The sequence below is a fragment of the Cellulomonas hominis genome, assembly GCF_901521055.1.
GTDB classification, from domain to species: domain Bacteria; phylum Actinomycetota; class Actinomycetes; order Actinomycetales; family Cellulomonadaceae; genus Cellulomonas; species Cellulomonas endometrii.
In genome coordinates, this window is the sequence record NZ_CABEGA010000013.1 from 1 (window position 1) to 55,892 (window position 55,892).

Here is a 55,892-nt window from a genome sequence, read left to right on the forward strand (position 1 = left end):
CGGGGCCGCGAGCCGGGTGGCGCCCCGGACCCGCTGGCCTCCGCCGCGCCCGTGGCGACCGCCGCCGTGGGGGCGCTGGTCGTGGCGCGGCTGCTGCCCCTGGCGCTGCGGCGGCTCGCCCCGGCGGGGCGGCGGGGCCCCCCCCCCCCCCCCGGGGGCCGCGCCCCCCCCCCCCCCGCCCCCCCCCGCGCCCCGCCCCCCCCGCCCCCCGCCGCCGCCCCGCAGGGCAGGGCGGCGGCGGGGGCACCGCGTCAGAGGGTCGGGGCGGTCCAGGCGAGCTGGACGACCTGGCGGCCCTCGTCGCGCGTGACGAGCTGCGCGCGTCCGGGGACGGCCGGGATGGGCTTGGCCCCGCCGATCAGTGCGCCCTCGTCGGGGCTGCCGGACAGCACGATGCCGGGGGCCGCGAGGTCGCGGAGCGCCTGCAGCACGGGCTCGTACATCGCGCGGCCCGCACCACCGGACCGGCGGGCCAGCACCAGGTGCAGGCCCACGTCGCCGGCCTGGGCGAGCAACGGCACGAGCGGCTGCAGCGGGTTGCCCGTGGTCGTGGACACCAGGTCGTAGTCGTCCACCACCACGAACACCTCGGCGCCCGTCCACCAGGACCGGTTGCGGAGCTGCTCGGGCGTGACGTCCGGCCCGGGGAGCCGCGTCCGCAGGTAGTCCGCGAGGCCGGCGATCTCCCCGGCGGCCTGGTCCTGGGTGGTGAAGTAGCCGGCCAGGTACTCCTCGGGGATCTCGCCGAGCAGCGACCGCCGGAAGTCGACGGCGAAGATCTGCGCCTGCTGCGGGGTGTGCAGGCGGCGGATCTCGGAGGTGACCGCGCGCAGCAGCGCCGACTTGCCGGAGCCGCCGTCGCCGAACGCGTACAGGTGCGGCTCCTCGCGGACGTCGATGCCGACCGGTGCGAGCCCTGCCTCGTCGATGCCCAGCAGCAGCCGGCGGGCGTCGGCGCGCGGGTCGGCGTGCACCTGCGCGAGCGTGACCTCGTCGGGCAGCAGCCGCAGCTTCGGGCCGGCGGGGCCCTGCCAGGCGGCGTTCACGGCCTCGATGAGGTGCGTGACGCCGGCGCCGAGGGTGCCGGGGGCCGGGTCGCCGTCGACGCGGGGCAGCGCGGTCAGCACGTGGTGCTTGGACACGGCGAGCCCGCGGCCCGGCCGGTCCTTGGGCACGTTGACGGCGACCTTGCGGTCGATCTCGGAGTCCATCGGGTCGCCGAGCCGCAGCTCCAGGCGGGTGCCGAACAGGTCCTTGACCTGGGTGCGGAAGTCCATCCACCGGGCGGCGGACGCCACCAGGTGCACGCCGAACGTGAGGCCGCGGCCGGCCAGCGCCTGGATGCGGGGCTCGAGCTCGTCGAACTCCGTGCGGACGGTGGACCAGCCGTCCACCAGCAGGAACACGTCACCGAAGCCGTCGTCGGCCGTGCCCTGCGCGCGGCGGGTGCGGTAGGTCTCGATGGAGTCGATGCCGTGCTGGCGGAAGTACCGCTCGCGCTCGTCGACCATCGACTCGACCTCGGCGACCACGCGACGCACCACGTCCGGCTCGGCGCGCGAGGCGACGCCCGCCACGTGGGCCAGGCCGGCCAGCGGGGCGAACGTGCCGCCACCGAAGTCGAGCACGTAGAACTGCACCTCGAGCGGGGTGTGCGTGAGGGCCAGCGCGGTGACGACGGAGCGGAGCACCGTGCTCTTGCCGGTGCGCGGGGCGCCGACGACGGCCATGTGCCCGGCGGCGCCGCCGAGCGACACCGTGAGGTTCTCGCGGCGCTGCTCCAGGGGGCGGTCGACGGTGCCGAGGGGCACGGTCAGCGTCCCGGCGGCGCGCCAGCCGGGGGAGACCAGGCCGAGCCGCGGGTCGGCGACCAGGTCGGGCATGAGCTCGTCGAGCGTGCGGGGGACGACCAGCGGCGGCAGCCACACCTGGTGCGCGGGCGGGCCCTGGCCCTTCATCCGCTGCACGGCGATGTCGAACGTCGCGCGGGTCTCCTCCGGGTCGGCGGCGGCCGCGACCTCGGTGGAGGCGGGCTGCGCCTCGATGCCGCCGAGCACCGGCGCCGCGGTGAACGACTCCAGCCGGGTCAGCCCCGTGCCCGTCGTGCCGGCGCCCTGGGCCGTCCGGCGGCGGGCCTTCGGCGGGCCGGACACGTAGGAGGCCCGGAACTGGATCATCGTCGTCGTGTCGGGCTTGAGGTACCCCATGCCCGGGACGGGTGGCAGCGTGTACGCGTCCGGGACGCCCAGCACGGTGCGCGACTCGGCGGCGGAGAAGGTGCGCAGGCCGATCCGGTAGGACAGGTGCGACTCCAGGCCGCGCAGCCGGCCCTCCTCCAGGCGCTGCGAGGACAGCAGCAGGTGCATCTGCAGCGACCGGCCGAGGCGGCCGATGGTGACGAACAGGTCGACGAACTCGGGCTTCGCGGACAGCAGCTCGGAGAACTCGTCGCACACGATCAGCAGGGCCGGCAGCGGCTCGAGGTCGGTGCGGCCGCCCTTGCGGGCCTTCTCGTAGTCCGCGACGTTCGCGAAGTTGCCCGCGGCGCGCAGCAGCTCCTGGCGGCGGACCATCTCGCCCTGCAGGGCGTCCTGCATGCGGTCGACGAGGGTGAGCTCCTCGCCGAGGTTCGTGATGATCGCGGACACGTGCGGCATGTCCGCCATGCCGGCGAACGTCGCGCCGCCTTTGAAGTCGACGAGGACGAAGTTGAGGTCCTCCGACGAGTGCGTCAGCGCCAGCGCGAGCACCAGGGTGCGGAGCACCTCGGACTTCCCGGAGCCGGTGGCGCCGATGATGAGGCCGTGCGGGCCCATGCCCTGCTGCGCGGACTCCTTGATGTCCAGCGCGACGGGCTGGCCCTGCGGCGTGACGCCGATGGGCACCCGGAGGCGGTCGCGCGGCAGGCGGGGCCGCCACGCGACGGACAGGTCGAGGTCGCGGACGTCGCCGACGCCGAGCAGGTCGACCAACTCGGACGACACCTCCTCGTCGCTGCGCTCGGGGCCGGACTCGACGTGCAGGGGCAGCAGGCGGCGCGCGGTCGCCTCGGCGTCGGCCACCGACATCTGGTCGCCGTCGACGCGCACGGGCGCGTTCCCGAGGCGCAGCACGTCGACCGGCGCCCGGACGGCGTCCTCGCCGGCGACCGCGCCGCCGACGTTCAGGCGCAGGGTCGTGGGCTCGTCCAGCTCGTCCCAGCGCTCGGGGAGCTCGAGCACGGTCACGCCCAGCACGCCGTCGGTCGTGAGGATCGCGTTGCCGACGGGCACGTGGCCGCCGTCGACGACCACCAGCACGTGCGGGAGCGGTGCTTCCGCCGCGTAGCCGAACCGGGGCCGCTCCGTGAGGTCCTCGGGGAGCAGCGCCTCCACGTCGGCCAGCGCGGTGCCGATCATGCGGGCGGCGCCCACCGCGTCGCGGGACCGCGTGGAGTGGGCGTGCGGCAGCCACTTCACCCAGTCCCACTCCGGGAGCGCCGCGTCGCTCGCGATCACGGCGACCTGCAGGTCCTCCGGGGCGTGGAACGTGGCGAGCTGGCTGACGACGGCCCGGGCGAGCGCGCGGGACTCCGACGCCCCGCCGGTCACCTCGATGCGCGCGACGGACCGGACGTCGAACGCCAGCGGCACGCCGTGCTGCACCCGGTGCGTGACGAGGAACCGGTGCGCGGCCGACGCGGCGACCGGGTCGAGCTGCGCGAGGGGCGGGGTCTGCGGGGCCTCGAGGTCGAGGCACAGCGGCAGCGCGCCCACGCCGACGCGCGCGGTGAGGAAGTCGTCGTGCTGCGGGCGGCGCTCCCACACCCGGGTGCGCTCCTCCGCGACGGCCGGCAGCGCGCGCGGGTCGGGCGACGACCACTCGGCCGCCCGGCGCTGGGCACCGGCCGCCTGGCGGACGGAGGTGCGCAGGTCGGACAGGTAGGCCAGGTACTCGCGCCGCGCGCCGACCACCTGGGCCTGGTGCTGCGATCGCTGGCGCCAGCCGTTGACGCCGACGAACCCGAGCGACGCGAGCAGGAACATGCCGGCGGCGATGTACCCGCGGGGTCCCGGCTGGTTCATCGCGACGAACACGATCGAGCCGACCGACCCGAGCATCGGGATCGCGTTGGCGAGCATGCCGCTGACGCCGTCGGAGGGCTGGATCTCCGGGGGCGGCTGCAGGACGACCTGTCCGCTGGGGACGGCGGGCGGCTCCAGGCGCGTCCCCTGCTGCGTCGCGATCGACATCGTCGGCGCTCGGTCCCTCCTGCTGGGCGGGGAGCCGCGCGCCCCCCGGCGTTTCTCGTCGGTCAACCTACCTGTCGTGACGCCGACCCGGCGGCCGGTGTTCGGCCGTCCGGGCGATCCTCGCCCCCGGGGCGGTGCACGGGAGCGCCGGGGGACGCTCCGGGCCGGTCGGGAGGCGGGCGACCGCATAGCATGTCACCCGCCGCGCCCGGGGGCAGGCGGGTCCTCCGCCGACGCCCACCGGCCACGGGACCAGCGAGGAGGAGGTGCGCGTGACGGTGCCGGGCCCCGCCGTGCTGGCGCCCCTGACCCGCGTCGCCGTGCACCTGGGCGTCCGCCGCCTCGACGTCGCCCTCGACGCGTCCCGCACGCTTGGCGAGCTGCTCGCCGCCGCCGGGGTGCCGCTCGTGCCGGGACTGCTCGCGCTCGACTCCGCCGGCCGGGTGCTCGACCTCGCCGCGCCCGTCGCCGAGCAGGTGGCCGACGGCGCCGTCGTGCACGTCGTCGCGCCCGCGCCGCGCCCCCGTGGCCGCGCCGCCCGGGCCCGCGCCGCGTTCGTCGCCCGGCGCCCCGACCCCCAGCCCGCGCTGCTCGGTGCCGCCGCGTGCGTCACCGCCGTGCTCGCGGCGGTCGAGGTGCTCGACCCGGCGCGCCGCGGGTGGGTCGCGCTCGTCGCGGCGCTCGTGCTCGCCGCCGGGGCCGTGCTGCTGGCCGTCTCCCGGTCCGCCTCGACGTCCGCCGCCACGCTGGTCGCGCCGGTGCTCGCCCTCGCCGCGGGGGTGGCGGCCGTCGACCCCGCCGGCGGCGCGGACCGGCGCCTGGCCCTGGTCGCCGGGCTCGTCGCCGCCACCGGAGCCGCCGCCGTCCGGTACGTGACGACCCGCGCCCTGCGCCGGGGGCAGGACCTGGCGACCGTGCTGCTCGGAGCCGTCGGCACGTTCGCCGTCGTCGACCTGCTGGTGCTGGTCGCGGGACTGCCGGGCGTCGTCACCGCGGCGGTGCTGCTCGGGCTCGTGCCGGTGGGCCTGCGCGTGCTGCCGGTCATGGCGCTGTCGGTGCCCGACGAGCAGCTGGTGGACCTCGCCCACGTCGCCCGCACCGCGCCGAGCGTCCGGGGCCCGCGCCCGCGGGGACTGGGCCGCGTGAACGAGCGCCAGGTCGTCCGCACGGTCGGCTCCGCGGAGCGTCGCACCGACGCCGGGGTGCTGCTCGTGTGCGCGCTGCCGGCCGTGCTGGTGCCCGTCGTGCTCGCAGGGGCCCTGGGGGAGCCCGTCCGCGGCTGGGGGGCGATCGCCCTCGCCGCGGCGCTCGTCCTCGTGCTCAGCCTGCAGCCGCGGTCCGCCCGAGGGGCCGTCGCGCGGTGGGCGCCGCGCGCCGCGGCGGGCCTCGTGCTGCTGGAGCTGGCGGCGCTCGGCGGGCCGCTGCTCGGCGGCGACGCGGTCCTCGTGGCCGTGGCGTGCGTGGTGCTCGCGCTGGTGGCCGTCGCCGTCAGCCTCGCGCTGGGGCGGGGGTGGAGCTCCGTGGTCGCCTCCCGGTTCGGCGACGCGTTCGAGAGCCTCGGGGTCGTGCTGGCCCTGCCCGCGGCCCTGGTCGCCGCGGACATGATCGAGACGCTGCGGCGGGCGACCTCGTGAGGGCACCCGGCGGGGCGCTCCGGACGACGGCCGGACGGCGGCAGGACGATGGCAGGATGACGCGGATGACAGGGGGCCGGACGTGGAACCGACGATGAGCGCCGGCACCGTCGCCGTCCGTGAGTGCGCCGGCTGCCGGCGGCCCCTGAAGCCCGACGCCCGGTTCTGCACCGCCTGCGGCACGCCCGTCCAGGCGGACGTCACCGTGACCGTCGTCGAGGGCGCGCAGCCGCGGTCGCGCGCCGACGGGCGGCCGCGCGAGGTCCGGCCCGCCGTGCTGCACCCCGCGTTCGGCGAGGCCACGCCCGCCGGCCCGGGCCGTCGCGTCCTGGCGTACGCGATCGACGCCGCCGCGGTCGGGCTCGTCGGCGGCGCGCTGCTCGCCTGGACCGGTTCCGTGCTGCTCGTGGCGCTGGTGGTGGCGGAGCTGGCGCTGGGTCTGCTCGTCTGGGAGGCGCACACCGGCCGCACGCTCGGCAACACCCTGCTCGGCCTCCGCACCGCCCGCGAGGAGACGCCGTACTCGGTCGGCCCCGCCCGGGCGTTCCTGCGAGGGCTCGTGCTCGCCGCCGGGCACGCGGTCGCCGGCCTGGGGCAGTGGGTCGTCGTCGCGTCCGCCGCGTTCGACACCAGCGGGCGCGCGCAGGCGTGGCACGACCGCATCGGCCGGGCCGTGGTGGTCGACGTGCGCGCGCACGAGCGCGCCGTGGAGGCGCTGCACGAGGCGGAGGACGCCCAGGTGGCGCGCGTCGGTGCCGCACGGGCGGTCGGGGCGGCCGCTCCGACCGGTCAGCCGGGCGGCGCGCCCCGCGGGGTCGTGCCGTCGGCTGCTGGGCCGTCGAGCGCCGGGTCGTCGAGCGCAGGGCCGTCGACCGCGGCGCCGGCGGGCGTTGCGCCGGCAGGCGTCGTGCCGCAGCCCGTCGCCGCACATCCGCCGGTCGCGCCGGCCGCCGGGGGCTACGGTGCGGGCGCGCCGCAGGTCGGGGGCGCCACCGCGCCGGGGACGCCGGCGCACACCGCCGCCGACCCGGCCGCACCGACGGGGCGCCGCGCCGCCCGGGCCGCCGCCGAGCACGGCACCGCCGGTCCTGGCACCGCCGGTCCTGGCACCGCCGGTCAGCCGGTGGCGCCCGCGTCCGTCCCGCCTGCCGCTCCGGTCGGGGCGGAGGGCGGCTGGACCGGTGTCCGCCCGATCGTGCCGGCACGCGCCGAGCCGGAGCCCGCCCTCGCCCCCCGAGCACCGCACCAGGCGCAGCCGGCGCCGTTCCTCGTCACCCTCGACACCGGCCAGGTCATGAGCGTCACCGGGCCGGGCCTCATCGGGCGCTCGCCGCGCCCCGCACCGGGGGAGCGCTGCGACCACGTCATCGTCGTCGACGACCCGGAGCGCAGCGTCTCGCGCACCCATGCGCGGTTCGGCATCGACAACGGGACGTTCTGGGTGTCCGACGCGGGCTCGGGCAACGGCACGACGCTGCGCCTGCCGGGGGGCCGCGTGATCCCGGTGCCGGCGGACCAGCGGGTGCTGGTCCCGTCGGGCTCGACCATCCAGGTGGGGGACCGCGGCGTGCGCATCGACGCGCCGACCTCGCGGGGCTGAGCCGGGCGCCGCGGGTCGCGGGAGCGGCAGACGCCGACAGCGGAGCGTCGTCGGTGAGCCCTGTCGAGCGGCCGCACGCGGCGGGGGAACGACGACGGGCGCGGTCCGACGTCTCCGTCGGCCGCGCCCGTCCCGTCAGCGGCGGTGTCTCAGGTCACCACTCGTCGTCGGACGTCTCCGGGGCGCTCGCCTCGGCCGGGCGCAGGGAGTCGCGCCCACCGGCCCGTGCCGCAGCACCGAGCGCGGGGGCGTCGGCGCCGTCCTCGACGTCGATCTCCGGCGCCAGCAGCCCGCCGGAGGACCGGCGCCGCTTCGTGCCGTTGCTGCCGCCCGCACCGCCGCCGCCCATGGGCGCGCCGGCCATCCCGCCGGCGCGGCTGCCCGCGGCGGCGGTCCCGGTCGCCCCGGCCTGCGACCCCTGCACGAGGCCGGACGCCGAGCCGGACATCCCGGAGGCGGACGCGCCGCCGACCGTGCCGAGCGGAGCGCCGACACCACCGACGCCCGCCGCGCCACCGAAGCTGCCCGCACCGCCGAAGCTGCCAGCGCCGCCGGCGGACACGCCGCCACCGGCCGCGAGTCGGTTCAGGCCGGCGCCACCGAGCGCGGCGCCACCGACCGTCAGACCGCCGGCGAGGCCGCCCGCGCCCAGGCCCGAGAGGCCCGAGCCGGAGGAGCCGCTGCCGCCGGAGCCGCCCGCGCCACCGAGGTGCGCGCCGCCGCCGGAGCCCAGGCCGCCGGGGATCGTGCCACCGACGCTGCCGTCGGACGACGTCCCGTCGCCGTACCCGGGCACGTGGCCGCCACCGGCCCCGCCGGAGCCGCCCGTCCCGGGCGTCCAGCCGGGGCCGACGACGCCGCCGACCGAGCCGGGGCCCGAGCCGGGGTGCGTGCCGCCGCCGATCGTGCCGACGGAGCCGCCGCCCGGTGCCTCCCAGGTCGGTGAGACGAACGACCCGCCGCTGGTCGGCAGCGTCCCGACCCCGCCCGCGGGTCCGCCGCTGCCGCTGGGCGCGCCGCCGAGGCGCGGGGCGGAGCGGGTGCCGGGGCCGTTCGACTCGTCCGTGGTGTCGACGGGGGCGTGCCGGGAGTCGTCGGGGGTGTAGCCGGTGTTCTGGTCGGCGCGGTCCAGGACGATCTCGGTCATGGCGCTGTCCAGCGCGGCGAGCGCCTGCGCGGCCTTCGCCTCGCGGGCCTCCTCGCGGCGGTCCGACAGGATGTTCCCCGCCACGACGCCGGTGACGGTGCCGATGCCCGGGAGCGCGACGGTGGAGGCGGCGGTGATCGCGGCGCGCTCGGCGAACGACAGCTCGCCGTCGGGCAGCTCGTGGAACGCGTTCTGCGCCTCGGCGATCGCCGCGCGGGCCGACTCGGCGGCGCGCTGCAGCGTGTCGAGCTGGGCGGAGAGGTCGACGATCTGGCCGGACATCGACGTGAGGCTCGCGGCCGCGGCCTCGGCGCTCTCGCCCTGCATGATGTAGCTGAGCCCCGACGCCACCGTGCTCAGGTCCGACGCCGTGGTCTCGGTCTTCTGAGCGCCGCTCTCCAGCGCCGCGCGCTGGGACTCCACCGCCCCGAGGTCGGCGTCCAGCGCTCGCCGGAGCTGGTTGGCCTTGTCACCCATGATGTCCCCCTCGTGCCGGTGTCTCGGTGCCCGCGTGCTGGTGCGGCTGCTGCTGGTACGACGTGCTCGGCGGCGTCCTGCGGCCTCGGCGCCGGGCGACCAGGACGATCGCGACGACGGCCGCGACCACCAGGAGCGCACCGCCGGCGGCGGCGAGGACCGGGACCGCGGACGTCGCCGCGGCGTCGCTCTCGTCGTCTCCGGTGCCCCCCGCGGCGGTGTCCGGTGCGCTGCTCGCGGTCGGCCCGGGCTCGGCCGCCGCGGCCTCGATCTCCGCCACGCTCGGATGCGCGTCGGGGTCGTCGGACAGGAACGGGTTCTCGTCCGGGTAGGCGGTGGGGTCCACGGCGAGCATCTGCCGGACGTTGACGGCGCCGTAGCCCCAGGCGTCGTCGACGATCTGGGGCTCGTGCTCCTCGCCCCCGGCGTTGCGCACGAGCGACTGGAGGATCTGGTTCGCCGTGGCGTCCGGGTACGCCGACCAGACGAGCGCCAGGGCCCCGGACGTGAAGGCCGCCGCGTTGGACGAGCCCGTCGTCCGGCCGTAGTCGTCGTAGGTCGGGGAGATGACGCGGAAGTCTGCGCCCGGCGCCACGACGTCCACCCCGCCCAGCTTGGGGCTCGTCTCGTCCAGCTGGACGTCGGGGGTGAGCGTCCCCACGGAGACGACGCCGTTGAAGAAGGCCGGGGAGCCGTGCACGAACCCGCCGTCGTTGCCCCCGGAGGCGACGACGATGACGCCCTCGCGCAGCGCGTAGATCATCTCGTCCGCGGAGAACGGGTAGTCGCCGGACACGTTGACGATGTCCGCTCCGCTGGTGATCGCCTCGTGGAAGGCGGCGTTGTCGCCGCCGGGCCGCCCGGGCACCCCGTGGCAGGCGTCGACGTCCTGCGGTGCCAGGGCGAACACCTCGACGGTGGCGTCCGGCGCGATGCCGCGGACGCCGGGCTTGCCGGCGGTGCCGGCGCCCGTGCCGAGGATGATCGACGCCATCGTGGTGCCGTGGTGGGCGCCCTCGTCGTCGCGGGCCGACGGCGCCGGCGCCCCGGCGCTGGGCGCGCAGTACGCGGGCTCGTTCATGAGGAGGTTCGTGCCGACCAGGTCGGGGGAGTCCGGGTTCACCGGGGTGTCGACGAGCGCGACGGTGATCCCCTCGCCCGTCGCCTGCTGGTGGAGCTGGTCCATGCCGGTGGCGGTGTAGTACCAGAGCCCGCCGTCGGACGGGTCGGCGCTCGTCGCCGACGCGGCACCGGCGGGCGCGAGCAGCAGCAGGGCGCCCAGAGCAGTGGCGGCGGTCCGGCGGGTGGTGCGGCGGAGCGGTGCCGTCATGAGATGGACTGCATCTGCGGCCCGCGGTTGCTCGAGACGGGGACGCCCCGGTCGAGCCGCGCGGCGATCGCCTGCAGGCCCTCCTGCACGGTGGCGTCCTGCTCCTGCATCGTGCGGGCGCTCTCCGACAGCGCCGTGCGGCTGCTGTCGAGGGCCTCCTCGATCGCGGAGATCCAGGTCTCGGCCTTGACGAGCCTGTCGCGGTACGACGTCGCGAACTCCTGGACGCTGGGGATGTCCGGCCAGGTGCCGGGCGAGTCGTTCTCGGCCATCGCCGCGATGCGGGCGCGCAGCGCGCGGACCCCGGTGAGCAGCGTGAGCAGCTTGTCCGCGCTCAGCGCGAGCTCGCTGTAGTCGTACCCGACGTCGCCTGCCACGTCCGTCCTCCGCTGTCGTCCCGTGCGCCGCCCCCTGCGGCGCCAGTACCGCGCGGTCGCGCCCTGCCGTCGGTGACGGCGGTCGCGACCGCGCGGGTCGTGCTGGGTGGCGTCACGCGGTGGGCGCGACGCCGAGGTGGTTCACCAGCGGGCGGCGTTGGCCCGCTCGGTGGACTGGTACTCCTCGCCGGACGTCGAGACCGCACGGCCGACGTCGTTGAGCAGCGCCTTCATGTCGGTCAGCGCCGCCTCCCACTTGGCCTTGGCGGCCGTGTAGGCGGTGGAGGCCTCACCGGACCAGTTGGCCCGGAGCGGCTGCAGCGAGCGGTCGAGGTCCGCGAGGCGGGACTCGATGTTGCTGGCGCTGGACTGGATGTCGGCAGCGGCGGTCGACAGACCCCCGAAGTTGACCTTGAGGTCGCTCATCGTCTCGTCCTCTCCCGATCAGCCCAGCCGGCCCTGGAGGCGGCTGAAGGTGGACTGCTGGCTCTCGTCGGACGCGGTGTACGTCGACTGCGAGGTGAGCAGGTTGGACTCGAACTCGTTGAGCGCGGACACGATCTTGTTCGCGTCGTCGCGCCAGCGGGCCATCAGGGCGTTGAACGCCACGGCGCCCTGGCCCTGCCAGTGCGACCCGATGCCGGACAGCTTGCCCTCGAGAGCGCTCAGCTCGCGCTGCAGCTCCCCACGACTCTGGGCAACCGCGTCGGCGCCCTGCTTGAGCGCGCCGTCTGCTGCGGAGACCTCTGCTGCCATGTCACCTCCCCCTACACGGCCCCGTGGGCCTGCCTGACGTACGCCCCGTCGGCGCCGCCTGTGCCCGAGCTCACGTGACCCGGAACCGCTCGAAGGCTAACTCACAGGTTCCGAGCGCGACAGGCGAGGTCAGGGAGCCTGTGGACGACCACGCTGACCGGTGTCACGGTTCACCCGATCGGCCCACGTGCGCCTGGGTGATTCGTCAGGTATCGGACGGTTTGCGTTCACCGGGCGCGTCCCGGTCGGGGGACACGGCCGCGCGGGTGACGCCGGGCCTCGAGCCCGAGACGACCCCCGGACGACCCCCCGGACGGCCGCCCGCCGGCGGTGGCGGCGCGTGCGCGGGCTCGCCCCGTCGCTATGCTGACCGCCGACCTGCCCAGGGACTACCAGGGGACCCCATGACAGACGCACCCACCTCCACGACGTCCGTCGGGACGCTCGTGCGGGTGTCGGTGACCGCAGGGGAGCGCCGGATCGACCTCGGCATCCCGGGTGCCGTCCCGATGGCCGAGGTCGTCCCGGGTCTGGCCCGCGCGCTCGGGCTGCTGGACGCCACCACCGCGCACGGGGGCTACCGGCTCGTGCGCGCGGACGGCACCCCGCTCGACTCCGCCCGCAGCCTGCTCGCCGAGGGGGTCGAGGACGGCGCCGTCCTCACCCTGGAGTCGGGGGCCCGGCGCGAGGCCGAGCGGATCTACGACGACGTGGTCGAGGCCGTGGCGGACGCGGTCGAGGGCCAGTACGCCCCGTGGACGCCGCGCGACTCCGCGCTGAGCGCCGCGTGGGCCGCCGGGGCGCTGCTGCTCGCCGGCGCCGCGCTGCTGCTCGGGGCGGACCGGACGTCGCTGGTCCCGCCCGTGGTGGCGGCGCTGGCCTCGGTGCTGTCGCTGGTCGCCGGCGCGGTCGTCGGACGCGTGGGTACGGAGCCGGCCGCCGGTCGCGTCCTCGTGCTCGTCGCCCCGGTGCTCGCGGGCGTCGCGGGCCTCACCGCCACCGACGCCGCGCCGTCGTGGGGCTGGCCCGCCGCGCTGGCCGGGACGGGCGTCCTCGTGGCGGGGCTGCTGGGCATGCCGGCCCTGGTCGACCGGCGGGAGCTGAGCGCCGCGCCGCTCGCCGGCGGCCTGGCCGTCGCCGTGGCCGGCACCGCGATCGCCCTGACGGGCGCGCGCCCCGGCGAGGTTCTCGCGGTGGTCGTCGCCGCGGTCGCGACCGCCAGCATCGGCGTGCCCTGGCTCGCGCTGTCCAGCACGCCGCTGCGCGTGGTCTCGCCGCGCTCCGACGCCGAGATCCTGGCGGACCCGCCCGCGGTGCAGTCGGCACGGGTCCGTGCGCAGCTCGCGGCGGGCCACCGCGTCCAGGTGTCCCTCCGCGTCGCGATCGGTGCGCTGGCGCTGGCCGCGACGCCCGCCGTCGTGGCCACCGGCCTCGCCGGCACGGCGCTCCTGGTGCTCGCGTCCGTCGGGCTGCTGCTCGCGACCCGGCAGACGTACTCCCGGCTCGACGTGCTGCTGACGGTGAGCGTCTCGGTCGCGCTGCTGACGGTCGTCGCGGTCGTCGCCGCCGCGCAGCACCCGTCGTGGCGGCCGGTGCTCGTGGTGCTGGCCGGCGGGGCGGCCGCCGTGGTCGTGGGCCTCGGGCTCGTCGCGCCGCGCCGCCGGGTCGGGCTGGCGCGCGTCGGCGACTTCCTCGAGATCGCGTGCCTGGCGCTGCTGCTGCCGCTGGGTGTCACCGCGGCGGGCCTGGTCTGACCCGTGGCGTCCAAGCGCGACCTCGTCGAGGCGCAGTCCTACAGCCGGCGGCGCCTGCTCACCGCCTTCACCAGCGGCGCCCCGGGCGGCCGGGAGCTCGAGCCGACCAAGCCGCTGCGCGGGGTCGTCGCGGGGGTGTCGCTCTCGGTGCTCCTGGTGCTCGGCAGCCTCGGCTTCGGGCTGCTGAGCCCGACGCTCCCGGACGGCTGGGACGACCAGTCGCTCGTGATCGTCGAGGGCGACGGCAGCCGGTACGTCGGCATCCAGGGCACGCTGCACCCGGTGCTCAACGTGACGAGCGCCCGGCTGGTCCTGGACTCCGCGTCGTTCCACGTGGTCGACGTCAGCGAGGACGACATCACCGACGCCCCGCGCGGCGCGACCATCGGCATCCCCGGGGCCCCGGACGAGCTCCCGCTCGCGAGCCGGCTCACGGCGACCGGCTGGCGGGCGTGCGTCGCCGCGGGCGGCGGGACCGCTCTCGACCTCGACCCCGACGCGCCGGCACCGGCCGCGAGCGCGGAGGCCGGTGCCCTCGTCGAGGTCGCGGACACGCTCTACCTGGTCGCCGGCGGCACCCGGCACCGGATCCCGCCCGCCGACGAGGCCGCCGTCCTGCGCGCGCTCGGGCTGGACACCGCCGAACCGGTGGCCGCGGGCGCCGACTGGCTGAACCTCGTCCCGACCGGGTCCGACCTGGAGCCGCTGACGGTCGCCGACGCCGGGTCGTCGGCCCTGCCGGCCGGTGGCCTGCCGGTCGACACCCGCGTCGGCACGCTGGTCGAGGTGTCCGGCGTCGGCGACGGCGCCCGCCGCTACGTGGTCGACGCGGCCGGCGAGCTCGCGCCGCTGTCGGAGCTGGCGTACCCGCTCTACCTGCTCGGCGCCGGCGACCTCGCGGCCGAGCCGCTGCGGGTCACGTCCGCGGAGATCGCCGCGGTGCGCACCTCCGCCACGCCGGTCGCGCCCGCCGACCTGCCGGAGGCCGTGCCGACGCTCGCCGGCGCGGGCCAGACGGTCTGCCTGTCGCTGTCGACCGGGGACGCCGCGGGCGTTCAGCTGGTCGTGCGGGACGGCGCGGCCCCCGAGCCTGGCGTCCGCGTGGCCCCGGGCTCCGGCGCCCTCGTCCGCGCCCAGTCCGCCGAGGGCGCCGCGGCGAGCGTCCGGCTGGTCGACGGCTCCGGGCGGGCCTACCCGGTCCCGGACGCGAGCGACGAGGTGCTGGCACGTCTCGGCTACGCGGCGGGCGACGTCACGCGCGTCCCGCCCGCCTGGGCCGAGCTGCTGCCCACCGGCCCGGCGCTGACCGTCGAGGCGGCGGCCACCGAGGTCTCGGGCGGCACCGCGGCGGACAGCGCGACGGGCAGCGCGACGGGCAGCGCGGCGCGCCGCACGCCGGAGCCCACGGCCACCGGCGCGCCGTGACCGCGACGTCCGGGCCGCGCACCGCCTCCGTGCGCCGTCTCGCGCTCGCCGGCGTCGCCGCCGCGCTCCTCCTGCCGGGCGGGTCCACGGCCGCCGCGGCCGCCGCGGCGTCGCCGACCGCCGCGCGCCCCGCCGCGACCGCCGGCGAGCAGTGCACGCAGGAGAAGGTCCAGTACGTGCAGGAGGCACCGCCCGCGCTGACGCGGCTCGCCGCCGAGCGGGCCTGGACGACCGCGACCGGCGCCGGCGTGCTCGTCGCGGTCGTCGACTCCGGGGTGGACGCCCGCAACACGCACCTGACCGACGCGGTGCTGCCGGGCGTCGACCTGGTGGGCGTGGCGGGCGACCCCACCGGCCGCACCGACACCGCCGGGCACGGCACCGCCGTCGCCGGTCAGATCGCCGCCCGGCCGTACCCGGACTCCGGGGTGGTCGGGCTCGCGCCGGACGCCACGATCCTGCCCGTCCGCGTCTACTACTCCGACGACGACCAGGGCCGCGAGGCCGGCGTCGCCCCCGACGCCACGCGCATCGCCGCAGGCATCGACGCCGCGGTGGGTGCCGGGGCGCGCGTCGTGAACGTCTCGATGAGCACGCCGAACGACACGCCCGTCCTGCGGGAGGCGGTGCAGCGGGCGACGGCGGCCGGGGCGCTCGTCGTCGCCAGCGCCGGCAACCGGACGACCAGCAGCGACGAGACCGACGGCCCGCGGTACCCGGCCGCGTACGACGGCGTCCTCGCGGTGACGGCCGTCGACGTGGACGACAACCCGTCCGCGGACGCGATCCACGGCGCGCACGTCGACGTCGCCGCCCCCGGCACGAACGTCCTCACCACGTTCCACGCGGCCGGCGACTGCATGCTGTCCGGCGAGGGGGAGTCCACCAGCTTCGCGACCGCCTACGTCAGCGCCGCCGCGGCCTTGCTCGCGGAGCGGTTCAGCGAGGAGACGCCCGCGCAGTGGGCGTACCGGCTGCAGGTCACCGCCGCGCGCGACCAGCCCGCGCAGCGCGACGACCTGGTGGGCTGGGGCGTGGTCCGGCCCGACGAGGCGCTGGCGTTCGTCGACGACGGCACCGCGCCCGGCCCCCCGAGCCCCGTGCACGCCGCCGCGGCGGGCGAGGTCGCGGACGCCCGGACGCTGGACCTCACCCCGCGGCCCGACCCGCTCGCCGACGCCCGGGAGCGCGCGGTGTGGTGGGGGATCGGCGGCACGACGCTCGTGCTGCTGACGGCGCTCGGCGCGCGGCTCGCGGGACGGCGCCGGCGCGGCTGACGGCACCCCGGCGGGGTGGCCCTAGGCGGCCGCGGCCTCCCGCGCGGCGGCCCGCAGCCGCTGCGCCCGGTTGTTCCGGAGCCCGTCGACCGTCAGCAGCACCAGCGCGACCCACACGAGCCCGAAGCCCCACCAGCGCGCGGGCGGCATCGTCTCGTGCAGCACCAGCACCCCGATCGCGAACTGCAGCACCGGCGCCAGGTACTGCAGCATCCCGACGACGCTCAGCGGCAGGCGGCGCGCGGCCTCCCCGAACAGCAGGAGCGGCAGGGCGGTCGCGACGCCCGTGCCGGCCAGCGCCAGCGCGTGCCAGCCCCCGCCGCCGGTGAACGTGCCGTCGCCGGTGCCCTGCAGCCAGATCAGGTACACCGCGGAGACGGGGGCGAGCACCAGGGTCTCCGCGGCGAGCCCCGGCGCGGCGGCGACGCTGCGGCCGACGCGGTTCTTCAGCAGCCCGTACACGCCGAACGACCCCGCGAGGGTGAGCGCGACCCAGGGCAGAGTGCCGAGGCCGACGGTGATCACCACCACCGCCAGCACGCCGAAGCCGAGCGCGACCCACTGCAGCCGCCGCAGGCGCTCCCGCAGCACGACGACCGCGAGCGCGACCGTGACCAGCGGGTTGATGAAGTACCCGAGCGCGGCGTCGACCACGTGGCCGCCGAGCGCGGCGAACACGAACGTCAGCCAGTTCACGGCGAGCAGCACGGCGGCGGTCGCGATGAGGCCCATCGTCCGGCGGGTGCGCAGCACCGTGGCGAACGCGCGCCAGGTCCGGGTCACGCTGAGCACGACCGCGCAGAAGATCAGCGACCACAGCACCCGGTGCGCGACGACCTCGACCGCGCCGGAGGGCTTCAGCAGCTCGAAGTACAGCGGCAGGACGCCCCACAGCAGGTACGCGCCCAGGCCGGCGGCGAGGCCGCGGGGGTCGAGGGCGGGCGGGTCCACGGGCCCGGTGCCCGGGCTCCGGGGCGCGACGACGGGGCCGGTGCCCGTGCGCGGGCTCGTCGGGGACGGGGTGCTCACTCCCCGACGCTAGCCCGGTCGCGGCGGCCCTCCGGGCACCCGCCCGGGGCGCGGACGCCGAACGGCGGGACTTCGTCGCCCTTCGGCAGGACTTAGGTCGTCCTACACTGGGGCCCCACCCTGCGTGCTGCGCCGGGCGCCGGCCGTGACGTCCTCCCGGACGCCGCCGGAGCCGGGCCCCGCCGGGACCTCCACACGGAAGGCACCTGCGTGACCTCGAACCGCCCCGTCCGCGTCGCCGTCGTCGGCGCGGGACCCGCCGGGATCTACGCGTCGGACATCCTGTCCCGCTCCGGTCTGGACGTGTCCATCGACCTGATCGAGCGGCTCCCCGCGCCCTTCGGGCTGGTCCGGTACGGCGTCGCCCCCGACCACCCGCGGATCAAGCAGATCATCGTGGCGCTGCACAAGGTCCTGGAGCGCGGCGACATCCGGCTGCTCTGCAACGTCGACTACGGCGTCGACCTCAAGCTCGAGGACCTGCGGCGGCACTACGACGCGGTGGTCTTCGCGACGGGCGCCATCAAGGACGCCGAGCTGCCGATCCCGGGCATCGACCTGGACGGCTCCTACGGCGCCGCGGACTTCGTGTCCTGGTACGACGGCCACCCCGACGTCCCGCGCACCTGGCCGCTCACGGCCCGGCACGTCGCCGTGCTCGGCGCCGGGAACGTGGCGCTCGACGTCGCGCGCATCCTCGCGAAGCACGCCGACGACCTGCTGCCGACCGAGGTGCCGGCCAACGTCTACGAGGGGCTGAAGGCCAGCCCTGTCACGGACGTGCACGTGTTCGCGCGCCGCGGCCCCGCGCAGGCGAAGTTCTCCCCGCTGGAGCTGCGCGAGCTCGGCCACGTGCCGGACGTCGACGTGGTCGTCTACCCCGAGGACTTCGACTTCGACGAGGGCTCGATGGCGGCCATCCACTCGTCGAACCAGACCAAGCAGGTCGTCAAGACCCTGACCGACTGGACGCTGAAGGAGCCGGAGGAGCTCACGGCGAGCCGCCGGATCCACCTGCACTTCCTGCACAAGCCGGTCGAGGTGCTGGGGGAGGACGGCACGGTCGTCGGGCTCCGGACCGAGCGCACGGTGCTCACGGGCGACGGCACCGTCGCCGGCACGGGGCAGACGCACGACTGGCCGGTGCAGGCCGTGTACCGCGCGGTCGGCTACTTCGGGTCCCCGCTGGTGGACGTGCCGTTCGACGAGGCCGCGGGCGTCATCGCGAACCGCGAGGGCCGCGTCGTCGACGTCGACGGGGAGCCGGTGCCCGGCGTGTACACGACCGGCTGGATCAAGCGCGGGCCGGTCGGCCTGATCGGGCACACCAAGTCCGACGCGAGCGAGACGATCCGGCACCTGGTCGAGGACGCCGGCGACGTGACCGAGCCGGGCAACCCGTTCCTGTCCGCCACGGAGCCCGACCCCGAGGCGGTCCTCGAGTTCCTGGCCGCGCGCGGGGTCGAGGCCATCCAGTGGGCCGGCTGGGAGCTGCTCGACGCCTACGAGCGGTCCCTCGGCGAGCCGCACGGTCGCGAGCGGGTCAAGGTCGTCCCGCGCGAGGAGATGGTGCGCGTCGCGCTGGCCCGCGCCGCCGCCGAGGGCTGACCCCCGGCACCACCTGCCGGGATACCGGGTCAGCCGGTGAACCGGCGCAGGAAGTCCTGGGTGCGCTGCTCGCGCGGCGCACCCAGGACCTGCTCCGCGGGGCCGCGCTCCAGGATCCGGCCCTCGCGCAGGAAGCACACCTCGTCGGCGACGTGCCGGGCGAACGCCATCTCGTGCGTCGCGACGACCATCGTGGTGCCCTCGTCCTTCAGCTCCCCGAGCAGGTCGAGCACCTCCCCGACGAGCTCCGGGTCGAGCGCGCTGGTGACCTCGTCCAGCAGCATGAGCGCCGGCTGCGTCACGAGCGCCCGCGCGATGGCCACCCGCTGCTGCTGACCTCCCGACAGCTCGTCCGGGAACGCCCGGGCCTTGCCCGCGAGCCCCACGCGCTCCAGCATCGCGGCGGCCCGCTCGCGCGCCTCCGCCCTGCCGACCCGGTGCACGAGGCGCGGCGCGAGCGTCACGTTGTCCAGCACCCGCAGGTGCGGGAACAGGTTGTACGCCTGGAACACCATCCCGATCCGGGCGCGCACCGCGTTGGCGTCGACCCGCGGGTCCGTGACCTCCTGGCCGGCGACCTCGATGACGCCGTCGTCGACCTCCTCCAGCAGGTTGATGCAGCGCAGCAGCGTCGACTTCCCGGACCCGGACGCGCCGATCAGCACGACGACGCGGTGCTCGGCGACGTCCAGGGACAGGTCGTCGAGCACGACGTGGTCGCCGAAGGACTTGCGGACCCGGTCGACGCGCAGCAGCGGGGCGGTGCTCATCGCATGGCCCCCGCCCCGGCGAGCCCGCTCTGCGACCCGAGCCAGCCGCCGCGGCGCGCGAGGGCGTCCGTGAACCGGGTCAGCGGGATCGTCAGCAGGACGAACAGCACGCCCGCCACGACGTACGGCGTGAAGTTCGCGTAGGTGGCCGTCTGGATCTGCGCGGCCCGCACCGCGTCCACGGCGCCGAGGATCGAGATGAGCCCCGAGTCCTTCGACAGCGACACCAGGTCGTTGAGCAGCGGCGGGATCACGCGGCGGACCGCCTGGGGGAGCACGACGTGCCGCATGGTCTGCCCGCGGGTGAGGCCGAGGGACCGCGCGGACGCGACCTGCGAGGGGTGCACGGACTCGATGCCCGCGCGGAACACCTCCGCGACGTACGCCGAGTACGTCAGCACGAGCGCCAGGCCGCCGAGCACGACCGCCGACGTCGGGACGCCCTGCAGGCGCAGACCCGGCAGCCCGAAGCCGACCAGCAGCAGCACGAGGATCAGCGGCAGCCCGCGGAACACGTCGACGTATCCCGTGGCCAGGGCCCGCAGCGGGAAGAACGCCGGCCCCCGTAGCGTCCGGGCGAGCGCCAGCAGCAGGGCGACCACGACGATCAGCACCGCGGACACCGCCATGACGCGCACGTTCAGCCAGAGGCCCTCGAGGATCTTCGGCAGCGCGGCCCACGCGACGTCGGGGTCGAGGAACGACTGCCGCACCCGGGGCCACCCGGGCGAGCTGACCAGCCCGAGGACGGCGACGCCCGTGACCAGCACCGTGCTGACCAGCGCGACCAGGGTGGACCGGCGGGCGCGGGACCGCCGGTACGCGTCGCGGTCACGCTGACGCTCGGACGGCGCCCACGGGGTGCGGGCGCCGTCCGGGCGCATGTCGGCTGCGGGCACTACTGCAGGACCGGGGCACCGGCGGCGTCGGTCAGCCACTGCGCCTCGAGGTCGGCGAGCGTGCCGTCCTCGCGCAGGGCGTCGACCGCGTCGGTCACCGGCTGCGTCAGCGCGGAGCCCTTGTCCAGCACCAGCCCGAACTGGTCCGGGTCGTCGCCGGCGGGCAGCTGGCCGACGACCTTCCCGCCGTCGAGCTCGGCCGCCGTGATGTACAGCGCGGTGGGCAGGTCCACGACGATCGCGTCGACCAGCCCGGCGGTGAGCGCCTGCTTGACCTGGTCGTTGTCGTTGAACACCTGCACCGGCGTCGCCGGCGCGATCGACTCCTCCGCGACCTGGAGGCTGGTGGTGCCGACCATCGCGCCGATCCGCAGGCCCTGGAGGTCGGCGAGCGACGCCGCGTCCGCGGCCGCGCTGCTCTCGAGCGTGACCACCGCCTGCGCGGTGTCGTAGTACGAGGAGGAGAAGTCGAGGTTCTCGGCGCGCTCCGGGCTGATCGACACCTGGTTGATCGCGAAGTCGAAGTCCTTCGTGCCCGGGGCGATGATCTGGTCGAACGTCACCGGCACCCACTCGACCTGGTCGGCGTCGAACCCGAGCTGCTCGGCGACCGCGTACGCGACGGCGGACTCGAAGCCCTCGCCGTTGCTCGGGTCGTTGTCGACCACCCAGGGCTCGTAGCCGGGGTCGGACGTGCCGATCGTCAGGACGCCGTCGGTCAGGGTGTCGAGGGCGCCGTCGGACGCAGCGGCCGAGTCGGACGACCCGGGGTCGTTCTCCTCGTCGACGGGGGCGCACGCCGCGAGCGCCAGCGCGCTCGCAGCGGCCAGGGCGATGAAGCGGACGGTACGCACGTGGGTCTCCTCGGGTGAAAGGGGCGCAGGAGGGATCTGCGGAGGTCAGCGTAGGGGAACCCCTGAGGGCGTCGCCGCGTTGTCCTGGACGGCGGGACGAGTTGTCGTGACCGCGCTGAGAGGAAGGACGCACATGGGTCACCGGCACTACAACGGCCTGAAGACCGCGCTGCTGTTCGGCGTGCTGTGGGCCGTGCTGCTCGGCATCGGGACGATCATCGGCAACGGGCGCTACATCCTCCTGTTCGCCCTGTTCGGCGTCGTGATGACCGCGTACTCCTACTGGAACTCCGACAAGATCGCGATCCGCGCCATGCGCGCCCGCCCCGTGTCGGAGATCGAGCAGCCGGTGATGTACCGGATCGTCCGTGAGCTCTCCACCGCCGCCCGGCAGCCGATGCCCCGCCTGTACGTGTCGCCGACCGCCGCGCCGAACGCCTTCGCGACCGGCCGCAACCCCCGCAACGCCGCGGTCTGCTGCACCGACGGCATCCTGCAGATCCTCGACGAGCGTGAGCTCCGCGGCGTCCTCGGCCACGAGCTGATGCACGTCTACAACCGGGACATCCTCACCTCGTCGATCGCCGCGGCCGTCGCGGGCGTCATCACCTCGGTCGCGCAGTTCGCCCTGTTCTTCGGCGGCGGCAACGACCGCGACCGCGGCGGGAACCCCATCGCCGCCCTGCTCATGGTGTTCCTGGCACCCCTGGCCGCGACGATGATCCAGCTCGCGATCAGCCGCACCCGCGAGTACGACGCCGACGAGGACGGAGCCGCGCTCACCGGCGACCCCCTCGCGCTGGCCTCGGCGCTGCGCAAGCTCGAGCGCGGCACGCAGGCGCGGCCCCTCCCGCAGGACCGGCGGCTCGTGGACGTCTCCCACCTCATGATCGCGAACCCGTTCAAGGGCGCGGGCATCGGGAAGGTGTTCGCGACGCACCCGCCGATGGGGGAGCGGATCGCGCGGCTGGAGCGCATGGCCGGCACCGGCGGGCCGATCACGCGGTACTGACGAGGGGCGCAAGCAGTCCGGCCTCAGCGGGTCGAAGTCGAGCTGGAGACCTCGCCTTCGGGCGCCGTGCACGGCCGAATCGTGGCTTCCGCCTGCGGCTCGCTCGAGCGGGGGCCGTACCGCTCGAGCGCGGACCCGTCCCGGCCGACGAGCGACAGCAGACCGTAGGCGCGCTTCTCAGGCGTCCGGACCAGCACGCCGAGGTCGGCCCCCGCGCGCCCCTGGTAAAGCACCGACAACGCCTGGTCAAGGACGCACAACGGGTCGGCGCCCTCCTCGACCACGATGCTCCCGGCGTACGCAGGCGGGTATCCGAAGGGGTCCTGGAACCGGAGGTCCTCGACCGACGCGACGCCCGGCAGGGCCTGGACCTGCCGGAACAGCACCTCGTCCGGGACCGGTCCATCGGACGGGGGCGGCGGCTCCTCTTCGGGCACGCATCCCCCCAGCAGGAGCGCTGCGCACACGCCCAGGGCGAGCAGTCCCGTCAGCTTCACGGTGCTGTCACGTCCCACCGTGTGACCGTAGCGTCGCCGGTGAAGAACTGTGCCGCGCGGTCGAGCCACGCGCGCGTCGAGGGGTCGTTCGAGGCGTCGACGAGGGCACCGGTCTCGGCGTAGACGTCCGTCCCGTGCGCGGCGCCGACCGAACCGTCGGGCAGCGGTGCGTGCTGGCCGTTCCCGAGGTCCCGTCCCACAGTGACCCACGAGGGGCGGTCCGGGTTTTCCTTCCCCTCGAGCATGGGCACGGCGTCCTGGTCGTGCTCGAGCGCGAGGACGGCGACAGCGTCGGGGATGTCGAATCGGGCGATCGGCGAGCCGCCTGTCACGACGCTGTGCACGGAGAACTCCCGTCGGAACGCCGGGTCTGACGCGAGGGAGGCAGCGGTGATACCGCCCTGGCTGTGCCCGGTCAGCATCACCGGGTCGTCCGGGCGGATGCCGGACTGCCGCATCGCCGCAGCAACCTGCTGCTGCATCAATGTCGAGTCACCCGCCATCAGTCGCAGGTTCGTCGTCAGGTCGACGGGACTGTCGCCACGGCGCGGCCCCCACTCCTGCGTCCCCGGGATCTGGACGACGTACGTCGTCGTGCCGTCCGGGTGCTTCAGCTCGACGATCTGAACGGTTCCGGTGTCCTGGTGGATGCTTGCCTGCTGCCGGAAGATGTCGGATACCGACCGCGGCGCGAAGTCCCCGGTCAGCGTCTCCCGCAGACGCACCCCCACCTCCCCGGTGTCCCCGAACTTCCCGAACAGCCCGCCCGCGTTGATGAGCCCGGCGACGGCGTCCTCGTACGACGGCGTCGGCCACTGCCCGCCCGAGAGCACGTACGGCAGCGCGAGGCCCCCGTTCGGCCCGCCGAGCAGCGTCCCCAGGCTCCAGGTCGTGCCCTGGATGAGGCTGGGCGCCATCCGCGTCAGCCCCTCGAGCAGCCACGGGTTGTCGTAGAGCCCCTGCATCAGCTGCCCCTGCAGCGCCGCCGGGTCGAGGTCCCGGGCGGCCAGCAGGACGGCGGGCCATCGCCCGGGGTGCGCCACGAGGGCCAGCCCGCCCCCGAGCAGCGCCACCCCGCTCCCGACGGCGAGGAACGGCAGCGCCGCCCCGAGCGCGAACCCGGCCGCGTTGTGCAGCCGCTCGAGCACCGCCTGGGCCGTTGCGTCGACGAACGCGTAGGTGGTCGCCGACGCCCGCAGCACGACGGCCGTCGCCTCCAGGCCCGTGCTCACCACGAGCAGCCCGTGCCTGCCGACGGTCGCGTCCGTGACGGCCACGGCGACGCCGGCTACCTCGACCGGGCACAGCAGGGCCGCGACGGTGATGTCGGGGTCGAGCGCGATCTTCGCGACGTCGTCGGTCCAGCCGCGCACGTCGTCGCCGGCGGCGTCGAGCAGCCCCGCCTGGGAGCGCAGGTCCTGCAGCCGCGCGCCGACGCCTCCCGCGCCGCCGCTGATGGTCAGGCCGTCGCTCATGCCGGTGCCTCCGCGTCCGCGGCCGACGTGAAGCGGCCGGCCAGGTCGTGCAGCAGCGCCGTGCGGATGTCCGCACGGGACCGCGGGGTGTGCGCGACACGCTCGTCGAGCGTGCGGGTGAGCTCGACCCAGCCCGCGTCGCAGCGCAGGAGGCTCAGCATCGACACGTCGGTCCGGCCGAGGGAGCGGACCGTGACGAGGAGGCTGCCGTCGGCGCTCCGGACCGCGGAGTCGACGACGGCGGGCGGGCCCTCGGTGCCGAGCTCCGCGCACAGGGCGTCGACCGTGGCGCGGTCGCCGGTGCGCAGCGCGCGGGCGAGCGCGACGGTCAGCTCCTCGGGCACGGTCGCGGCAGCCGCCCGGGTGCGGACCGGCGCCGGGGGGACGTGCCGGAGGACCTCGTCGACGAGCCGCCCCACGGGGAACACGCTGACCTCGACCCCGGGGCGCGGCGTCGTGCCCGCGAGCCCCGCGGCGGGGACCACGTCGACGCCGCGTGCCAGCCCGGAGCCCGCCCGGGCGTCGGCCCGCAGCACGGCGAGCACGGCCCGTTCCGCGGCGACGGCGGCGACCTCGATGGCGACCAGGGCCGCCCCGCCGGCCTGGACGGCTCCGCGCAGCACGGGATCGACGTGGTCCGCCGCCCCGTCCTCTGGAGGTTCGACGACGGACCCGTCACGGTCGACCGGGAGCACGTCCGCCCAGCCCGGCAGCGCGTCGACGCCGGTGCTCACCAGCGCCCACTCGCGCTCGCCGAGCCGGGCGCGCAGTGCCCCGTCCACCGGGGCGAGGGCGGCGGTCACCAGAGCCTCCCGACGCGGTCGGCCAGGCCGGACCAGTCCGGCGCCCCGGGTGCGGGGAGCACGTCGCCGACGGCCCCCAGCACCGACCGTGCCGCATCCCGTGCGCCGCGCTCGGCCGCGGTGAGCACGTCGTCCGCGAGGTCGCCGAGCCGCCCCACCACGCGCCGCGCGTCGTCCACGCGGTCCTCGACGAGCTGCATCGCCCGCCGGATGGCCTGCTGCCGGTCCTCGAGCTCCTCGGCGAGCCTGTCGAGCGTCCGTGCCGCCTGGAGCATCTCCTCCTGCGCGGCCGTCACGTCCCGCCCGTGCTCGTGGAGGCGCGCCTGGTAGCGCTCGGCTGCCACCCCGGCCCACCGGATGCCGGCGCCCGCGCGGACGCGGTCACCGGTGCGCGCCACGCTCTCCGCCGACGTCCGGAGTCGACGTGCGTGGGCGCGGATCGCCTCGGGATCTCCCCCTGCTGCCATGCCTCGGCACCGTAGGGACGGATCCGCACCACTCAGTGCCCCCGGCACCACCTACTGGGGACGACGGAGGCCGAGCATCGCGTGTCGGGTGCCCGGCCTCCGTGCGGGGTCAGCGGTAGTTGATGAACTGCAGCGCCGCGTCGATGTCGTCCGCGCCCTTGAGCAGCGCGATGACGGCCTGCAGGTCGTCGCGGGCCTTCGCGGAGACGCGGACCTCGTCGCCCTGGATCTGCGTCTTGACGCCCTTGGGCCCCTCGTCGCGGATGAGCTTGGTGACCTTCTTGGCGATCTCGCTGGACAGGCCCTCCTTGACGGTGGCCTCCAGGCGGTACTCCTTGCCGGACGGCTTCGGGTCGCCGTCGCCGGTGTCCAGCGACTTCAGCGAGATGCCGCGCTTGATCAGCTTGGTCTGGAAGACGTCCAGGACGGCGCGCACGCGCTCCTCGGAGTTGGCGATCATGAGGATCTTCTCGCCGCTCCAGGCGATCGACGCGCCGACGCCCTTGAAGTCGTAGCGCTGCGCGATCTCCTTGACCGCCTGGTTCAGCGCGTTGTCGACCTCCTGCCGGTCGACCTTGCTGACGACGTCGAACGACGACTCGCTCGCCATGACTCCTCCTCCACGTGGTGCAGGGCGCGGGGGACGCGTTTCGGTCCCGGCCCGATCCCTTGCTATCCTTCCATCCGCACGTCGGCGACGCAGTCACCGCACGCGCATCCCCGGCGGGTTACCCGAGTGGCCAAAGGGGGCTGACTGTAAATCAGCTGGCATCGCCTACGGGGGTTCGAATCCCTCACCCGCCACGCGATGTACGACAGGGCGTCCTCCGCACGGAGGGCGCCCTGTCGCCGTCTGCGGACGTGCGACCGGCGGCGTCCGGGCCGACGCGCCCGGGCTGCTCGCGGCGGCGGATCCGCTCGGCGGGCGGGGTGGCGCCGCCGGGGCCACAGGCTCCGGACCGGGGTCTGACCTGCGCATTCGGGGGCGGAGAGGGGTCGATTTCGCAGCGGCCGGGGGCACCGTGTAACCTTGCACGCACTGCCCCGATAGCTCAGTCGGCAGAGCGTCTCCATGGTAAGGAGAAGGTCAAGGGTTCGATTCCCTTTCGGGGCTCTGTGGTGTGTCACGGATCAGGACGTCCGTCCTGATCCGTGGCCCATCCGAGGCGGGGTAGCTCAGTTGGCGAGAGCGCACGACTCATAATCGTGAGGTCGCGGGTTCGAGCCCCGCCCCCGCTACAAGGACTGAACCAGTCGCGCGTCCGCCGGCGCGCGTCGACGAAGATCGCAAGCGCTGTCTCGGCGCGAGAGGTGGCAAGACCATGGCCAGCAAGAGCTCGGACGTCCGTCCGAAGATCACGCTCGCGTGCACGGAGTGCAAGGAGCGGAACTACATCACCAAGAAGAACCGTCGGAACGACCCCGACCGGCTCGAGATGAAGAAGTTCTGCCCCCGCGACGGCCGTCACACGGTGCACCGCGAGACCCGCTGACCTCAGCGCACACCGTCGTGGCCGTCAACCCTGAGTACGCGGGACGCGAGTACCCGCCGAACGAGGCGTACGAGGTCGGCCGCGAGAAGCTCCGCGAGTTCGCGGAGGCGGTCGGGGCGACGCACCCGGCCCACACCGACGTCGACGCGGCGCGAGCACTCGGGTACCCCGACGTGATCGCGCCGCCGACGTTCGCCGTCGTCGTGGCGCAGCGCGCCGAGAGCCAGCTGATCGCCGACCCCGGGGCCGGCATCGACTTCAGCCGGGTCGTGCACGCCGACGAGCGGTTCATCCACCACCGCCCGATCCACGCCGGCGACCGTCTGGTCACCGTGCTGCACGTGGACGCGGTGACGGAGCGCGCAGGGCTGTCGATGGTGACGACCCGCGCCGTCATCTCCGCCGAGGGCGGTGGGCCCGTCGCGACGGTGACGTCGACGCTCGCGGTCCGCGGGGAGGACGCCTGATGACCCGGCCCGCGCTCGAGGACCTGGCGGTCGGCCAGGAGGTCGCCCGCCGCGAGATCACGGTCGACCGGGCCCGCCTGGTGCGGTACGCCGGGGCCAGCGGCGACTTCAACCCGATCCACTGGAACGACCGGTTCGCCACCGAGGTCGGCCTGCCCGGCGTGATCGCGCACGGCATGTGGACGATGGGCGCCGCGGTGGGGGTCGTCTCCGACTGGCTCGGGGACCCGGGTGCCGTCGTCGACTACCAGACCCGGTTCAGCCGCCCTGTGCCCGTGCCGGACCCCGGCGAGGCGGTCGTCGAGGTCGTCGCGACCGTCGGTGCCGTGGACGCCGAGTCCCGCACCGCGCGCATCGACCTCACCGTCACCGCCGGCGGGTCCCGCGTCCTGGTCAAGGCCCAGGCGCTCGTCCGCCTGACCTGACCGTCACGAGCCGCGGCACGGGCGCCCGTCCGGCATCGAGATGACAGAACGCGCCTGCACGGCGGCGTGAGCCGCAGGCGCGTCCTGTCATCTCGGTGGCAGGAGCGTCCCGGCGGATGTGGCGGGTGCGCCCCGGGAGGGTCAGGCCTGCGGTGCCGGGCCCGTCGTGGTGCCGACCCGCAGCTGCACCGGGAGCACGTCGTCCGCCGGGGTCTCCCCGGCGAGCAGGCCCTGGATGACACGGCCGACGGTCGCGCCCTTCTCGGCGATGGGCTGCGTGACGGTGGTCAGCAGGTCGGGCGCGAGCCACGGTAGGTCGAGCCCGTCGAACCCGGCGACCGACACGTCCTCGGGGACCCGCAGGCCCATCTCCCGCGCGCCGAGCACCACGCCGGACGCGAGCAGGTCCGACTGGGCGACGACGGCAGTCGGGCGGGTCGCGGGCGGGCCGGAGAGCAGCGCGCGTGCGGCGGTGGCGCCGTGCTCGACGAGCGACGCCGGGGTCTCGTAGACCGCGGTCGGGGTGACGCCCGCGTCGCGCAGGCCGTCGAGCCGCCGGCGCGCGATGGTCCAGGTGATCTCGCGGAGCCGCGCCTCGTCGGCGAGCCCGCTGCGGCGGTCGGGGCCGAACGGCAGGGTCACCGTCGCGATCCGCTCGTGCCCGAGCCCGAGCAGGTGCCGGGTGGCGTCGGCGACGCCCTCGCGGTCGGTGATGCCGATGGTGACGACGCCGGGGAGGTCCTGCCCCTCGACGACGACGGCGGGGATGCCACGCCGGCCCAGCGCCTGCAGGGTCGGGTCGTCCTCGTTCGCGCCCCAGAGCATCACGGCGACGTCCATGGCCGCGGACTCGACGAGCGGGTCGACGGCGGGCTCGTCGGGGCCGGTGGGTCCGGGGATGAGCAGGACGCCGAGGCCCAGGGGGCCGAGCGTGTCGACCAGCCCGTCGAGCATCTGGATCGACACGGGGTCGCGGAACGAGCGCTTGAGCGCGTCGCCGACGACGACGCCGACGATCCCGGACCGACCGCTGCGCAGCTGCCGGCCGAGCGGGTTGGGGCCGGAGTACCCGAGGCCGGCGGCGGCGTCGAGCACGCGGCGGCGCGTCGAGTCCGCGATGGGGCCGGCGCCGGAGAACGCGAGGGACGCGGTGGAGACGGACACGCCGGCGGCGGAGGCGACGTCGGCGAGCGTCGGTCGCTGGGACACCGGTCCGCCTCCCGCCTCGCTGGTCTGGGTGAGGGCGCTCACAGGTCGCTCGACCCGGTTGACGCCGCCGCCAGCGTACCCGCAGACTTGCGGCGTCCCTCAAATCGATTCGACCGCCACTGCCACGGCGAGTGATCGAATCGATTCGAGACGTCGATGACCTGCTCTTCGCCTCCGCTTGACCAGTCCTCCACCCCCTCTGGAGTCTCCGTGAGCCAGCCGCGGGCCCGTACCGGCCGCGCCCCCCTCCGTCCCGCCAACCGCCGGTCCCGGCCTGAAGGTCCCGTGACCGGGCCGCGCCGTCCGTCCGCGCGCACCGGGCGTGGCGCGGCGAGCCCGCACCTGCCGGTCGACCCCGCGGTCGCCCGGGCGCGGTGGCTGCTCATGGGGCTGTTCGCGCTGAGCGGGCTCATGCTGTCCGGCTGGCTCGCGCGGCTCCCCGCGGTGCGCGACGCGCTCGACCTCGGCACCGCCGAGCTCGGCGGCCTGCTGATCGCCGGGTCCATCGGGTCGCTCGCGACCGTGTCGGTCGCCGGGGCCCTGGTCAACCGGTACGGCGGCCGGTTCGTCCTCTACGTCTCGATGGTGGCGTTCGCCGCCGCCTACGTGCTGATCGGCATCGGCCCGACCACCGGCTCCGTGCCGGTGCTCACGGCGGGCATCTTCCTGTCCGGCGTCGGCTTCGCGATCGGGAACGTGCCGCTGAACGTGGAGACCGCCGCGGTGGAGCGCCGCATGGGCCGCACGGTCCTCCCGCAGTTCCACGCCGCGTTCTCGATCGGCTCGGTGCTGGGGTCCGGCATCGGGGCGCTGTGCGCGGTCGCGGGCGTCCCGCTGCTGGCGCAGTTCGTCGCGACCGCGGTGGTCGGCACCGTGTGGCGGCTGCTGTCCGTGCCGGGGGCCGTCATCGAGTCGCTGCCGCCCGAGCGTGCCGCCGTCCGTGCGACGCAGGAGGCCCGGGCCGAGGGCCGCAGCCCCCGCGAGGCCGGGCTGGCCGGCCGCCTCCGCGCGGCGCGGGTTCGCCGGGTCGCCCGTCCGGGTTCCGCGCTCGGTGCGTGGCGGGAGCCCCGCACCCTGCTGATCGGCGTCGTCATCATGTCCGCCGCGCTGTCCGAGGGCGCCGCGAACGACTGGCTGGCCCTCGCGGTGGTCGACGGGTTCGACCAGGTCGAGGCCGTCGGCGCGGCGATGTTCGGGGTGTTCGTCGGCGCGATGACCGCCGTGCGGCTGCTCGGGACGCGGCTGATCGACCGGTACGGCCGCGTCGTGGTGCTCCGCACGTCGGGCGTCGTGTCGTTCGCCGGCCTCGTGCTGTTCGGGTTCGCCCCGTCGCTGCCGCTCGCCGCCGTCGGCATCGTCGCCTGGGGCTTCGGCGCCGCGCTGACCGTGCCGCTCGGCATCGCCGCCGCCTCGGACGACCCGCTGCGCGCCGCGAGCCGGGTCGCTGTCGTGTCCGCCTTCTCGTCGACCGCGTCGCTGGCCGCCCCGCCGCTGCTCGGCCTGGCCGCCGAGCTGATGGGCACGCGGCACGCGCTGCTGCTCATCACGGTCGCGATGATCGCGTCGGTGCTGCTGGCGCGCTCCGTGCGCCGCCCGGACGTGGCGGACGTGGCGGCGGGGACCGGGCACGCGCCTGTGGACGACCCCGGTGCGCCGGTGGTCGCCACCGCCGAGCCGGCCGCCGTCCCGGTGCTCGACGTCCCGGTCGCGGACGAGGGCACGGGCTGCGTGCCGTCCGGTAGCGTCCGTCGGGAGCCGGCCGGCGACCCCGTGCCGGAACCGGTCCACCCCGCCTGACCCCGCCTGACCCCGGCAGGCGGCCCCGGACCGCACTGCCTCCCTGATCCGACGAGACCGATCTGACGAGACCGTGGAGCACGCGATGGCGCACCGCACACCGACCGAGCAGCAGGTCCGCACCGCCTCGGTGGCGGTGTTCACCGTGTTCGCGCTGGCCGGGTTCAACTTCTCGACCTGGGCGGCGCGGCTGCCGGCTGTCCGCGACGCGCTCGAGCTGTCCGAGGGCCAGATGGGGCTGCTCCTGCTGGTCGGGTCGTGCGGGTCGCTCGTCGCCCTGCCGCTGTCGGGGCTGGTGGTGACGCGGATCGGGGCGCCGCGCGCCGTGCTCGGGTTCGCGGTCGTGAACGCCTCCGGCCTCGCGATCGCCGCGACGGGGGCCGCCCTCGGCCAGGTCGTCGTCACCGCCGCGGGGCTCGTCGTGTTCGGCGTGGGCACCGGCGTGTGGGACGCCGCGATGAACCTCGAGGGCGCGATCGTCGAGCAGAAGCTCGGGCGCACGGTCATGCCCCGGTACCACGCCGGGTTCTCGCTCGGCACGGTGGTCGCGGCCGGTCTGGCCGCGGTGCTGGCCTTCGCCGACGTGCCGGTGCAGGTGCACATCCCCGTCGCCGTCGGGCTGTCGACGGTCGCGGTCGCGTTCGCCGTGCGCGCGTTCCTGCCGGCCGGGCAGCACGAGGCGCAGGCGGACGGCGGCGCGCCGCACGGCGGTCGCTCGGTCTTCGCCGCCTGGCTCGAGCCCCGCACGCTGCTGATCGGCCTCGTGGTGCTCGCCGCCGCGCTCACCGAGGGGGCGGGGAACGACTGGCTGAGCCTGGCGGTCGTCGACGGGTTCGACCAGCAGGACGCCGTGGGCGCGCTCGCGTTCGGCGTCTTCGTCTCCGCGATGACGCTCATGCGGTTCCTCGGCACCGGGCTGCTGGACCGGTACGGCCGGGTGGCCGTGCTCCGGCTGTGCGCGGGCCTCGCGCTGGTCGGGCTGCTCGTGTTCGGCCTGGTCCCGGGCGACATGCTCTGGCTCGCGCTGGTCGGCGCGGTGCTGTGGGGGATGGGGGCCGCGCTCGGGTTCCCCGTCGGGATGAGCGCCGCCAGCGACGACCCGCTGCGCGCGGCCGCCCGCGTCAGCGTGGTGTCCACCATCGGCTACACGGCGTTCCTGGCCGGCCCGCCGCTGCTCGGCCTGCTCGCCGGCGCGGTCGGCTACCGGCACGCGCTGCTGGCCATCGCGGTGCCGATCGTCGTCGGTCTGCTGGTCGTGAACGCCGCCGCACCGGCGCGGCAGGAGCCCGCGGAGCGGCCTACGCTCGTGCCGTGACCACCGCCGTGCAGCCCGCGACCTTCTCCCAGCTGACCACCCTCGGCGTGGGCGGCCCCGCGGGCCGGCTCGTGGAGACCACCACGGAGGCCGAGCTGATCGACGCCGTCCGCACCGCCGACGCGGAGGGGACGCCGCTGCTGGTGCTCGGCGGCGGGTCGAACCTGCTGGTGTCGGACGCGGGCTTCGACGGCGTGGTCGTGCGCGACGTGCGGCAGGACCTCACCACCCCGGACCACTCCGCCTGCGCCGGCGTGACCGTGACCGCGGTGGCGGGAACCGTCTGGGACGACGTGGTCGCCCACGCCGCGGCGCACCGCCTCAAGGGCATCGAGGCGCTGTCGGGCATCCCCGGGTCGACCGGCGCGACGCCCGTGCAGAACGTCGGGGCCTACGGCCAGGAGGTCGCCCAGACGATCGCGACGGTGCGGGTGTGGGACCGGCAGCGCAACCGGGTGCGGACGCTCCCGCTGTCCGACCTGCAGTTCGGCTACCGGACGTCGCTGCTCAAGCGGTCGATGCGCGCCGTGCCGGACGGCACCGACCCGGGGGCGCCGTGGTACCCGACGCCGCGGTACGTGGTGCTCGACGTGACGTTCCAGCTGCGGGTCGCCCAGCTGTCCGAGCCGATCACCTACCCCGAGCTCGCCCGCGAGCTGGGCATCGCCGTCGGGGAGCGGGCGCTGCTGCCCGACGTCCGCGCCGCGGTGCTCGCCCTGCGCGGCCGCAAGGGCATGGTCCTCGACGCGGGCGACCCGGACACCCGGTCCGCCGGGTCGTTCTTCACCAACCCCGTGCTCCCTGCGCAGGACGCCGACGCGCTGCCGGAGGGGGCCCCGCGCTACCCGGCCGGCGACGGGCTGGTGAAGACCAGCGCGGCGTGGCTGATCGAGCAGGCCGGCTTCGGCAAGGGGTTCGGTCTGCCCGGGCCCGCCGCGGTGTCGACGAAGCACAGCCTCGCCCTCACGAACCGTGGCGGGGCCAACGCCGGCGACGTGCTGACGCTCGCGCGCACGGTGCGCGACGGCGTGGCCCAGCGGTTCGGCATCACACTGGAGCCAGAGCCCGTCCTGGTCGGCACCGCGCTCTGAGCGTCCCCGCCGCGGCGTCCTGACCAGCGCACGCAACGGTCCTCTTGCGCAACTGCACCGTTGCGCAACCGCCGCGCGGTCAGCCTGCGAGCGCGTCCGCCGGGGCCGGGTCGGTCGCGAGCCACGCGTCCACTCCCGCCAGCAGCCGCGCCTTCGTGCCGTCCGACGCCCGGCTCGCGCGGATCGACGACCGGGCGAGGTCCGCGAGCTCCGCGTCCGTGAAGCCGTGCACCTCCCGCGCGGCGGTGTACTGGTCGACCAGCCGCGACCCGAACAGGAGCGGGTCGTCCGCGCCGAGCGCCACGACCGCCCCGGCGTCCACCAGCCGGCGCAGGGGGACGTCCTCGGGCTCCCGGTAGACGCCGAGCGACACGTTCGACGCGGGGCAGACCTCCAGGGCGATGCCGCGGTCGACGATCCGGCGCAGGAGCGCGCCGTCCTCGGCGGAGCGCACCCCGTGGCCCAGCCGGTCCGGGGTCAGCGTCTCCATGACCTCCTCGACGTGCGCCGGTCCGAGCAGCTCGCCGCCGTGCGGCACGGACGCCAGCCCGGCGCGGCGGGCGATCGCGAACGCCGGCGCGAACTCCGGGGTCTCGCCGCGCCGCTCGTCGTTGCTGAGGCCGAAGCCGACCACCTCGCCGGACCCGTCGCCCGCGTGCCGGGCCGCGAGGCGTGCGAGGATCCGGGCGTCGAGGGGGTGCCGCATCCGGGAGGCCGCGACGATCACGCCGACCTCGATGCCGAGGTCCGCGCCGGCGGACCGGGCCTCGTCCAGCACGATCTCCAGCGCCGGGGTGATGCCCCCGACCGGCGGGGCGTACGACGTGGGGTCGACCTGGATCTCCAGGCGGCCGGACCCCTCCGCGGCGTCGTCCGTGGCCGCCTCCCGCACGATCCGCCGCAGGTCGGCCTCCCCGCGGACGCACGCGCGGGCCGCGTCGTAGAGCCGCTGGAACCGGAACCACCCGCGCTCGTCCGCCGGGACGCGCAGGCCCTCGCCGTCCAGCAGGGTCGCGGGCAGCCGCACGCCGCGGTCGGTCGCGAGCTCCGCGAGGGTGGGCACGCGCATCGACCCGGTGAAGTGCAGGTGCAGGTGGGCCTTCGGGAGCAGGGCCAGGTCGCGCACCCGAGTGAGTCTGCCCGACGCCCCCGCCGTTCACGACCCGGCGCGCGCGCACGCCCTCACGGTGCCGGCAGGAGGCCCCGCTGCATCGCGACGGTGACGGCGCGGGTGCGGTCGTCGACACCGAGCTTGGCGAACGCCCGCAGCAGGTGCGTCTTCACGGTCGCCTCGGCGATGAACAGCTCCCGTCCGACGGCCGCGTTCGACAGCCCGCGGGCCACACCGGCCAGCACCTCGAGCTCGCGGGCCGTCAGCCGGTCCGCCTCGCCGCGCACCTGCTGCACGAGCCGCGACGCGACCGACGGCGACAGGGCCGACTCCCCGCGGGCCGCCGCGCGCACGCCGGCGACGAGCTGCTCGCGGGGCGTGTCCTTGAGCAGGTACCCGGTCGCCCCGGCCTCGACGGCACGCAGGATGTCCGTGTCGGTCTCGTAGGTCGTCAGCACCAGCACGCGCACCCCCGGCACCTCCGCGACGATGCGGGCGGTGGCCGCCGCGCCGTCCAGCACCGGCATCCGCAGGTCCATCAGCACCAGGTCGGGGGTGAGCGCGCGCGCCGCCTCGACCGCCGCAGCGCCGTCCGCGACCTCGCCGACCACCTCGATGTCCGGCTCGACGCTCAGCAGCCCCGCCAGGCCGGACCGCACCACCGGGTGGTCGTCGGCCACCAGCACCCGCACCGTCGTCCCCTGCACCCGCTCCGCCGTCACGCCGTCGCCGCCTCGTCGTCGTCCCGCGCGGCGAGCGGCATCGCCAGCCGCACCCGCGTCCCTCGTCCCGGTTCGCCGGCCACGTCGAGCGTCCCGCCGCCGGCGGCCACCCGCTCGCGCATGCCCCGGAGCCCGACCCCCTCGGCGGTGCCCGGCGCGAGCCCCTGCCCGTCGTCCAGCACCTCCAGGGCGACCTCGCCCCCGGAGCGCACCAGCCGCAGCAGCACCCGCCGCGCGCCGGCGTGCTTGCGGACGTTCGCGAGCGCCTCCTGCGCGGCGCGCAGCAGCACCACCTCGGTGTCCCGGCCTGCGTCGCCCACGTCGCTCAGGCTGACCTCGACGCGCACGCCGGTCTCGGCGCCGAACCGCTCCGCCAGCCGCTCGAGCGCCTCGGTGAGGGTCGAGTCGGCCAGCGCGGCCGGCCCGAACGCCGCGACCAGCGCCCGCGCCTCGGCCAGGTTCTCCCGCGCGACCCGCTCGATCTGCGCGAGCCGGTCCCGCGCCTGCGCGTCCTGCCCGAGGTCGATCTGAGCCTGCGCTGTCTGGGCGAGCATCACCACGCTGGTGAACCCCTGCGCGAGGGTGTCGTGGATCTCCTGCGCCACCCGCTCGCGCTCGGCCAGCACGCCCGCCGCGTGGTTGCTCGCGGCGAGCTGGGCCTGGGCGGTCTCCAGCTCCTCGATGAGCGCCGCACGCTCCTCCGAGCGCTCGGCGACCCGCGTGATCCAGAACCCCAGGGCCAGGGAGAAGATCAGGCCGATCGCCATCTGCCCGGCCAGCACGACGAGGTCCCGGCCCTGGGCCTGCTCGCCGACCGCCATCGACGTGGTGGTCGCCACCGCCATGACGACCGACGCCACCACGCCCTCGCGCAGGTCGGCCGCGAAGAACCACACCTGGGAGAAGCCGATGAACAGCAGGATCGACCCGAGCGAGTTGATGCCGCCCGCCAGGGCCACCACGACGATCAGGACGACGACGTACGAGCGGGTGAGCCGCAGGTCCCCGGTCAGCGCTCCGCGGCGGCCGAGCACGAGGTAGGCGACGAGCAGCAGCGCCAGCCCGCCGAGCGCCGCGAGCGCCGGCCCGCCCGGGGGGAACGTGCCCTCCACCGCCAGCATCGACACCGCGCAGATGGCGAGCAGCGCGTAGAACACCGCGTCCCACCCGGCCAGCGCCCGGCGCCAGAAGTCCTCGCGCTCGGACGGCTCCCGCGGCGCGACCGCGTCGTCCCCCGGCCGTTCGACGCTGCTGCTCACCGGCCCAGTGTGGCGCAGGTCAGCCGTCGTCACGCCGACGCCACCGGAAGGTCCGGACCCCGACCACGAGCCCGACGACCAGCCACGCGGCGAGCACCGCCGCGGTCGCCCCGTGCTGCCACGACCCGCCGACCTCGAGCGACGCGGCCTCCTGCGGCAGGAACACCGACCGCATGCCCTGCGCCATCCACTTCAGCGGGAACACCGAGGCGACCTGCTGCATCCAGGACGGCAGCTCGTAGAAGGTGAAAAACACCCCGGAGATGAACTGCAGCACGAGCACCACGGGCGTCACGACGGCGCTCGCGGATCGCCCGGAGCGCGGCAGGGACGAGAACCCGACCCCGCAGACGGCGCCCGCGGCCGTGCCGAGCACGAACACCCACGCGAACGTCCCCCAGCGGGCCGCGTCGGACGGCAGCTCGACGTCGAAGAGCAGCGACGCCACGGCCAGCAGCAGCGCCACCTGCAGCACCGACACGACCAGGACCTGGCCGACCTTGCCGAGGAAGTACGCCGCCGGGGGCAGCGGGGTCCCGCCGAGGCGCTTCAGCCCGCCCTCGTCCCGCTCGACCGGGATGGAGATCGCGAGCGACTGGAACGAGGACAGCAGCACGCCGGTGGCGATCATCCCGGGCAGGAAGTACTGGGCGAACGGGACGCCGTCGGCGACGGTCGCGCCGTCCTGCCCGAACACCGTCGCGAAGATCGCCAGCATGATGATCGGGTACGCGAAGATGAAGATCAGCGCGTCGCGCTCCCGGAAGAACCCGCGGATCTCGTAGCGGGCGCGCTCGACGCCGAGCGCCAGGGTGCTGGGCAGCCGCGGGGTCGCCGGGCGACGGCCGGCCTCCGACGGGGTGAGGGTGGTGCTCATCGCGCGACCTCCGTCGTGACGAGTGCGGGCTCCGTCGCGGCGGGTGCGGCGGCACGGGTGGCGGGGGCGGCGGGCGCGCCGGCCTCGTCGTCGGCGATCAGCGACAGGTAGACGTCCTCCAGGGTCGGGCGGACCACCTGCAGCCCGGGGACCTCGCCCGCCTCGCCGCCCAGCCGGGCCGCGAGCGCGGACACCAGGGCGGTGGGGGCGTCGGTCTGCTGCTGCCGGTGCGCGCCGCCCTCGGTCCACCGCACGACGGCCTGCCGGGCGGAGCGCCCGCCGAGGTCCGCCGGGGTGTCGACCGCGACGACGTGGCCGGAGCGCACGACGGCCACCCGGTCGGCCAGGTGCTCGGCCTCCTCCAGGTAGTGCGTGGTCAGCACGATCGTGGTGCCGCCGTCGCGCAGCCCGGCGATGAGGTCCCAGAACGCGTGCCGCGCCTCGGGGTCGAAGCCGGTGGTCGGCTCGTCCAGGAACAGCAGCTCGGGCCGGCCGACGATGCCGAGCGCGACGTCGAGCCGCCGCCGCTGGCCCCCGGAGAGCTGCCGGGTGCGGGTGCGGGCCTTCTCGCGCAGCCCGACGGCGTCGATGACCTCGTCCGGGTCGCGCGGCGCGGGGTAGTACCGGGCGAAGTGGTGGACCAGCTCGCTCACGGTGGCCTCGGCCAGGTCGTTGCTGCTCTGCAGCACGATGCCGATCCGGGACCGCCACTCGCGGCCCGCCGTCTGGGGGTCGACGCCGAGCACGCGGACGTCGCCGCCGTCCCGCCGCCGGTAGCCCTCGAGGATCTCGACGGTGGTCGTCTTGCCCGCGCCGTTGGGCCCGAGCACGGCGACGATCTCGCCGCGGGCGACCGTGAGGTCCAGCCCGTCGACGGCGCGCTTCTCGCCGTACCGCTTCTGCAGCCCGGTGACCCGGACCGCGAGGTCGTTGTCGTCCATGCGTCCAGCCTGGCCGGACGGGTGGGGCGGCCGCGACGACCGGGGGACGGGACCGCCCGTCCACCGATCGGTGGACGGGCGGGTCAGCCGGGGTGCCGCAGGGTCAGCCCTCGGCGAGCAGCGCCTGGATCCGGCCGACGCCCTCGGCCAGGTCGTCGTCGCCCAGCGCGTACGACAGCCGCAGGTACCCGCTCGGCCCGAACGCCTCGCCCGGCACGACCGCGACCTCGGCCTGGTCGAGCAGCAGCGCGGCGAGCTCGGCGGAGGTCGCCGGCGTCACGCCGCGGAACGTCCGGCCGAGCAGCCCGTCGACGGCGGGGTAGGCGTAGAACGCGCCCTCCGGCGCCGGGATCACCACCCCGTCGATCTCCGCGAGCATCCGCACCATCGTCCGGCGGCGGCGGTCGAAGGCCTCGCGCATCGCCGCGACGGCGGACAGGTCGCCGGTGAGCGCCGCCACGGCCGCGCGCTGCGACACGTTGGCGACGTTCGAGGTCAGGTGCGACTGGAGGTTCGTCGCGGCCTTCACCACGTCCGTCGGCCCGATCAGCCAGCCCACCCGCCAGCCGGTCATCGCGTACGTCTTGGCGACGCCGTTGAGCACGACGGTGGTGTCGGCGAGCTCGGGCACGGCGCGCAGCACCGGCGTCGAGACCACGCCGTCGTAGGTGAGGTGCTCGTAGATCTCGTCGGTGACGACCCAGATGCCGTGCTCGAGCGCCCAGCGGCCGATCTCGGCGGTCTGCTCCGGGGAGTAGACGGCGCCCGTCGGGTTCGACGGCGAGCAGAACAGCAGAACCTTGGTGCGGGGGGTGCGCGCCGCCTCGAGCTGCTCGACCGTGACCTTGTAGCCCTGGTCGACGCCGGCGATCACCTCGACGGGGACGCCGCCCGCGAGCCGGATCGCCTCCGGGTAGGTGGTCCAGTACGGGCCGGGCAGCAGCACCTCGTCGCCCGGGTCGAGCAGCGTCGCGAACGCCTGGTACACCGCCTGCTTGCCGCCGTTGGTGACGAGGACGTCGCCGGGCGAGATCTCGTACCCGGAGTCGCGCAGCGTCTTGGCGGCGATCGCCTCCTTGAGCACGGGGAGGCCGCCGGCGGGGGAGTACCGGTGGTTCGCGGCGTCGCGCGCGGCGGCCACCGCCGCCTCGACGATGTAGTCGGGCGTCGGGAAGTCGGGCTCCCCGGCGCCGAAGCCGATCACGGGGCGGCCGGCGGCCTTGAGGGCCTTCGCCTTCGCGTCCACGGCGAGCGTGGCGGACTCGGCGATGCCGCCCACGCGCGCGGACACGCGGCGGGGGCTCGGGGACGACGCGGGCTGCTGGGGGCTGGACGCGCTCACGGGGTCATCCTGGCAGACCGGGGGCGGTTCGACCCGGGGCCGACCGTCGCGTAGAGTAGGTCCCTGGTGGTTGACGTCCGCCATGATGAGCCGCGCCCGGGTGACCGGGAGCGCGCCCCTCACGAGGACGCCGCCGCCGTAGGGTAGTGGCGCAATTGGTAGCGCACCGGTCTCCAAAACCGGCGGTTGCGAGTTCGAGTCTCGCCTGCCCTGCGCGTGTGGTCACGTACCGCTCGTCCCTTTGAGGATCCCCTCGAGCGGGCGGCGGACGACATGAGGCGCCCGGCGACGGTCGGCGTCGCGAGACGTAGGGGAACATCTGGTGAGCGACTCGGCACCCGTGGCGGCGTCCGACGCGGGCGAGCCCGCAGAGCGGACCGGCAGCGGTCGTCCCGCGAGCCCGGAGAAGCGCCGTGGCCTGTTCGCCCGGATCGCCCTCTTCGTCCGCCAGGTCGTGGCCGAGCTCAAGAAGGTCGTCCGGCCCACCCGGAACGAGCTCGTGACCTACACGGGCGTCGTCCTGGTGTTCGTCGCGGTCGTGATGGCCTTCGTGACGCTCGTCGACCTGGGCGTCGGCAAGGCCACCTTCTGGATCTTCGGGGGCTGAGCCTCCGCGGCGCCCCGCCGGCGCACGACATCTCAGCACCACCTTCCGCAGCAGAAAGCAGGTTCGCCCGTGTCGCAGGAATCGCAGGAGCCCGGTCTGGGTGCCGCCGAGTCCGAGCTCGACGACGCCCTCGCGTCGGTCGAGGCGGTCGAGGCCCCCGCGGCGGGTTCCGACGAGCCCGACGTGACGGACGAGGTCGAGACCGCGGACGTCGCCGAGGTCGAGGGTGACGAGGACGCCGACGCGCCGGTCGCCGACGACGAGGCCGACGTGGACGAGGACCCGGTCGCGGCGTTCAAGGCCCAGCTGCGCACGCAGCCGGGCGACTGGTACGTCATCCACTCCTACGCGGGCTACGAGAACCGCGTGAAGACGAACCTCGAGAACCGCACGCAGAGCCTCAACATGGAGGACTTCATCTACCAGGTGGAGGTCCCCATGGAGGAGGTCGTGGAGATCAAGAACGCGCAGCGCAAGGTCGTGCGCCGCGTCCGGATCCCCGGCTACGTGCTGGTCCGCATGGACCTCACCGACGAGTCGTGGGGCGCCGTCCGGCACACCCCGGGCGTCACCGGCTTCGTGGGCCACACCCACCAGCCCGTCCCGCTGACCCAGGACGAGGTCTTCTCGATGCTGGCGCCGACGATCGAGGCCAAGCCCTCGACGCCCGCCGCCGCCGGCGCGCAGAAGTCCGCCACGCCGATCGAGGTCGACTTCACCGTCGGCGAGTCCGTGACCGTCACCGACGGCCCGTTCGACACGCTGCCGGCGACGATCTCCGAGATCACCCCCGAGAACCAGAAGCTCAAGGTCCTCGTCTCCATCTTCGGCCGGGAGACCCCGGTCGAGCTGTCGTTCAGCCAGGTCGCCAAGATCTGACCGAGCTGCCGCCCCCGGGCGGCGCCCCTGCAACCGGGTCATCGCCCACGGCGTCGGCCCACGAGAGAAGAAAGGGTGGCTCATGCCCCCGAAGAAGAAGGTCACCGGCCTCATCAAGCTCCAGATCAAGGCCGGCGCGGCGACCCCCGCGCCGCCGATCGGCCCCGCGCTCGGTCAGCACGGCGTCAACATCATGGAGTTCTGCAAGGCCTACAACGCGGCCACCGAGGCCCAGCGCGGCAACGTGATCCCGGTGGAGATCACGGTCTACGAGGACCGTTCCTTCACCTTCATCACGAAGACCCCGCCGGCCGCGGAGCTCATCAAGAAGGCCGCCGGTGTCGACAAGGGCTCGCCCACGCCGCACACCACCAAGGTGGCCAGCCTGACCGCCGAGCAGGTCCGCGAGATCGCGCAGACCAAGCTCGAGGACCTGAACGCCAACGACCTCGCCGCCGCCGAGAAGATCATCGCCGGCACCGCGCGCTCGATGGGCATCACCGTCCAGGCGTGACCCCCTCGTACGACCCCCGCCCGGGAACGTCCCGGGCGGGGCAGTGGCAGGGCCCTGTGCGGTCCGACGACCACGACTGCTGAAGAAGAGAGAGAGCAGATGGCGAAGCACAGCAAGGCGTACCGCGCCGCGGCCGAGAAGATCGAGCCGGGCGAGCTCTACGCCCCCCTCCAGGCGGTCCGCCTGGCGCAGCAGACCTCGACCACCAAGTACGACGCGACCGTCGAGGTCGCGATGCGTCTCGGTGTCGACCCCCGCAAGGCCGACCAGATGGTGCGCGGCACCGTCAACCTCCCACACGGCACCGGCAAGACCGCCCGCGTGATCGTGTTCGCGACGGGTGAGCGTGCCGAGCAGGCCCGCGCCGCCGGTGCGGACGAGGTCGGCGGCGACGAGCTGATCGAGAAGGTCGCGGCCGGTTACACCGACTTCGACTCCGCGGTCGCGACCCCGGACCTCATGGGCAAGGTCGGTCGTCTCGGCAAGGTGCTCGGTCCCCGTGGCCTGATGCCGAACCCGAAGACCGGCACCGTGACGATGGACGTGGCCAAGGCCGTCACCGACATCAAGGGCGGCAAGATCGAGTTCCGTGTCGACAAGCACGCGAACCTGCACTTCATCATCGGCAAGACGTCGTTCTCGGACACCCAGCTGGTCGAGAACTACGCCGCCGCGCTGGAGGAGATCCTGCGTCTCAAGCCGTCCGCGTCGAAGGGTCGCTACATCAGCAAGGCGACCGTCTCGACCACGAACGGCCCCGGCATCCTGGTCGACCAGAGCAAGACCCGGAACCTCACCTCGGAGGAGGACGCGGCCTGACGCCCCGTCCCACCCGTACCGCAGGCCCGGTCCCCCGTCGTGGGGGACCGGGCCTGCGGTCGTCCGGCGCCCCTCGGGGGCTAGTGCCCGGTGTGCCCCCGCTCGGCGGGCAGGCCGTGCGAGCCGTGCGGGACGGCGTGCGCCCCGGCCTCCGTCGCCGCGAGCCCGGGGACGGTGACGAGCGCGACCAGCAGGGCGCCGGTGGCCAGCACCCCGGCCTGACCGCGGGCGCCCAGGGCCCGGCGCGGGCCGGGTGCGGTGGCGGCCCGGCGGCCGAGCGCGAGGGCGATCGCCGTGCCCAGCCCGAGGGTGAGGGCGGCGGCCTCCGCGGCGGTCGGGCGGCTCTGCGTGAGCGGGGCGGCCAGCAGCGCGGCGGGCCCGACCAGCAGCAGGGCGCCGACCGCCGCGCCCGGGGCGCGCACCGGCGCGCGGAGCGCCGCGACGGCCCAGCCGAGCACGGCGAGCCCGACGACCGCCAGCGCGACGCCGGCCGCGGGGTCGCGGGCGAGGTGCCCCGCGGCGACGCCCGCCGTGACGAGGCCGAGCCCGAGGGCCCCGAGCCCCGCCCAGAGCCGCGCGGTGAGCTCCAGGGCGCCCTCGGCGGGAGCCGTGGCGCCCACCCCGGGCTCGCCCGCCGGCCGGGTCCGGCCGTCCTCGTGGCCGGTGCGCGGCACCCGGCCGGCGACCGCTACCCGGCCGGCGAGCGCGGCGGTCATGCCCGGCGTGCCGCGACGCGGGAGCCCGCGGCCTGCTTGTCGGCGGCGAGGCCGACGCCGAGCAGCAGCACGGCGCTGCCGAGGTGCAGCACGTTGTCCGCGCCGTTGAGCGCCAGGATGTTCGCGGACGAGCCGACCAGGAACAGCCCGAGCAGGCCGACGAGCAGGTACACGCCGCCGACCGTGGTGTTGGCGGCGCGGGCGGCGGGCACGGACGCGGTCGCGGCGCCCAGCAGCACCGCGCCGATCGCGAGGTGCACGATGTTGTGCAGCGGGTTGACCTCGAACACGATCAGCGTGCCGCCCTCGGTGCCGGCGAACGCGGCGCCGGAGCTGACCAGGAACCCGGCGATGCCGACGAGCAGGTAGACGGCGCCGAAGATGCCCCCGACGAGGCGGTTGGCGGACTGTCCCATGGTGATGTCTCCTCCCGGGGTGCGTCCCCGCAGACGGTGCGCGCGGTGCTGCACGCGTCGGGGGTTCGGAGCGGTCGCGCCCACGGATGGGTGGTGACGCGGCGCACCGGCGGGCAGTTCGGGCCGGGGCCTGGACGCCGGGCCCGCGCTGCACCAAGGTGGAGGGATGCTCGTGGCTTTCTCCGTGTCCCCGCTCGGTTCGGGCGAGTCCGTGACCGAGGCCGTGGCGGACGCCGTCCGCGTCGTCCGCGAGTCCGGGCTCCCGCACCGCACCGACGCCATGTTCACCACCGTCGAGGGCGAGTGGGACGAGTGCATGGACGTCGTGCGCCGTGCGGCCGAGGCGGTGGGCCGGCACGCCGGGCGGGTGAGCCTGGTGCTGAAGGCCGACATCCGGCCGGGGCACACCGGCGAGCTGACCGGCAAGGTCGAGCGGCTGGAGGCCCGGCTCTCGTCCTGAGCGCGGCCGCACGCGGTGGCGTGGACATCTGGTGCAGATGGGTGGGTCCGGGGCCCGGGCGGCCCGGGCGGGTGACAGACTGCCGTGCGGTGAGTGCGTTCCGACGCACTGGTGACAGGGCCTGCGCCGCGGCGCGGCAGCCGTCCGGCGGCGCGCGGGACGCAGGAAGGGAAACAGCGTACTGATGGCGATCTTCGAGCTCGACGGCGGCCGCGGCAGTCTCGTCCAGCCGATGCGGCCCCGGGCCGACTCCTTCGAGGTCGACTCCGCGACGCTGGTCACCGACCACGTGGCCGCGCTGCTCGGCGAGCAGGTGCTCCCCGTCCGGGAGGGCGGCTCCGGCGGCCCGCACCTGCTGGCGCTCGACGCCGCGACCCGGCCCGTCGTGGTCGAGGTCGTGCAGCAGCTGGACGAGGCCGGGCTGGTGCGCGCGCTGCGGCACGCCGGCGGGGCCGCCCGCCTGAGCCGCGCCGACCTGGCCCGCATGTACTCCGGCGGCGCGGACGCGTTCGAGCCCGACCTCGCGGTGTTCCGCGACCGGGCGCCGATCCTGCAGGCGCAGGCGCCCGCGGCGACGGGGGTGCGGCTCGTGATCGTGTGCGCGGACGTCGCCGAGGGCGTCCTCGACGCGGTCGACTTCGTCACCGCCGGCGCGCACGTCGAGGTCCTGCGGCTCGGCGTGACGCAGGGCCCCGGCGGGCGCCGGTACGTCGACGTGTCCCCGCTGCGGTCCAGCACCGCGGGCGAGCGCCGTGCGGTCGAGCCCGGGCCGCGCACCGGGTCGATCCAGGTCGCCCCCCGCGCCTCCGGGGCGGCCGTCACCGACCCGACCCCGGTCGTGCCCCGGCCGGCGTCCGACACGGCAGGGCCGCACCGGCACGCCGCTCCCGAGCCCGGCCCGGCCGAGCCCGCGCCCACCGCGCGGACCGAGCCCGCACGCGCGGACGAGACCACGCTGCTGCCCGCCGTCCCCCCGGAGACCGACCGCACCCCGGTGCCGTCGCTCGCCGCCATCGCCGCCGCCGAGGGCCGGCCGACCGAGCTGGTCTGGCTCCGCGTCCGGCGCGGCCAGCGGCTGGTCGCGACGCTGCGCGCCGACGGGCTCATCGAGCTGCCGGGCGGCAGCGTGCACGCCGACCCCGACGACGCGGCGACCGAGGCGGCGGACCTGGAGCGGCCGACCGACGGCTGGCGGGTGTGGCGGGTCGGCGGCGACGACGGCCCGACGCTCGGCGAGGCGGCCGGCGTCGTCTGACGCTCACGACCAGCCGTAGGCCGCCGTCCACCGGCTGATCTCGGCGTACAGCCGCGCCCGGACCGGGGCCGGCGACAGCGTGAGGTCGTGCACCCCGCCGGCGATCCGCACCACGGACACCAGCGGGCCGAGCTGCACGGACCGCCGCGCCAGCAGCTCCACGTCCAGCACGATGTCCGCGGCGCGCATGTCCTCGCTCCACCGCGGGCTGATGACGGTCCGGGTGGACGCCAGCATGAGGACCGGCGTGGTGATGTGCAGGCCTCGCGCGACCTCCGCGTGACCCGCCATCACCGCGGCCAGCCAGCCGGCGCGCACCGGGAACGACGGGGTCGGCCGCCAGGTCTCGTCGTAGGTCCACTCCCCGCCGTCGGACGTGCGCAGGGTGCGGGCGTAGAAGCCGGGGTCGATGTTCGGCAGCGGCGTCTTCGGCTGGATGCGGGCGAGCCGCGCGATCGCCGGGGCGCTGACGTGCCGGACCACCGCGGCGCCCTGCAGCTCCAGCCACGGGGAGTTCAGCACCAGCCCGTGCACCCGCCCCGGGTGCCGGTCGGCCCACAGGACCGTGATCAGCCCGCCCGTCGAGTGGCCCATGAGCATGACGCGGGCCCGGCGGCCGAGGTCGCGGTGCACCTGGTCGAGGGCCGCCTCGATCTCCTCGTCGTAGGTGCGCAGGTCGTCGACGTAGCCGGGGGTCTGGTGGGGGCGCAGGCTGCGGCCGTACTTGCGCAGGTCGAGCGCGTAGAAGGCGGCGCCCTGCGCGTGCCAGAACTCCGCGAGCCCGGTCTGGAAGAAGTAGTCCGACCAGCCGTGCACGTACAGGACCGCCCGCGAGGGCCGGATCGGCTCGGGGGTCGGCGGCGCGTACCGGACCAGGGAGGCGACGACCTCGCCCTCGTCGTCGGGAGCGAGCTCGATCGTCCGGACGCGGTAGTCCTCACCGAGGACGTCCGTGCGCCAGCGGCCCGCCATGCCCACCCCCTGCGTCGTGCGTCCGCGTCGTCGGCGGCTGCGTCAGACCTCGGCGACGACCTTGCCGAACTGCTCGCCGCGCGCCAAGCGTGCCAGGCCGTCGCCCACCCGGGCCAGCGGGACGGTGGAGTCGACGACCGGCCGCACGCCCGTGCGGGCCAGGAACGCCAGCAGCTGCTCGAGGTCCTGCCGGCTGCCCATGGTGGCGCCCAGCACCGCGATCTCCAGGAAGAACAGCCGCTGGATCTCCATCGCGGCGGGGTCGCCGGTGGTGGCGCCGGCGACGACGATCGTGCCGCCCGGGCGCACCGAGCGCACGGAGTGCGACCAGGTCGCGGCGCCCACCGTCTCGATCACCAGGTCGGCCCGGCCGGGCAGCCGCTCGCCGGGCGCGACCGCTCCGGCGGCACCCAGGTCCAGCGCCCGCGCCCGCCGGCCCTCGTCGCGGCTCGTGGCCCAGACCTCGAGCCCCGCTGCCGCGGCGAGCCGGATCGCCGCCGTGGCGACACCACCGCCCGCGCCCTGCACCAGCACGCGCTGGCCCGGCTGCGCGCGGCCCGTCGTGAACAGCATCCGGTACGCGGTCAGCCAGGCGGTCGGCACGCACGCGGCCTCGACGAACGACAGCCCGGCGGGCTTGTCCACGAGGTTCCACGTGGGGACGGCGACCTGCTCGGCCAGCGTGCCCGGGTACCGCTCGGACAGCAGCGACCGGGGCTCCGCGGGGCCGACGCCGTGGCCGCTCGCCCCGCCGACCACCGCGTGCAGCACGACCTCGCGGCCGTCCGCGGTGACGCCCGCGGCGTCGGTGCCGAGCACCATCGGCAGCTGCTCCGCCCGCAGGCCGACGCCGCGCAGGGACCACAGGTCGTGCTGGTTGAGCGCGGCGGCCCGGACGTCGACGGTCGTCCAGTGCTCGCGGGCCTCCGGTGCGGGGTGCTCCCCGACGGTCAGCCCGGCCAGCGGGTCGTCGGGCGCGAACCGGGTCACGAGGGCGGCGAGCACGGTCCCGACCCTAGCCCTCAGAGCAGCGGCAGCATGCGACCGAGGTCCGGGACGGCGTCGGAGGTGAACCGCGGGGCCAGCGCCGCCGCCAGCACGTCGACGTCGTAGGGCACGCGCCCGGCGGCGAGCCGCACCCAGGTCAGCGGCTGCACGATCTCCAGGTCCCAGCCGCCGCGTGCCTGCACGATCCGCAGCAGCTCGCGGGACACGAGGTCCAGCGCGTCGCCGTCGACGGGCCCGCCGCCGCCGGGCTCGTCCACCGCGCCGTCAGCCCCGACCACGCCGACGCCGACCCGGGGCAGCGGGCCGACGCCCGTGCCGAGCTCCGCGCGGGAGCCGGGGGCCGCCCCGCGGGCGCGGGCGAGGGAGCGCTGCAGGTCGTCGGCGTGCACGACCAGCTCGGTCACCCGGGAGGCGACCATCGTGGACAGCAGCACGGGGCCGCGGCGGGCCTGCACGACGCGGTCCTGCGGGCCGAGCTCGTCGAGGCGGGCGAACGCCCGCGCCACCAGGGCGTCGACGTGGCGCAGCGGGTCGTCGGCGATCTCGGCGGACAGCTCGCGGGTGACCCGGTCGATGTCGTCGGCGCGGCCGGCGTAGGTCCCGAGGTACTCCGCGAGGCTGAGCGGGACGGTGCCGTGCGGGACCGGCTCGCAGTCGGCCAGGGCGCTCATCGCCCGGCCCAGGTGGGCGACCACGTCGGCGACGGACCAGCCGTCCAGCACGCTGGGGGCGCCGGCGGTGTCCGCGTCGAGCACGTCACCCACCCACGCGCGCAGCGTCCGCCACTGCTGCCGGAGCACCACGGTGCGGGCGGCGACGTCCTCGGTCCCGGTGCGAGCCATGGGCTCAGCCTGGCACGCGCGCGGCGGGGCGCACCCCACCGCGCCCCGCGGCGCCCGCCGACGGGCCCACCGCGACCGGCCGGCTCACCGCTCCAGGTGCGCGCGGACCAGCGGGCCTAGCTGCTCGTGCTCGATCAGGAACCCGTCGTGGCCGTAGGGCGTGCGCAGCGTGCGGACGGGCCCGGCCCCGGGGACGCCGGCCGCGATCCGGGCGGACTGCTCGGGCAGGAACAGCCGGTCGGAGTCGACCGCCACCACCAGGGTGTCCGCGGTGACGCCGGCGAGCGCCGCCTCGACGCCGCCGCGGTCCCGGCCGAGGTCGTGCGTGATCATCGACCGGGTGAGCACCGCGTAGGTGTTGGCGTCGAACCGGCGGGCGAGCTTGTCGCCGTGGTGGTCGAGGTAGGACTGCACCGCGAACCGGCCGCCGTCCAGCGGCTCCTCGCCGCCCTGCGGGATGCGGCCGAACCGCTGGTCGAGCTCGGCGGCGCTGCGGTACGTCTGGTGGGCGATCTGGCGGGCCAGGCCGAGGCCGACGTGCGGCCCCTCGCCGTCCGGCGCGTCGTAGTAGTCGCCGCCGCGGAACCGCGGGTCCGCCGCGAGGGCGGACAGCTGGGTGTGGAACGACGCGATCTGGTCGCCGGAGGTCTGCGCGGTGGTCGCGATCGCGGCGAGCCGCCGCACCCGGCCCGGAGCCGTCGCGGCCCACTCGAGCGCGCGCTGCCCGCCCATCGACGCCCCCACGACGAGCGCCCACGAGGCGATGCCCAGCGCGTCGGCGAGCCGGAGCTCCGCGGCGACCTGGTCGCGGACGGTCAGCCAGGGGAACCGGCTGCCCCACGGACGGCCGTCGGGGGCGGTGCTCGCCGGGCCGGTGGTGCCCTGGCAGCCGCCCAGCACGTTCGGCGCGACGACGAACCAGCGGTCGGTGTCGATGGGCGCCCCGGGTCCGACGAGCGTCGACCACCAGCCCGGCGTCGGGTGCCCCGGGCCCGCGGCGCCGGTGACGTGCGAGTCCCCGGTCAGCGCGTGCAGCACCAGCACGGCGTTCGACCCGTCCGGCGCCGGCGTGCCCCAGGTCTCGTAGGCCATCCGCACCTCGGGCAGGTGCCCGCCGGCCTCCAGGTCGAGCGGGCCGAGGTCCCGGAACTGGCGACGGCCCACGGGGTCGCCGTCGCGCCAGGCGGACGACGCCCGGGGCGGGGCGTCGGGCTCCGCGCGACGACGGGGCTGGTGCGGGGTGGTCGTGCGGGGCTCGGGCACAGGACGTCCTGACGGGGGCGCGCCGACGGGCGCCGCGGTGGTCGCGGCGCCCGTCGGGGTGGTGGGGGAGGTCACGGGGGCGCTCAGGCCCCCTTGGCGGCGCGGAAGCCGGCGTCGAGGTCGGCGAGGATGTCCTCGACGCCCTCCAGGCCGACGGACAGGCGGACCAGGCCGGGGGTGACGCCGGACAGCGCCTGCTCCTCGGGCGTCAGCTGGCTGTGCGTCGTCGAGGCGGGGTGGATGACGAGCGAGCGGACGTCGCCGATGTTCGCCACGTTGGAGTGCAGCTCCAGGGCCGACACGAACGCCTGGCCCGCCTCCGCCCCGCCCGCGATCTCGAACGCGAGGACCGCCCCGGTCCCCCGGGGGCCGTACTTGCGGCCGAGCTCGTACTGCGGGTGCGACGGCAGGCCCGCGTAGGTGACGGACAGGACGTCGTCGCGCGCCTCGAGCCACTCGGCGACCGTCTGGGCGTTGGCCACGTGCCGCTCGATGCGCAGCGACAGCGTCTCCAGGCCCTGGGCGATGAGGAACGCGTTGAACGGGCTGATCGCCGCGCCCAGGTCGCGCAGCAGCTGGACCCGCGCGCGCAGGACGTAGGAGAGGTTGACGCCGAACGCGCCGTCCTTGCCGAGGTCACGCGCGAACACGAGGCCGTCGTAGGACGGGTCCGGCTGGTTGAACGACGGGAACCGCTCGGGGTCCGCGCCGAAGTCGAAGGTGCCGCCGTCGACGATCACGCCGCCGATCGCGGTGCCGTGCCCGCCCAGGTACTTGGTCGCGGAGTGCACCACGACGTCGGCGCCCCACTCGAGCGGGCGGATCAGGTACGGGGTCGGGACGGTGTTGTCGACGATCAGCGGGACGCCGGCCTCGTGCGCGACGCCGGCGACCGTCTCGATGTCGAGCACGTCCTGCTTCGGGTTCGGCACCGTCTCGGCGAAGAACGCCTTGGTGTTCGGGCGCACCGCGTCGCGCCACGCCTGCGGGTCGTGCGGGTCCGTGACGAACGTGGTCTCGATGCCGTAGCGCGGGAGGGTGTGGTGCAGCAGGTTGTACGTGCCGCCGTAGAGGCTCGGGCTCGCCACGACGTGGCTGCCGGCCTCGGCGACGTTGAGGATCGCGTACGTCTCGGCGGCCTGGCCGGACGCGACGAGCAGCGCGCCCACGCCGCCCTCCAGCGACGCCAGCCGGTCCTCGACGGCCTGGACGGTGGGGTTGCCGATGCGGGTGTAGATCGGGCCCAGGTCCTTCAGGGCGAACCGGTCAGCGGCGACCCCCGCGTCGGGGAACACGAACGACGTCGACTGGTAGATCGGCAGGGCGCGGGCCCCGGTGGCGGCGTCGGGGGTCTGGCCGGCGTGGATCTGGCGGGTCTCGAACGACCACTGCTGCTGGGTCATGGTGGCTCCTGGGTGAGGGGGTGCGGGCGGCGCGGGAGGGTGCTGCGGGGGTTCGCACGCGCGTCGTGCCAGGAGGGGTCCGGGCCGGGGCTGCCGGTGTGCGGCCGCCCCGCGCGACGGACGGTGTCGGTGGCGGGGGAGCCGGGTCCGCGGGGCCGGGGACGGCCTGCGGGCACAGCCGAGCGTGCGCTGGTCAGCGACACATTCGGCGGGACATGCGGCTCACAGTACGGAGCAGCCGGGCGTGCCCGGAACAGGCGTCTTGCCATCTGAGACACGCCGTCCACTGTGCGGGCGCGATCGCGCTGGTCATCGCGTCGGCATCGCCCAGCCGGGTGATTTGTCGTCGAACCTGTCCAGTTCGTCCCGAACCACGCCGATGTGACTCATGTGAACGGTGTGACTCCTGTTCACTTCTGTGACGTTCGCAGGTAGCGTTCCCGCGGGGCGAGCCGGTGGACCGGCAGCCGCGGCGGGCGCAGGACGCGCCGTCACGGAGCCCCGACGACGAAGGGTGGACCTGGTGCGGACGACCGGACGAGCGCGCGCGGTGCGCAGCGCTGCCGCGGTGATCACGGCGGCGGTGCTCCTCGTGCCCGCGAGCGGTGCGGCCCTGGCGGACCCCGACGTGACCGACCAGGACGTGCGGGACGCCCAGCGGGCGGTCACCAGCGCGTCCGGTGCGGTCGCCGGCATCGAGGTGCGGCTCGCACAGCTGAGCACGGAGGCCGAGGCCGCGGAGATCCAGGTCGCGCAGGCGGGCGAGACCTACGCCCAGGCGCAGGCCGACCTCGCCGCGGCCCAGCAGGCCTCCGAGGCGGCCGCCCAGCAGTACGACGAGGCGACCGAGCAGTTCGAGGACGCCCGCGCCACGCTCGTCGCCATCGCGCGGCAGGCCGCGCGGTCCGGCGGCTCCATGGACACCGTGCAGGCGCTCCTGTCGTCCGACGGGTTCCAGGACGTCGTCGAGCGCAGCGAGGCGCTGTCCAAGGTCAGCAGCCAGGCCGACGAGGCCGTGCAGTCCTACCTCGCCGCCGAGCAGGTCGCGACCACGCTGAAGAAGCAGGCCGACACCGCCGCGGCCGCGCAGGAGACCGCCGCCGCCGACGCGCAGACCGCGCTCGAGGCCGCGGAGCAGGCGCAGTCCGACGCCGACGCGGCCGTGGCGTCCGCCCAGACCGAGCGGCAGGGCCTCATCGTCCAGCTCGCCGCCGCCCGGAGCACCAGCGCCGAGGTCGAGCAGGCCCGCCAGGACCAGATCGACGCCGAGCGCCGCCAGCGCGCCGAGGCCGCCGCCCTCGCCCAGCGCACGCAGGTCGCGACCCCGGCGGCGACCGCGCCGGCCACCTCCACCCCGGCCAGCCCGTCGACGCCCTCGACCCCGAGCACGCCGTCGACGCCCAGCACCCCGCCGGCCACGACGACCCCGCCCGTGACGACGGCCCCGCCGGTCACGGCCCCGCCCGTCACGAAGCCCCCGGTCACGCCGCCGCCCGTCAGCCCCGGCTCGTCCTCGGGCTCCACGTCCAGCGCCGAGGCCGCGATCGCGTGGGCGCGGACCAAGCTCGGCCTGCCGTACGTGTGGGGCGGCACCGGCCCGAACGGCTACGACTGCTCCGGCCTGACCCAGGGCGCCTGGCGCTCCGCGGGCGTCAGCCTGAACCGCACGTCGCGGGACCAGTACCGGCAGGTCAAGAAGATCTCGTACAACGAGCTGCGCCCGGGCGACCTCGTGTTCTGGGGGACGAACCCCAACGACGCGAGCTCGGTCTACCACGTGGCCATGTACATCGGCGGCGGGCAGATCATCGAGGCGCCCAAGCCCGGGACGCCCGTCCGGATCACGTCGATGCGCTACTCCGGCACCATGACGTACGCCGGCCGCCCGTGACCGGCCGCCCCTGACGCCAGGCGCGACGCGAGGAGCCCCGGCACGCCGTGCGCGTGCCGGGGCTCCTGGCGTGCGGGGTCAGTGCTGGTCGTAGCCCGCGTCGATCGCGCGCTGGCGGGAGCGCTCGATCTCCGCCTCGGCCTCGGCGCGGCCGGTCCAGTGCGCGCCCTCGACGGACTTGCCGGGCTCGAGGTCCTTGTAGACCTCGAAGAAGTGCTGGATCTCCAGGCGGTGGAAGTCCGACACGTCGTCGATGTCCTGGCGCCACGCGGCCCGCTGGTCACCGGTCGGCACGCACAGCACCTTGTCGTCGCCGCCGGCTTCGTCCCGCATGCGGAACATGCCGAGCGCGCGGCACCGGATCAGGCAGCCGGGGAACGTGGGCTCCTCGAGCAGCACCAGCGCGTCCAGCGGGTCGCCGTCCTCGCCGAGGGTGCCGTCGATGAAGCCGTAGTCGTCCGGGTACCGGGTCGAGGTGAACAGCATGCGGTCGAGCCGGATCCGGCCGGTCGCATGGTCCACCTCGTACTTGTTCCGCTGGCCCTTCGGGATCTCGATCGTGACGTCGAACTCCACACCCGCTCCTTCGTCGCCGCGGTCCGACGCGCGTCGGCCCCGCGGGCAGCTGATCACGGCGGCGTGCCAGGTGGCGGCGCGCCGCGCCTCAGCACCTAGTGTGACGCACGGACGGCGACGGCAGGGCCCGGAGCGGTCGACAGGCTCGGGGCCGGCACGGACCGGCAGGCACGGGAAGCAGGTGGGCGGGTGGCACGGGCGGCCAGGACGGTGGGCGTGACCGCGCTCGTGGCGGTGCTCGCGGCCGGCGGGTACGCCACCGCGGACGCGTACGACGTGGTGCCCGGCGTGGTGACGCTCGCGCCGGTGCCGGCGCCCGCGGCGCCGTTCCCCGAGGTGCCCGGAGCGGCCGTCGACCCCGCCGGGGCGCAGGTGCTCGCGGACCTCGACGCGGCGGTGCCGGCGCCCGGCGCGGCGCAGGTGCAGGCGCTCGTGCAGGCGCTGGTCACCGACCCGCGGGTCGGGCCGTCGGCGGGCGTGGTGGTCGCGGACGGGCTGACGGGCGAGGTGCTGGCCCAGCACGCCGCTGACGCTCCCCGCACGCCCGCGTCGACCGCGAAGCTGGTCACGGGCGTCGCCGCGCTCACCCAGCTCGGGGCGGACCGCACGTTCGACACCACGGTGCGGCAGGGCCCGGGAGACCAGATCGTCCTGGTCGGCGGGGGCGACATGATGCTGGCCCCCGGCGCGGGCGACGCGGACGCGGTGAACGGCCGGGCCGGGCTCGCGGACCTCGCGGCGCAGGTGGCGCTCCAGCTGCGCCTCGTCGGCCGGGACACGGTCTCGCTGGCCGTCGACGACACCCTGTTCAGCGGCCCGGCGCTCGCCCCGGGCTGGGACCCGGCCGACATCGCGATGGGCTACGTGGCGCCCGTGTCGTCGGTGGCGGTCGACATCGCGAAGATCAGCGCGGGGGAGTACCCGCCGCGGCACGCCGACCCCGCGATGAACGCTGCCACGGTGCTCGCGGCCCGGCTCGCCGAGGTCGGCATCACGGTCACCGGGACGCCGACGCGGGTGCGGGAGCCGGCGACGGGCGACGTGCTCGGCGTCGTGTCCTCCGCCCCGGTCGCCGAGGTCGCGCACTACTTCCTCGACACCTCGGACAACACGATCACCGAGGTCGTGGCCCGCATGGTCGCCCTCGACCTGGGGCTGCCCGGGAGCTTCGAGGGCGCGACGCAGGCCGTGCTGCGCACCGTGCAGACGCGCGGGGTCGACACCGCGGGCGCCGTGCTCGCCGACGCCTCCGGTCTCGCGGACGGCTCCGCGCTGCCGCCCGACCTGCTGCTGGGCCTGCTGCGGCTCGTGGTCGACCCCGCGCACCCCGAGCTGCGCGAGGTCGGCACCGGCATGCCGATCGGCGGGCTGACCGGCACCCTCGCGGACCGGTTCACGTCCGGCCCCGCCACGGGCCTCGTCCGCGCGAAGACGGGCAGCCTCGCCGGGGTGACGTCCCTGGCAGGGCAGGTGCTCGACGCCGACGGCCGGATGCTGCTGTTCGTGCTGATGGCCGACCAGACCGGCGCGGTCGGGCAGTACCAGCCGCGCCAGGCGCTCGACGGCTTCGTCACCCAGCTCGCGGCCTGCGGCTGCCGCTGAGGTCCGGGGACGCCCCGCCGGGGCCGGGCGGCGACGCCGCGCGTGCGGCGTGACTACCGTGGGCGGGTGCAGCCGACCGTCGACTGGGACCTGGCCGCCCGGCTCGCCGCCCGCGCGGTGCGGCCGGGGCCGCCGTCGACGCGCGCCGAGCGGGAGGACGCCGTCGCGGTGCTCCGGGCCGCCGCACCGGTCGCCGCCGGCCACGTCGCGCGCATCACGGGCCTCGTGCCGGCCGCCGGCGCGACCCGGGACCCCGACGTGCGCGTCGTCGACAGGGCGTCGTGGGCCCGCGCGAACGTGCGCTCGCTCCGGGCGCTGTCCTCGCGGGTCGGGCTCGCGGAGGAGCGGGGGCTGCGCGGCACCGCGGGCGCGGGGCAGGTCGCCGCGGTGCTCGGGCTGCTCTCCGGGTCGGTGCTCGGCCAGTACGACCCCTGGGGCGGGCGCGGCACGCTGCTGCTCGTCGCGCCCAACGTCCTGACCGTCGAGCGCTCCCTCGGGGTCGACACCGCCGACTTCCGCCTGTGGGTGACGCTGCACGAGCAGACGCACGCGACGCAGTTCGCCGCGGCGCCCTGGCTCGCCGACCACCTGGCAGCGCGGGTGGCCGTGCTGCTGGCCGACGACGACGCCGCGCCCCACGCCGACGCACCGCGACCCCGGCCGCGGAACCTGCTCGACCTGGTCGACCCGCGGCAGCGCGTCGCGCTGGACGAGGTCGGCGCGGTGATGGCGCTCCTGGAGGGGCACGCCGACGTGACGATGGACGCCGTCGGGCGCTCCGTCGTGCCGTCGGTCCGCCGGATCCGCCGCCGGTTCGAGGCACGGCGCAGCGGCGCCCGCGGCACCGGCGGGATGCGGCGGGTCCTGCGCTCCGTGCTCGGCCTCGACGTCAAGCTCGCGCAGTACCGCGACGGCGCCGCGTTCGTGAAGGCCGTCCGCCGCCGGGTCGGGACCGACGGGCTGAACGCCGTCTGGTCCGGCCCCGCCGCCCTGCCGAGCGCCGCGGAGATCGCGGACCCCGCCGCGTGGGTGCACCGGGTGCACGGCTGACGTGGCCGGCCCGCACCCCGCGGTCGCCGCCGTCCGCAGCGCCGTCGCCGCCGCGCTCGCGGACGTCCCGGAGGGGGCGCTCGTGCTCGTCGCCTGCTCCGGGGGCCCCGACTCGCTGGCGCTCGCGGCCGGTGCGGCGTTCGTCGG

The 55,892-nt window shown here is 75.8% G+C and carries 53 protein-coding genes and 4 tRNA genes (1 of these 57 running past the window's edge); 27 read left to right on the forward strand and 30 right to left on the reverse strand.

What is annotated here, in order from left to right; genetic code table 11:
* Positions 1–251 precede the first annotated feature (251 nt).
* On the reverse strand, positions 252–4,232 hold the full coding sequence (gene eccCa / locus KJP73_RS02740) for a type VII secretion protein EccCa (protein ID WP_213281233.1): 3,981 nt from the start codon (positions 4,230–4,232) through the stop codon (positions 252–254).
* 272 nt (positions 4,233–4,504) lie between these two features.
* Here eccCa and KJP73_RS02745 point away from each other — a divergent pair, with 272 nt between their 5' ends.
* Both KJP73_RS02745 and KJP73_RS02750 read left to right on the forward strand, forming a co-directional pair.
* On the forward strand, positions 4,505–5,866 hold the full coding sequence (locus tag KJP73_RS02745; protein ID WP_213281234.1) for a hypothetical protein: 1,362 nt from the start codon (positions 4,505–4,507) through the stop codon (positions 5,864–5,866).
* Between the two features lie 94 nt (positions 5,867–5,960).
* Positions 5,961–7,466 (forward strand): RDD family protein, encoded by a 1,506-nt coding sequence (locus KJP73_RS02750; RefSeq protein WP_213281235.1) that lies wholly within the window; start codon positions 5,961–5,963, stop codon positions 7,464–7,466.
* Positions 7,467–7,620: 154 nt separating this feature from the next.
* Here the strand turns inward: KJP73_RS02750 and KJP73_RS02755 are convergent, their stop codons facing one another.
* The 5 genes from KJP73_RS02755 to KJP73_RS02775 all read right to left on the reverse strand — a co-directional run bounded on the left by KJP73_RS02755 (position 7,621) and on the right by KJP73_RS02775 (position 11,553).
* Complete coding sequence (locus tag KJP73_RS02755; protein WP_213281236.1) at positions 7,621–9,090, reverse strand: hypothetical protein; 1,470 nt, start codon at positions 9,088–9,090, stop codon at positions 7,621–7,623.
* Positions 9,083–10,420, reverse strand: coding sequence for a S8 family peptidase (locus KJP73_RS02760; protein WP_213281237.1), 1,338 nt, complete (start codon positions 10,418–10,420; stop codon positions 9,083–9,085). Before KJP73_RS02760 ends, KJP73_RS02755 begins: the two co-directional genes overlap by 8 nt.
* Positions 10,417–10,797 carry a hypothetical protein gene (locus KJP73_RS02765; protein ID WP_213281238.1) on the reverse strand — a complete coding sequence of 127 codons (381 nt, stop codon included), beginning with the start codon at positions 10,795–10,797 and terminating at the stop codon, positions 10,417–10,419. Before KJP73_RS02765 ends, KJP73_RS02760 begins: the two co-directional genes overlap by 4 nt.
* A gap of 141 nt (positions 10,798–10,938) precedes the next feature.
* Complete coding sequence (locus KJP73_RS02770; protein ID WP_213281239.1) at positions 10,939–11,223, reverse strand: WXG100 family type VII secretion target; 285 nt, start codon at positions 11,221–11,223, stop codon at positions 10,939–10,941.
* A gap of 18 nt (positions 11,224–11,241) precedes the next feature.
* Positions 11,242–11,553 carry a WXG100 family type VII secretion target gene (locus tag KJP73_RS02775; protein WP_213281240.1) on the reverse strand — a complete coding sequence of 104 codons (312 nt, stop codon included), beginning with the start codon at positions 11,551–11,553 and terminating at the stop codon, positions 11,242–11,244.
* 404 nt (positions 11,554–11,957) lie between these two features.
* Here KJP73_RS02775 and eccD point away from each other — a divergent pair, with 404 nt between their 5' ends.
* Genes eccD through KJP73_RS02790 form a run of 3 tightly spaced genes read left to right on the forward strand, consistent with a single transcriptional unit; the run spans position 11,958 to position 16,009 of the window.
* Complete coding sequence (eccD, locus tag KJP73_RS02780) at positions 11,958–13,307, forward strand: type VII secretion integral membrane protein EccD (RefSeq protein WP_213281241.1); 1,350 nt, start codon at positions 11,958–11,960, stop codon at positions 13,305–13,307.
* Between the two features lie 3 nt (positions 13,308–13,310).
* Complete coding sequence (gene eccB / locus KJP73_RS02785; RefSeq protein ID WP_213281242.1) at positions 13,311–14,732, forward strand: type VII secretion protein EccB; 1,422 nt, start codon at positions 13,311–13,313, stop codon at positions 14,730–14,732.
* Positions 14,729–16,009, forward strand: a complete 1,281-nt coding sequence (locus KJP73_RS02790) for a S8 family serine peptidase (protein WP_213281243.1) — start codon at positions 14,729–14,731, stop codon at positions 16,007–16,009. The genes eccB and KJP73_RS02790 overlap by 4 nt, the downstream gene beginning before the upstream one ends.
* A 21-nt stretch (positions 16,010–16,030) precedes the next feature.
* Here the strand turns inward: KJP73_RS02790 and rarD are convergent, their stop codons facing one another.
* Positions 16,031–17,038 carry an EamA family transporter RarD gene (gene rarD / locus KJP73_RS02795; RefSeq protein WP_433995140.1) on the reverse strand — a complete coding sequence of 336 codons (1,008 nt, stop codon included), beginning with the start codon at positions 17,036–17,038 and terminating at the stop codon, positions 16,031–16,033.
* A gap of 210 nt (positions 17,039–17,248) precedes the next feature.
* Here rarD and KJP73_RS02800 point away from each other — a divergent pair, with 210 nt between their 5' ends.
* Positions 17,249–18,646 carry an FAD-dependent oxidoreductase gene (locus KJP73_RS02800; protein WP_213281244.1) on the forward strand — a complete coding sequence of 466 codons (1,398 nt, stop codon included), beginning with the start codon at positions 17,249–17,251 and terminating at the stop codon, positions 18,644–18,646.
* Between the two features lie 29 nt (positions 18,647–18,675).
* Here the strand turns inward: KJP73_RS02800 and KJP73_RS02805 are convergent, their stop codons facing one another.
* From KJP73_RS02805 to KJP73_RS02815, 3 genes are read right to left on the reverse strand one after another with little or no spacing between them, the layout of a single operon-like run.
* Complete coding sequence (locus KJP73_RS02805) at positions 18,676–19,416, reverse strand: amino acid ABC transporter ATP-binding protein (RefSeq protein WP_283770209.1); 741 nt, start codon at positions 19,414–19,416, stop codon at positions 18,676–18,678.
* Positions 19,413–20,300 carry an amino acid ABC transporter permease gene (locus tag KJP73_RS02810; RefSeq protein WP_213281287.1) on the reverse strand — a complete coding sequence of 296 codons (888 nt, stop codon included), beginning with the start codon at positions 20,298–20,300 and terminating at the stop codon, positions 19,413–19,415. Before KJP73_RS02810 ends, KJP73_RS02805 begins: the two co-directional genes overlap by 4 nt.
* Positions 20,301–20,314: 14 nt before the next feature.
* Positions 20,315–21,169: an ABC transporter substrate-binding protein gene (locus tag KJP73_RS02815; RefSeq protein WP_213281245.1), complete on the reverse strand. Its 855-nt coding sequence runs from the start codon at positions 21,167–21,169 to the stop codon at positions 20,315–20,317.
* Positions 21,170–21,302: 133 nt separating this feature from the next.
* Between KJP73_RS02815 and htpX the strand changes: the two genes are divergently transcribed.
* Positions 21,303–22,181, forward strand: coding sequence for a zinc metalloprotease HtpX (gene htpX / locus KJP73_RS02820; protein ID WP_213281289.1), 879 nt, complete (start codon positions 21,303–21,305; stop codon positions 22,179–22,181).
* A 23-nt stretch (positions 22,182–22,204) separates the two neighbouring features.
* On the opposite strand, the gene KJP73_RS02825 is transcribed toward htpX, so the two are convergent.
* The 5 genes from KJP73_RS02825 to KJP73_RS02845 all read right to left on the reverse strand — a co-directional run bounded on the left by KJP73_RS02825 (position 22,205) and on the right by KJP73_RS02845 (position 26,033).
* On the reverse strand, positions 22,205–22,696 hold the full coding sequence (locus tag KJP73_RS02825) for a hypothetical protein (RefSeq protein ID WP_213281246.1): 492 nt from the start codon (positions 22,694–22,696) through the stop codon (positions 22,205–22,207).
* Positions 22,675–24,153: a hypothetical protein gene (locus tag KJP73_RS02830; protein ID WP_213281247.1), complete on the reverse strand. Its 1,479-nt coding sequence runs from the start codon at positions 24,151–24,153 to the stop codon at positions 22,675–22,677. The genes KJP73_RS02825 and KJP73_RS02830 overlap by 22 nt, the downstream gene beginning before the upstream one ends.
* Positions 24,150–24,956 (reverse strand): hypothetical protein, encoded by an 807-nt coding sequence (locus tag KJP73_RS02835; protein ID WP_213281248.1) that lies wholly within the window; start codon positions 24,954–24,956, stop codon positions 24,150–24,152. Before KJP73_RS02835 ends, KJP73_RS02830 begins: the two co-directional genes overlap by 4 nt.
* Positions 24,953–25,423 (reverse strand): putative T7SS-secreted protein, encoded by a 471-nt coding sequence (locus tag KJP73_RS02840; RefSeq protein ID WP_213281249.1) that lies wholly within the window; start codon positions 25,421–25,423, stop codon positions 24,953–24,955. Before KJP73_RS02840 ends, KJP73_RS02835 begins: the two co-directional genes overlap by 4 nt.
* 109 nt (positions 25,424–25,532) lie before the next feature.
* The gene (locus KJP73_RS02845) at positions 25,533–26,033 is read right to left on the reverse strand and encodes a YajQ family cyclic di-GMP-binding protein (RefSeq protein WP_213281250.1); all 501 of its coding nucleotides are present in this window, start codon (positions 26,031–26,033) and stop codon (positions 25,533–25,535) included.
* Positions 26,034–26,145: 112 nt separating this feature from the next.
* Between KJP73_RS02845 and KJP73_RS02850 the strand changes: the two genes are divergently transcribed.
* From KJP73_RS02850 to KJP73_RS02875, 6 genes are all read left to right on the forward strand, one after another.
* A tRNA-Tyr gene (locus KJP73_RS02850) sits at positions 26,146–26,227 on the forward strand.
* Positions 26,228–26,464: 237 nt separating this feature from the next.
* Positions 26,465–26,537, forward strand: a tRNA-Thr gene (locus KJP73_RS02855).
* A 51-nt stretch (positions 26,538–26,588) separates the two neighbouring features.
* A tRNA-Met gene (locus tag KJP73_RS02860) sits at positions 26,589–26,662 on the forward strand.
* A gap of 83 nt (positions 26,663–26,745) precedes the next feature.
* Positions 26,746–26,916, forward strand: coding sequence for a 50S ribosomal protein L33 (gene rpmG / locus KJP73_RS02865; protein ID WP_066582309.1), 171 nt, complete (start codon positions 26,746–26,748; stop codon positions 26,914–26,916).
* A 17-nt stretch (positions 26,917–26,933) separates the two neighbouring features.
* A complete protein-coding gene (locus KJP73_RS02870; RefSeq protein WP_213281251.1) occupies positions 26,934–27,383 on the forward strand; it encodes a MaoC family dehydratase N-terminal domain-containing protein in 450 nt (149 codons plus the stop codon).
* Positions 27,383–27,808, forward strand: a complete 426-nt coding sequence (locus KJP73_RS02875; RefSeq protein WP_213281252.1) for a MaoC family dehydratase — start codon at positions 27,383–27,385, stop codon at positions 27,806–27,808. The genes KJP73_RS02870 and KJP73_RS02875 overlap by 1 nt, the downstream gene beginning before the upstream one ends.
* Before the next feature lie 141 nt (positions 27,809–27,949).
* Here KJP73_RS02875 and KJP73_RS02880 read toward each other — a convergent pair whose 3' ends face one another.
* Positions 27,950–29,059, reverse strand: coding sequence for a LacI family DNA-binding transcriptional regulator (locus tag KJP73_RS02880; RefSeq protein WP_249669048.1), 1,110 nt, complete (start codon positions 29,057–29,059; stop codon positions 27,950–27,952).
* Positions 29,060–29,302: 243 nt separating this feature from the next.
* On the opposite strand from KJP73_RS02880, the gene KJP73_RS02885 reads away from it, so the two are divergent.
* The 3 genes from KJP73_RS02885 to KJP73_RS02895 all read left to right on the forward strand — a co-directional run bounded on the left by KJP73_RS02885 (position 29,303) and on the right by KJP73_RS02895 (position 33,220).
* Entirely contained in the window at positions 29,303–30,814 is a 1,512-nt protein-coding gene (locus KJP73_RS02885) for an MFS transporter (protein WP_249669049.1), read from the forward strand.
* Positions 30,815–30,899: 85 nt separating this feature from the next.
* A complete protein-coding gene (locus KJP73_RS02890; protein WP_213281254.1) occupies positions 30,900–32,129 on the forward strand; it encodes an MFS transporter in 1,230 nt (409 codons plus the stop codon).
* Positions 32,126–33,220 (forward strand): UDP-N-acetylmuramate dehydrogenase, encoded by a 1,095-nt coding sequence (locus KJP73_RS02895; protein ID WP_213281255.1) that lies wholly within the window; start codon positions 32,126–32,128, stop codon positions 33,218–33,220. The genes KJP73_RS02890 and KJP73_RS02895 overlap by 4 nt, the downstream gene beginning before the upstream one ends.
* 79 nt (positions 33,221–33,299) lie before the next feature.
* Here the strand turns inward: KJP73_RS02895 and KJP73_RS02900 are convergent, their stop codons facing one another.
* The 6 genes from KJP73_RS02900 to KJP73_RS02925 form a co-directional block, all read right to left on the reverse strand.
* Positions 33,300–34,346: an adenosine deaminase gene (locus KJP73_RS02900; RefSeq protein ID WP_213281256.1), complete on the reverse strand. Its 1,047-nt coding sequence runs from the start codon at positions 34,344–34,346 to the stop codon at positions 33,300–33,302.
* Between the two features lie 56 nt (positions 34,347–34,402).
* Positions 34,403–35,053: a response regulator gene (locus KJP73_RS02905; RefSeq protein ID WP_249669050.1), complete on the reverse strand. Its 651-nt coding sequence runs from the start codon at positions 35,051–35,053 to the stop codon at positions 34,403–34,405.
* Positions 35,050–36,312, reverse strand: coding sequence for a sensor histidine kinase (locus KJP73_RS02910; protein ID WP_213281257.1), 1,263 nt, complete (start codon positions 36,310–36,312; stop codon positions 35,050–35,052). Before KJP73_RS02910 ends, KJP73_RS02905 begins: the two co-directional genes overlap by 4 nt.
* Before the next feature lie 19 nt (positions 36,313–36,331).
* Positions 36,332–37,189, reverse strand: coding sequence for an ABC transporter permease (locus KJP73_RS02915; protein ID WP_213281258.1), 858 nt, complete (start codon positions 37,187–37,189; stop codon positions 36,332–36,334).
* Positions 37,186–38,130, reverse strand: coding sequence for an ABC transporter ATP-binding protein (locus KJP73_RS02920; protein WP_213281259.1), 945 nt, complete (start codon positions 38,128–38,130; stop codon positions 37,186–37,188). The genes KJP73_RS02915 and KJP73_RS02920 overlap by 4 nt, the downstream gene beginning before the upstream one ends.
* Before the next feature lie 103 nt (positions 38,131–38,233).
* Positions 38,234–39,472 carry a pyridoxal phosphate-dependent aminotransferase gene (locus KJP73_RS02925; protein ID WP_249669051.1) on the reverse strand — a complete coding sequence of 413 codons (1,239 nt, stop codon included), beginning with the start codon at positions 39,470–39,472 and terminating at the stop codon, positions 38,234–38,236.
* A 140-nt stretch (positions 39,473–39,612) separates the two neighbouring features.
* On the opposite strand from KJP73_RS02925, the gene KJP73_RS02930 reads away from it, so the two are divergent.
* From KJP73_RS02930 to rplA, 5 genes are all read left to right on the forward strand, one after another.
* Positions 39,613–39,685: transfer RNA gene (locus tag KJP73_RS02930), tRNA-Trp, on the forward strand.
* Positions 39,686–39,794: 109 nt separating this feature from the next.
* Positions 39,795–40,079 (forward strand): preprotein translocase subunit SecE, encoded by a 285-nt coding sequence (secE, locus tag KJP73_RS02935; RefSeq protein WP_213281260.1) that lies wholly within the window; start codon positions 39,795–39,797, stop codon positions 40,077–40,079.
* A 69-nt stretch (positions 40,080–40,148) separates the two neighbouring features.
* Complete coding sequence (nusG, locus tag KJP73_RS02940) at positions 40,149–40,958, forward strand: transcription termination/antitermination protein NusG (protein WP_213281261.1); 810 nt, start codon at positions 40,149–40,151, stop codon at positions 40,956–40,958.
* 82 nt (positions 40,959–41,040) lie between these two features.
* Positions 41,041–41,472 carry a 50S ribosomal protein L11 gene (gene rplK / locus KJP73_RS02945; protein ID WP_213281262.1) on the forward strand — a complete coding sequence of 144 codons (432 nt, stop codon included), beginning with the start codon at positions 41,041–41,043 and terminating at the stop codon, positions 41,470–41,472.
* A 99-nt stretch (positions 41,473–41,571) separates the two neighbouring features.
* The gene (gene rplA / locus KJP73_RS02950; RefSeq protein ID WP_213281263.1) at positions 41,572–42,291 is read left to right on the forward strand and encodes a 50S ribosomal protein L1; all 720 of its coding nucleotides are present in this window, start codon (positions 41,572–41,574) and stop codon (positions 42,289–42,291) included.
* Positions 42,292–42,371: 80 nt separating this feature from the next.
* Here rplA and KJP73_RS02955 read toward each other — a convergent pair whose 3' ends face one another.
* Both KJP73_RS02955 and KJP73_RS02960 read right to left on the reverse strand, forming a co-directional pair.
* Entirely contained in the window at positions 42,372–43,007 is a 636-nt protein-coding gene (locus KJP73_RS02955; RefSeq protein WP_213281264.1) for a hypothetical protein, read from the reverse strand.
* Complete coding sequence (locus KJP73_RS02960) at positions 43,004–43,423, reverse strand: DUF4383 domain-containing protein (protein WP_213281265.1); 420 nt, start codon at positions 43,421–43,423, stop codon at positions 43,004–43,006. Before KJP73_RS02960 ends, KJP73_RS02955 begins: the two co-directional genes overlap by 4 nt.
* A 166-nt stretch (positions 43,424–43,589) precedes the next feature.
* Between KJP73_RS02960 and KJP73_RS02965 the strand changes: the two genes are divergently transcribed.
* Together KJP73_RS02965 and KJP73_RS02970 are read left to right on the forward strand one after the other, a co-directional pair.
* Positions 43,590–43,883 carry a thiamine-binding protein gene (locus KJP73_RS02965; RefSeq protein WP_213281266.1) on the forward strand — a complete coding sequence of 98 codons (294 nt, stop codon included), beginning with the start codon at positions 43,590–43,592 and terminating at the stop codon, positions 43,881–43,883.
* Positions 43,884–44,067: 184 nt separating this feature from the next.
* Entirely contained in the window at positions 44,068–45,138 is a 1,071-nt protein-coding gene (locus tag KJP73_RS02970) for a hypothetical protein (RefSeq protein WP_213281267.1), read from the forward strand.
* Between the two features lie 3 nt (positions 45,139–45,141).
* Here KJP73_RS02970 and KJP73_RS02975 read toward each other — a convergent pair whose 3' ends face one another.
* The 5 genes from KJP73_RS02975 to KJP73_RS02995 all read right to left on the reverse strand — a co-directional run bounded on the left by KJP73_RS02975 (position 45,142) and on the right by KJP73_RS02995 (position 50,626).
* Positions 45,142–46,110 (reverse strand): alpha/beta hydrolase, encoded by a 969-nt coding sequence (locus KJP73_RS02975; protein ID WP_213281268.1) that lies wholly within the window; start codon positions 46,108–46,110, stop codon positions 45,142–45,144.
* Between the two features lie 42 nt (positions 46,111–46,152).
* Positions 46,153–47,115 carry a zinc-binding dehydrogenase gene (locus KJP73_RS02980; protein WP_213281269.1) on the reverse strand — a complete coding sequence of 321 codons (963 nt, stop codon included), beginning with the start codon at positions 47,113–47,115 and terminating at the stop codon, positions 46,153–46,155.
* Positions 47,116–47,132: 17 nt separating this feature from the next.
* The gene (locus KJP73_RS02985; protein WP_213281270.1) at positions 47,133–47,960 is read right to left on the reverse strand and encodes a maleylpyruvate isomerase N-terminal domain-containing protein; all 828 of its coding nucleotides are present in this window, start codon (positions 47,958–47,960) and stop codon (positions 47,133–47,135) included.
* Between the two features lie 84 nt (positions 47,961–48,044).
* A complete protein-coding gene (gene metX, locus KJP73_RS02990; RefSeq protein WP_213281271.1) occupies positions 48,045–49,223 on the reverse strand; it encodes a homoserine O-acetyltransferase MetX in 1,179 nt (392 codons plus the stop codon).
* Positions 49,224–49,306: 83 nt separating this feature from the next.
* Complete coding sequence (locus KJP73_RS02995; RefSeq protein WP_213281272.1) at positions 49,307–50,626, reverse strand: bifunctional o-acetylhomoserine/o-acetylserine sulfhydrylase; 1,320 nt, start codon at positions 50,624–50,626, stop codon at positions 49,307–49,309.
* A 523-nt stretch (positions 50,627–51,149) separates the two neighbouring features.
* On the opposite strand from KJP73_RS02995, the gene KJP73_RS03000 reads away from it, so the two are divergent.
* Positions 51,150–52,517: an NlpC/P60 family protein gene (locus tag KJP73_RS03000; protein WP_213281273.1), complete on the forward strand. Its 1,368-nt coding sequence runs from the start codon at positions 51,150–51,152 to the stop codon at positions 52,515–52,517.
* A 78-nt stretch (positions 52,518–52,595) separates the two neighbouring features.
* Here KJP73_RS03000 and KJP73_RS03005 read toward each other — a convergent pair whose 3' ends face one another.
* The gene (locus KJP73_RS03005; RefSeq protein WP_213281274.1) at positions 52,596–53,093 is read right to left on the reverse strand and encodes an inorganic diphosphatase; all 498 of its coding nucleotides are present in this window, start codon (positions 53,091–53,093) and stop codon (positions 52,596–52,598) included.
* 216 nt (positions 53,094–53,309) lie between these two features.
* Between KJP73_RS03005 and dacB the strand changes: the two genes are divergently transcribed.
* The 3 genes from dacB to tilS all read left to right on the forward strand — a co-directional run.
* Positions 53,310–54,695 carry a D-alanyl-D-alanine carboxypeptidase/D-alanyl-D-alanine endopeptidase gene (gene dacB / locus KJP73_RS03010; protein WP_249669052.1) on the forward strand — a complete coding sequence of 462 codons (1,386 nt, stop codon included), beginning with the start codon at positions 53,310–53,312 and terminating at the stop codon, positions 54,693–54,695.
* Between the two features lie 66 nt (positions 54,696–54,761).
* A complete protein-coding gene (locus tag KJP73_RS03015) occupies positions 54,762–55,745 on the forward strand; it encodes a zinc-dependent metalloprotease (protein WP_213281276.1) in 984 nt (327 codons plus the stop codon).
* 1 nt (position 55,746) lies between these two features.
* Positions 55,747–55,892, forward strand: the 5' portion of a protein-coding gene (gene tilS, locus KJP73_RS03020) for a tRNA lysidine(34) synthetase TilS (protein WP_213281277.1). Its footprint extends 946 nt past the window's final position; the window shows 146 of its 1,092 coding nt (coding positions 1–146); its start codon is at positions 55,747–55,749; its stop codon lies off the right edge, out of view.

What these genes read in the sequence shown, in the direction of transcription:
- htpX (WP_213281289.1), top strand. Translation starts at nt 21,303, where the DNA reads ATGGGTCACCGGCACTACAACGGCCTGAAGACCGCGCTGCTGTTCGGC.
- eccCa (WP_213281233.1), bottom strand. Translation starts at nt 4,232, where the DNA reads ATGTCGATCGCGACGCAGCAGGGGACGCGCCTGGAGCCGCCCGCCGTC.
- KJP73_RS02985 (WP_213281270.1), bottom strand. Translation starts at nt 47,960, where the DNA reads ATGGCTCGCACCGGGACCGAGGACGTCGCCGCCCGCACCGTGGTGCTC.
- KJP73_RS02840 (WP_213281249.1), bottom strand. Translation starts at nt 25,423, where the DNA reads ATGGCAGCAGGGGGAGATCCCGAGGCGATCCGCGCCCACGCACGTCGA.
- rplK (WP_213281262.1), top strand. Translation starts at nt 41,041, where the DNA reads ATGCCCCCGAAGAAGAAGGTCACCGGCCTCATCAAGCTCCAGATCAAG.
- KJP73_RS02975 (WP_213281268.1), bottom strand. Translation starts at nt 46,110, where the DNA reads ATGGCGGGCCGCTGGCGCACGGACGTCCTCGGTGAGGACTACCGCGTC.
- KJP73_RS02770 (WP_213281239.1), bottom strand. Translation starts at nt 11,223, where the DNA reads ATGAGCGACCTCAAGGTCAACTTCGGGGGTCTGTCGACCGCCGCTGCC.
- KJP73_RS02920 (WP_213281259.1), bottom strand. Translation starts at nt 38,130, where the DNA reads ATGGACGACAACGACCTCGCGGTCCGGGTCACCGGGCTGCAGAAGCGG.
- KJP73_RS02760 (WP_213281237.1), bottom strand. Translation starts at nt 10,420, where the DNA reads ATGACGGCACCGCTCCGCCGCACCACCCGCCGGACCGCCGCCACTGCT.
- eccD (WP_213281241.1), top strand. Translation starts at nt 11,958, where the DNA reads ATGACAGACGCACCCACCTCCACGACGTCCGTCGGGACGCTCGTGCGG.
- KJP73_RS02810 (WP_213281287.1), bottom strand. Translation starts at nt 20,300, where the DNA reads ATGCGCCCGGACGGCGCCCGCACCCCGTGGGCGCCGTCCGAGCGTCAG.
- rpmG (WP_066582309.1), top strand. Translation starts at nt 26,746, where the DNA reads ATGGCCAGCAAGAGCTCGGACGTCCGTCCGAAGATCACGCTCGCGTGC.
- KJP73_RS02755 (WP_213281236.1), bottom strand. Translation starts at nt 9,090, where the DNA reads ATGGGTGACAAGGCCAACCAGCTCCGGCGAGCGCTGGACGCCGACCTC.
- KJP73_RS02845 (WP_213281250.1), bottom strand. Translation starts at nt 26,033, where the DNA reads ATGGCGAGCGAGTCGTCGTTCGACGTCGTCAGCAAGGTCGACCGGCAG.
- KJP73_RS02805 (WP_283770209.1), bottom strand. Translation starts at nt 19,416, where the DNA reads ATGAGCACCGCCCCGCTGCTGCGCGTCGACCGGGTCCGCAAGTCCTTC.
- KJP73_RS02890 (WP_213281254.1), top strand. Translation starts at nt 30,900, where the DNA reads ATGGCGCACCGCACACCGACCGAGCAGCAGGTCCGCACCGCCTCGGTG.
- KJP73_RS02750 (WP_213281235.1), top strand. Translation starts at nt 5,961, where the DNA reads ATGAGCGCCGGCACCGTCGCCGTCCGTGAGTGCGCCGGCTGCCGGCGG.
- KJP73_RS02960 (WP_213281265.1), bottom strand. Translation starts at nt 43,423, where the DNA reads ATGGGACAGTCCGCCAACCGCCTCGTCGGGGGCATCTTCGGCGCCGTC.
- KJP73_RS02965 (WP_213281266.1), top strand. Translation starts at nt 43,590, where the DNA reads ATGCTCGTGGCTTTCTCCGTGTCCCCGCTCGGTTCGGGCGAGTCCGTG.
- KJP73_RS02830 (WP_213281247.1), bottom strand. Translation starts at nt 24,153, where the DNA reads ATGAGCGACGGCCTGACCATCAGCGGCGGCGCGGGAGGCGTCGGCGCG.
- KJP73_RS02915 (WP_213281258.1), bottom strand. Translation starts at nt 37,189, where the DNA reads ATGAGCACCACCCTCACCCCGTCGGAGGCCGGCCGTCGCCCGGCGACC.
- rplA (WP_213281263.1), top strand. Translation starts at nt 41,572, where the DNA reads ATGGCGAAGCACAGCAAGGCGTACCGCGCCGCGGCCGAGAAGATCGAG.
- KJP73_RS02875 (WP_213281252.1), top strand. Translation starts at nt 27,383, where the DNA reads ATGACCCGGCCCGCGCTCGAGGACCTGGCGGTCGGCCAGGAGGTCGCC.
- KJP73_RS02970 (WP_213281267.1), top strand. Translation starts at nt 44,068, where the DNA reads ATGGCGATCTTCGAGCTCGACGGCGGCCGCGGCAGTCTCGTCCAGCCG.
- KJP73_RS02995 (WP_213281272.1), bottom strand. Translation starts at nt 50,626, where the DNA reads ATGACCCAGCAGCAGTGGTCGTTCGAGACCCGCCAGATCCACGCCGGC.
- KJP73_RS02775 (WP_213281240.1), bottom strand. Translation starts at nt 11,553, where the DNA reads ATGGCAGCAGAGGTCTCCGCAGCAGACGGCGCGCTCAAGCAGGGCGCC.
- KJP73_RS02955 (WP_213281264.1), bottom strand. Translation starts at nt 43,007, where the DNA reads ATGACCGCCGCGCTCGCCGGCCGGGTAGCGGTCGCCGGCCGGGTGCCG.